At 72.8% G+C, this 57,671-nt stretch carries 37 protein-coding genes (1 of these 37 running past the window's edge); 22 read left to right on the forward strand and 15 right to left on the reverse strand.

What is annotated here, in order from left to right:
- Positions 1-68: 68 nt before the first annotated feature.
- Positions 69-929, reverse strand: coding sequence for a helix-turn-helix transcriptional regulator (locus AB0I91_RS24095; protein WP_498777229.1), 861 nt, complete (start codon positions 927-929; stop codon positions 69-71).
- 116 nt (positions 930-1,045) lie between these two features.
- Here AB0I91_RS24095 and AB0I91_RS24100 point away from each other — a divergent pair, with 116 nt between their 5' ends.
- Both AB0I91_RS24100 and AB0I91_RS24105 read left to right on the forward strand, forming a co-directional pair.
- Positions 1,046-2,503, forward strand: coding sequence for an MFS transporter (locus tag AB0I91_RS24100; RefSeq protein WP_498777231.1), 1,458 nt, complete (start codon positions 1,046-1,048; stop codon positions 2,501-2,503).
- 36 nt (positions 2,504-2,539) lie between these two features.
- On the forward strand, positions 2,540-3,766 hold the full coding sequence (locus AB0I91_RS24105; protein WP_499638904.1) for a cytochrome P450: 1,227 nt from the start codon (positions 2,540-2,542) through the stop codon (positions 3,764-3,766).
- Between the two features lie 104 nt (positions 3,767-3,870).
- On the opposite strand, the gene AB0I91_RS24110 is transcribed toward AB0I91_RS24105, so the two are convergent.
- On the reverse strand, positions 3,871-5,445 hold the full coding sequence (locus tag AB0I91_RS24110; RefSeq protein WP_498777235.1) for a GMC family oxidoreductase: 1,575 nt from the start codon (positions 5,443-5,445) through the stop codon (positions 3,871-3,873).
- Between the two features lie 1,096 nt (positions 5,446-6,541).
- Between AB0I91_RS24110 and AB0I91_RS24115 the strand changes: the two genes are divergently transcribed.
- The 5 genes from AB0I91_RS24115 to AB0I91_RS24135 all read left to right on the forward strand — a co-directional run bounded on the left by AB0I91_RS24115 (position 6,542) and on the right by AB0I91_RS24135 (position 11,014).
- Positions 6,542-7,009 carry an SgcJ/EcaC family oxidoreductase gene (locus tag AB0I91_RS24115; protein WP_498777237.1) on the forward strand — a complete coding sequence of 156 codons (468 nt, stop codon included), beginning with the start codon at positions 6,542-6,544 and terminating at the stop codon, positions 7,007-7,009.
- A gap of 280 nt (positions 7,010-7,289) precedes the next feature.
- Positions 7,290-7,745 (forward strand): SgcJ/EcaC family oxidoreductase, encoded by a 456-nt coding sequence (locus AB0I91_RS24120; protein ID WP_498777239.1) that lies wholly within the window; start codon positions 7,290-7,292, stop codon positions 7,743-7,745.
- Between the two features lie 108 nt (positions 7,746-7,853).
- On the forward strand, positions 7,854-9,434 hold the full coding sequence (locus AB0I91_RS24125) for a GMC family oxidoreductase (protein ID WP_498777241.1): 1,581 nt from the start codon (positions 7,854-7,856) through the stop codon (positions 9,432-9,434).
- A gap of 156 nt (positions 9,435-9,590) precedes the next feature.
- On the forward strand, positions 9,591-10,547 hold the full coding sequence (locus AB0I91_RS24130) for a cyclase family protein (RefSeq protein ID WP_499615643.1): 957 nt from the start codon (positions 9,591-9,593) through the stop codon (positions 10,545-10,547).
- A 155-nt stretch (positions 10,548-10,702) separates the two neighbouring features.
- Entirely contained in the window at positions 10,703-11,014 is a 312-nt protein-coding gene (locus tag AB0I91_RS24135; protein WP_498777245.1) for a hypothetical protein, read from the forward strand.
- A gap of 21 nt (positions 11,015-11,035) precedes the next feature.
- Here the strand turns inward: AB0I91_RS24135 and AB0I91_RS24140 are convergent, their stop codons facing one another.
- Together AB0I91_RS24140 and AB0I91_RS24145 are read right to left on the reverse strand one after the other, a co-directional pair.
- Positions 11,036-12,292 (reverse strand): vanadium-dependent haloperoxidase, encoded by a 1,257-nt coding sequence (locus tag AB0I91_RS24140; RefSeq protein ID WP_498777247.1) that lies wholly within the window; start codon positions 12,290-12,292, stop codon positions 11,036-11,038.
- A gap of 277 nt (positions 12,293-12,569) precedes the next feature.
- Entirely contained in the window at positions 12,570-12,935 is a 366-nt protein-coding gene (locus tag AB0I91_RS24145) for a DUF5684 domain-containing protein (protein ID WP_498777249.1), read from the reverse strand.
- Positions 12,936-13,224: 289 nt separating this feature from the next.
- Between AB0I91_RS24145 and AB0I91_RS24150 the strand changes: the two genes are divergently transcribed.
- The 5 genes from AB0I91_RS24150 to AB0I91_RS24170 all read left to right on the forward strand — a co-directional run bounded on the left by AB0I91_RS24150 (position 13,225) and on the right by AB0I91_RS24170 (position 18,175).
- Positions 13,225-14,616, forward strand: a complete 1,392-nt coding sequence (locus AB0I91_RS24150; RefSeq protein WP_499638906.1) for an extracellular solute-binding protein — start codon at positions 13,225-13,227, stop codon at positions 14,614-14,616.
- A complete protein-coding gene (locus tag AB0I91_RS24155) occupies positions 14,603-15,487 on the forward strand; it encodes a carbohydrate ABC transporter permease (RefSeq protein WP_499615635.1) in 885 nt (294 codons plus the stop codon). The genes AB0I91_RS24150 and AB0I91_RS24155 overlap by 14 nt, the downstream gene beginning before the upstream one ends.
- Positions 15,484-16,305 carry an ABC transporter permease subunit gene (locus tag AB0I91_RS24160; RefSeq protein WP_499638908.1) on the forward strand — a complete coding sequence of 274 codons (822 nt, stop codon included), beginning with the start codon at positions 15,484-15,486 and terminating at the stop codon, positions 16,303-16,305. Before AB0I91_RS24155 ends, AB0I91_RS24160 begins: the two co-directional genes overlap by 4 nt.
- Positions 16,305-17,360, forward strand: a complete 1,056-nt coding sequence (locus tag AB0I91_RS24165) for an ABC transporter ATP-binding protein (protein WP_499638910.1) — start codon at positions 16,305-16,307, stop codon at positions 17,358-17,360. The genes AB0I91_RS24160 and AB0I91_RS24165 overlap by 1 nt, the downstream gene beginning before the upstream one ends.
- Before the next feature lie 110 nt (positions 17,361-17,470).
- Positions 17,471-18,175 (forward strand): hypothetical protein, encoded by a 705-nt coding sequence (locus tag AB0I91_RS24170; protein ID WP_499615628.1) that lies wholly within the window; start codon positions 17,471-17,473, stop codon positions 18,173-18,175.
- Between the two features lie 9 nt (positions 18,176-18,184).
- Here AB0I91_RS24170 and AB0I91_RS24175 read toward each other — a convergent pair whose 3' ends face one another.
- Both AB0I91_RS24175 and AB0I91_RS24180 read right to left on the reverse strand, forming a co-directional pair.
- Entirely contained in the window at positions 18,185-19,258 is a 1,074-nt protein-coding gene (locus AB0I91_RS24175; RefSeq protein ID WP_499638912.1) for a hypothetical protein, read from the reverse strand.
- A 138-nt stretch (positions 19,259-19,396) separates the two neighbouring features.
- Entirely contained in the window at positions 19,397-20,374 is a 978-nt protein-coding gene (locus AB0I91_RS24180; protein WP_499638914.1) for a hypothetical protein, read from the reverse strand.
- 188 nt (positions 20,375-20,562) lie between these two features.
- Here AB0I91_RS24180 and AB0I91_RS24185 point away from each other — a divergent pair, with 188 nt between their 5' ends.
- Together AB0I91_RS24185 and AB0I91_RS24190 are read left to right on the forward strand one after the other, a co-directional pair.
- Entirely contained in the window at positions 20,563-20,697 is a 135-nt protein-coding gene (locus AB0I91_RS24185) for a hypothetical protein (protein WP_498777265.1), read from the forward strand.
- Between the two features lie 227 nt (positions 20,698-20,924).
- Complete coding sequence (locus tag AB0I91_RS24190) at positions 20,925-21,350, forward strand: SgcJ/EcaC family oxidoreductase (RefSeq protein ID WP_498777267.1); 426 nt, start codon at positions 20,925-20,927, stop codon at positions 21,348-21,350.
- Between the two features lie 19 nt (positions 21,351-21,369).
- On the opposite strand, the gene AB0I91_RS24195 is transcribed toward AB0I91_RS24190, so the two are convergent.
- Positions 21,370-22,614, reverse strand: a complete 1,245-nt coding sequence (locus AB0I91_RS24195; protein WP_499638916.1) for a hypothetical protein — start codon at positions 22,612-22,614, stop codon at positions 21,370-21,372.
- Positions 22,615-22,673: 59 nt separating this feature from the next.
- Positions 22,674-23,957 (reverse strand): hypothetical protein, encoded by a 1,284-nt coding sequence (locus tag AB0I91_RS24200; RefSeq protein WP_499638918.1) that lies wholly within the window; start codon positions 23,955-23,957, stop codon positions 22,674-22,676.
- A 255-nt stretch (positions 23,958-24,212) separates the two neighbouring features.
- Here AB0I91_RS24200 and AB0I91_RS24205 point away from each other — a divergent pair, with 255 nt between their 5' ends.
- Together AB0I91_RS24205 and AB0I91_RS24210 are read left to right on the forward strand one after the other, a co-directional pair.
- A complete protein-coding gene (locus tag AB0I91_RS24205; protein WP_499638920.1) occupies positions 24,213-25,118 on the forward strand; it encodes a lysyl endopeptidase in 906 nt (301 codons plus the stop codon).
- Between the two features lie 123 nt (positions 25,119-25,241).
- The gene (locus AB0I91_RS24210; RefSeq protein WP_499615611.1) at positions 25,242-25,733 is read left to right on the forward strand and encodes a nucleotidyltransferase domain-containing protein; all 492 of its coding nucleotides are present in this window, start codon (positions 25,242-25,244) and stop codon (positions 25,731-25,733) included.
- A gap of 80 nt (positions 25,734-25,813) precedes the next feature.
- On the opposite strand, the gene AB0I91_RS24215 is transcribed toward AB0I91_RS24210, so the two are convergent.
- The 6 genes from AB0I91_RS24215 to AB0I91_RS24240 all read right to left on the reverse strand — a co-directional run bounded on the left by AB0I91_RS24215 (position 25,814) and on the right by AB0I91_RS24240 (position 35,431).
- Positions 25,814-26,782: a hypothetical protein gene (locus AB0I91_RS24215; protein ID WP_499638922.1), complete on the reverse strand. Its 969-nt coding sequence runs from the start codon at positions 26,780-26,782 to the stop codon at positions 25,814-25,816.
- A gap of 29 nt (positions 26,783-26,811) precedes the next feature.
- Complete coding sequence (locus AB0I91_RS24220; RefSeq protein WP_499638924.1) at positions 26,812-28,332, reverse strand: OmpL47-type beta-barrel domain-containing protein; 1,521 nt, start codon at positions 28,330-28,332, stop codon at positions 26,812-26,814.
- 34 nt (positions 28,333-28,366) lie between these two features.
- Positions 28,367-32,341, reverse strand: a complete 3,975-nt coding sequence (locus AB0I91_RS24225) for a ThuA domain-containing protein (protein ID WP_499638926.1) — start codon at positions 32,339-32,341, stop codon at positions 28,367-28,369.
- 32 nt (positions 32,342-32,373) lie between these two features.
- A complete protein-coding gene (locus AB0I91_RS24230; RefSeq protein WP_499638928.1) occupies positions 32,374-33,423 on the reverse strand; it encodes a multicopper oxidase domain-containing protein in 1,050 nt (349 codons plus the stop codon).
- 501 nt (positions 33,424-33,924) lie between these two features.
- On the reverse strand, positions 33,925-34,464 hold the full coding sequence (locus AB0I91_RS24235; protein ID WP_498777285.1) for a GNAT family N-acetyltransferase: 540 nt from the start codon (positions 34,462-34,464) through the stop codon (positions 33,925-33,927).
- Between the two features lie 28 nt (positions 34,465-34,492).
- Positions 34,493-35,431 carry an aminoglycoside phosphotransferase/kinase family protein gene (locus AB0I91_RS24240; RefSeq protein WP_499638930.1) on the reverse strand — a complete coding sequence of 313 codons (939 nt, stop codon included), beginning with the start codon at positions 35,429-35,431 and terminating at the stop codon, positions 34,493-34,495.
- Positions 35,432-35,559: 128 nt separating this feature from the next.
- Between AB0I91_RS24240 and AB0I91_RS24245 the strand changes: the two genes are divergently transcribed.
- Positions 35,560-36,402: a hypothetical protein gene (locus tag AB0I91_RS24245; protein ID WP_498777290.1), complete on the forward strand. Its 843-nt coding sequence runs from the start codon at positions 35,560-35,562 to the stop codon at positions 36,400-36,402.
- On the opposite strand, the gene AB0I91_RS24250 is transcribed toward AB0I91_RS24245, so the two are convergent.
- Entirely contained in the window at positions 36,389-39,625 is a 3,237-nt protein-coding gene (locus tag AB0I91_RS24250; protein WP_499638932.1) for a winged helix-turn-helix domain-containing protein, read from the reverse strand. The genes AB0I91_RS24245 and AB0I91_RS24250 overlap by 14 nt on opposite strands.
- A 174-nt stretch (positions 39,626-39,799) precedes the next feature.
- On the opposite strand from AB0I91_RS24250, the gene AB0I91_RS24255 reads away from it, so the two are divergent.
- The 5 genes from AB0I91_RS24255 to AB0I91_RS24275 all read left to right on the forward strand — a co-directional run.
- Positions 39,800-40,960: a trypsin-like serine peptidase gene (locus AB0I91_RS24255; RefSeq protein ID WP_499638934.1), complete on the forward strand. Its 1,161-nt coding sequence runs from the start codon at positions 39,800-39,802 to the stop codon at positions 40,958-40,960.
- Between the two features lie 212 nt (positions 40,961-41,172).
- Positions 41,173-47,250 (forward strand): RHS repeat-associated core domain-containing protein, encoded by a 6,078-nt coding sequence (locus AB0I91_RS24260; protein ID WP_499638936.1) that lies wholly within the window; start codon positions 41,173-41,175, stop codon positions 47,248-47,250.
- A 112-nt stretch (positions 47,251-47,362) separates the two neighbouring features.
- A complete protein-coding gene (locus tag AB0I91_RS24265; RefSeq protein ID WP_499638938.1) occupies positions 47,363-47,848 on the forward strand; it encodes a hypothetical protein in 486 nt (161 codons plus the stop codon).
- A gap of 365 nt (positions 47,849-48,213) precedes the next feature.
- Positions 48,214-54,081, forward strand: a complete 5,868-nt coding sequence (locus AB0I91_RS24270) for an RHS repeat domain-containing protein (protein ID WP_499638940.1) — start codon at positions 48,214-48,216, stop codon at positions 54,079-54,081.
- A 59-nt stretch (positions 54,082-54,140) separates the two neighbouring features.
- On the forward strand, positions 54,141-57,671 hold the start of the coding sequence (locus AB0I91_RS24275) for a proprotein convertase P-domain-containing protein (protein WP_499638942.1). The gene runs 4,917 nt beyond the window's last position; only the first 3,531 of its 8,448 coding nucleotides appear in the window; it begins with the start codon at positions 54,141-54,143; its stop codon lies off the right edge, out of view.

Below are 57,671 nucleotides of genomic sequence, written 5' to 3' on the forward strand. Positions count from 1 at the left end.
GTCGGGCGTCCCGGCGCACGGCCGCGCGGGAGCGGGGTCCGCCGGCGCCCGCGCGGCGGCCACCCGGGTCAGCAGGCCCCCGTCACGTGTCCCCTGGTCAGCGGCAGGCGCTGCTTGGTCGTGTCGTCGGCCGGGACGTAGACCTCGATCCGCATCCCGCGCATCGACGCCACCTCCAGCTCGTTGATCGAGAACGCCATGTCGCCCGCGTCGCGGTTGGACAGCTTGCGGATGCGGACCTCCGGCTCGGCGACCTCGTGCCGCGCCCACAGCTCCGCGAACTCGTCGCTGAGCGCGAGCAGCCGCCGGATGTCCTCCTCCCACTCCGGGTCGCCCACGTGGCGGGCGTAGTCGGCGCGCAGGCGGGCCACCGTGTAGGGCACTTCCTCGTCGTAGTTGAGCAGCTTCTGCCTGGCGGTGGGCTCGGTCAGGTGGCACCACAGCATGTTGCGGTGCACGCACGGCATCGAGTGCCACTGCCACAGCAGGTCGGCGTGCGCGTCGTTGGCCAGGATCACGTCGTACCGGGCGTTGATCAGCGTCGCGGGCAGCGGGTCGAGGCCCCGCAGCACCGCCCGGATCTCGTCGGGGATCTTCGTCGCCGTCGTGCCGACGCGCTGAGGGGTAGCCTCGGCGAGGTGGTACAGGTGCCAGCGCTCGGTCGCGTCCAGCCGGAGGGTGCGCGCGACGGCGTCGAGCACCTGCGCGCTGACGTTGATCGACCTGCCCTGCTCCATCCAGGTGTACCAGGTGACCCCCACACCGGCGAGCAGCGCTACCTCCTCGCGGCGCAGGCCCACGGTGCGCCTGCGCGTTCCCGGCGGCAGCCCGACGTCCTCCGGGCTCAACCTCGCGCGGCACGCCCGGAGGAACTGCCCGAGTTCGGCTCGGCGACGTTCCTGCACCGTCGCCGCGGTCTCGACGCTCATCAACCCCATCCTCACGCTGTGCCTCCACGGCTTCGCACAGCGTAGTTCATGGTAGTACCAGTAACAGTGTTCGCGGGCTCTACCCGTGTGCTCGCCCGAACCGCCACAGTGGCCGCATGACAACCCAACCAGCCACTTCCTCGCCCGCGCAGGAAGTCTCGGGCAAGCACCCGTGGGGGATGTTGACGGTACTGCTGCTGGGCCAGTTCATGGCCCTGCTGGACGTCACGATCGTCAACGTCGCCATGCCCACCATCGGCGTCGACCTCAACGCGTCCGGCGCCTCCCTGCAACTGGTCGTCGGCGGCTACACCGTCGCGTACGCGATGCTGCTGATCACCGGCGCCCGGCTGGGCGACCTGCACGGCAGGCGCCGCATGTACCTGATCGGCGCCATCGGCTTCACCGTGGCGTCGCTGGTCTGCGGTATCGCACCGTCCACGCTCGTGCTGATCATCGCCCGGTTCGTCCAGGGCGCCGCGGCGGCCGTCATGGTGCCGCAGATCATGAGCGTCATCCAGATGCGGTTCACCGGCCAGGCCCGGGCCAAGGCGCTCAGCGCGTACGGCGCGGTGCTGTCGGTCGGCGCGGTGGCGGGCATGATCCTCGGCGGCGTCATCGTCAACGCCAACATCGCGGACCTGACCTGGCGGCCGGCGTTCCTGGTCAACGTGCCGATCGGCATCGCCCTGGCGCTGCTGGTGCCGAAGCTGATGGAGGCCGACGCGCCGCGCGGCACCCGCAAGCTCGACCCGGTGGGCCTGGCCATCTCGGTGCCCGCGGTGTTCCTGATCGTGCTGCCGCTGGTGCTCGGCCACGAGGCCGGCTGGCCCGCGTGGACGTTCATCTGCGTGGCGCTGGGCCTCGTGCTCGCGGTCGTGTTCGTGGTCGTGGAGAAGCGCATCGGCGCCCGCGGCGGCGACCCGCTGCTGAACCTGGACGTGTTCAAGGCCGCCAGCATGGGCACCGGCGTGTCCACCCTGCTGCTCAACCAGATCGCCTACGGCGGCTTCCTGTTCGCCTTCGCGCTGCACCTGCAGCAGGGCCTCGGCGACTCCGCGCTGTTCGCGGGTCTGACGTTCACGCCGATGGCCGCCGCGTTCGGCCTGGTGGGCTTCTTCTGGCGCAAGCTGCCCCCGCGCATCCACCACCTCGTGCCGACCATCGGCATGGTGCTGTGCATCCTCGGCTACGTCGGCATCGCCGCGAGCGCGCAGAGCGACCCGCACGGCGCGCTGATGTGGATCTCGGTCGTGGTGGTCGGCGGTGGCGTCGGCTTCGCGTTCAGCCCGCTGCTGGTGCTGTCGCTGGTGCAGGTGCCGATGCAGAAGGCCGCGGACGCCAGTGGTCTGCTGACCACGACCATGCAGCTCGGCCAGGTGACCGGCATCGCCGTGTTCGGCAGCCTCTTCCTGACCCTGGCCGGACGTCCGCTGACGCCCGAGTCCTCGTCGGACGCCACCACGAGCACGTTCACCTACCTGGCGATCCTGGCCGCGGTCGCCGTCGTCGCGGCCGTCTTCCTCGCCCGCACGGTGGCCCAGGCCAAGCGCGCCGCCGCCGCGGCGGCGTGACGAGGAGTGGGCCCGGTCCCGAGTGAGGAGGTCGCCGTGACCACAGCGGAACGGGGCGCGGTCGCGGCGGCCGCGCACCTCATGAGCTACCCCGCTCCGCGGACCTGTCCGTTCGAGCCGCCGCCGGAGTACGCCCGGCTGCGGGCCCAGGAGCCGGTGAGCCGGGTCCAGCTCACCGACGGCAGCATCGCGTGGCTGGTGACGCGGCACCGGGACGCCCGGTTCGTGCTGTCGGACCCGCGGTTCGCCTCGGACCGCCGCCACCCGGCGTTCCCGCTGCGGACGTCGGGTGGCGCGGCGGGCGCCGAGCCCCCGCCGCTGCTCGCCGCGGACGGCGACCGGCACGCGGAGGCCCGCGGCTCGGTCGGCGGCGAGTTCACCGCCGACCACGCCGGGCTGCTGCGACCGCGCGTCCAGGAGATCGTCAACGGGTGCGTGGACGCGATGCTGGCCGCCGGGGAACCGGTCGACCTGGTGGGGGCGTTGGCGCTGCCGGTGCCCGCGCTGGTCATCGGCGAGCAGTTGGGCGTCCCGCCCGGGGAGCACGTCCTGTTCCAGGAGCTGACCGCCCGGTTGGCGCGCGCCGGCGCGGACGAGGAGCAGCACGGGGCGGCCACCGCCGCGCTGCGCTCCTACCTGGCCGACCTGGTGGCCCGCAAGGAACGCGTGCCCGGTGAGGACCTGCTGAGCAGGCAGCTCCGCACCCGGCGCGAGCGGCACGGCGAGGTGGACCGCGACGCCCTGGTCGACCTCGCCCGGCTGCTCGTGGTGGCCGGGCACGAGCCGACCGCCGGGATGATCTCGCTGGCGGCGCTGGCGCTGATGCGCGACCCCGACCGGGTGGCCGGCCTGCTCGCGCACCCGGAGCGGGTGCCGGGCGCGGTGGAGGAGCTGCTGCGCTACTTCACGGTCGTCGAGCACTTCACCGCGCGGGTGGCCGTCGCGGACGTCGAGGTGTCGGGCGTGCCGGTGCGCCGGGGCGAGGCGGTGATCGTGTCCGGGGCCGCGGCCGACCGCGACGAGGCGGCGTTCGCCGACCCCGACCGGCTCGACCTGACCCGCGACGCGCGGCGCCACCTGGCGTTCGGGTTCGGCCCGCACCAGTGCCTGGGGCAGCACGTGGCCCGGGTGCAGTTGCAGGTCGTCCTGGAGACCCTGTTCCGGCGCGTCCCGGGGCTGCGGCCCGCCGTCGCGTTCGAGGACCTGGAGTTCAAGCACGACGCGCGCTCCTACGGCTTGCGCGAGCTGCCCGTCACCTGGTGAGCCGGGCGCGGCCACGAGCCCCGTGGCCGCGCCCGGCCCGTGCCGCGCAGAAGCCCCCGACCGGCTCAGACGGTCGGGGGCTTCTCCGGTCACCGGTGGTGACGTCAGTGGGCGACGGCCACCGTCTGCGGCGGCAGGAGGGGGAGTCCGAGGATCATGTCGGACGCCTTCTCCGCGATCGCGATCGTCGGGCCGTTCGGGTTGGCGAACACCGTCGGCATGACCGACGCGTCCACGACCCGCAGGCCCTCCAGCCCCATGACCTTCAGCTCGGGGTCGACGACCATGCCCATCGCGCACGAACCGGCCGCGTGGTAGGCCGTCTCGGAGTACCGGCGCGCGTGGGCGCGCAGGTCCTTGTCCGAGTCGGACTCCGGCGGGTTGTGCAGCGCCTCGGCGTAGGGCTTGAGCGCCTTCTGGTTCGCGATCTCCATGGTGAGCCGCAGACCGGCCACCGCGGCGTCCATGTCGGACTCCTCGGCGAAGAAGTTGTGCAGGATCCTCGGCTTGGTGGTCGGGTCGGCCGAGGCGATCATGATGTTGCCCCGGCTCAGCGGGTCGATCACGTCCGCGCCGAAGGAGATCGCGTGCGCGGTCGGCACGCCGAGGCCGCCGTCGGCGAACATCACCGGCGCGGCGTGGAACTGCAGGTCGGGCAGCTCCAGGCCGGCCTGGGAGGCCACGAACCCACCGGACTCGGGGATGTTCGACGTGAGCGGGCCGCGGCCCTCCTCCATGAACTGCCGGACGTACTCCGGCTGCCCGGCCGCCAGCAGGCTCACCGGCTGGGAGGTGGTGTAGATCAGGAAGTCGTGCGTGTGGTCGATCAGGTTCTGGCCGACCATCGGCTGGTCCAGCACGACCGGGATGTCGAGCGCGCGCAGCAGCTCCGCCGGGCCGACACCCGACAGCTGCAGGAGCTGCGGGGTGTTGTAGGCGCCCGCGGACAGGATGACCTCGCGCGCGGCGCGGATCTCGAACTGCTCGCTGAGCCGGGAGGCGGCGACGCCCACCGCGCGGCCGTTCTCGAACAGCACCCGGTGCACGAGCATGTCGGTCTCGACGGTCAGGTTCGGGCGCGCCATCGACGGGTGCAGGTAGGCCACCGCGCTGCTGCACCGGCGACCGTCCCGCTGCGTCACCTGGTAGAAGCCGAAGCCCTCCTCCTTGGCCGCGTTGAAGTCGTGGTTGGCCGGGTAGCCCGCCTCCAGCGCCGCCTCGACGAACGCGGTCGTCATCGGGTTGTTGGAACGGTTGTCCGACACCGACAGCGGCCCGCCGACGCCGTGGTACTCGTCGGCGCCGCGCTCGTTGTCCTCGGACCGCTTGAAGTACGGCAGCAGCTCGTCGTAGCTCCAGCCCGGCTGGTTCCACGCGTCGTAGCGCTCGCGGGCGCCCCGGATGTACACCATGCCGTTCATGCCGCTGGTGCCGCCGAGCATGCGGCCGCGCGGCAGGTAGATGCGGCGGTTGTCGGCGTACGGCTCGACGTGGGTGTCGTAGTCCCAGTCGAGGTTGGTGCGGAAGAGCTGGGCGCACGCGGCCGGGATGTGGATGTTCTGGGAGCTGTCGACCGGTCCGGCCTCGATCAGGCAGACCTTGACGTCCGGGTCCTCACTCAGTCGAGCGGCGAGCACGCACCCAGCGGAGCCGGCGCCGACGATAACGTAATCGTACATCCGCAATCCTTTCCCGGATTTCGTCCTGGAGAAATGCGCCGACCTGCCCCCGCGTCACCGTTGCCGGCGGTGCGGGCGACTGTCAACGAGGTGTGCAAACCACGGTCAGGCCATCGAGCTGGTTGCGCGCGCAACGGCAATGGGGGACCGGATCGTCACCGTGGACGCTACCGCAACCCGGCGGTCGGAGAATTGTCGAGCGCCCGGCCGTACGGGAACCCGAATCTTCGCGACGCCAGTCGTGGTGGCGACCGGTGCGGCAGTGGCTGTCCGATTCGTCCTGGTCGCGACGAAGCAGCCGGAACCATTGCTCCCCCAGTCCATGGCAATAACGTCGTCATCGTGGCTCGGGCGATCGGGGCGGGACTACTCCGGGGTTGCCCTGACAGGCGCCGCGATCGCCCGCGAATGCCGTGCGGATTGACTGGTGCGATGCGCGTGTATGTGGCCCGTAGTGGATCGGTTGGTGTCCGACCCCTGCGGTCGGGCGCTGTCGAAACCAGCGGTCGGTTCGAGTTGCATGCAGATAAAGTGCAGGTCAGAGCAGTCTTGTGAGCATAACTCACTAATTGGAACCTCGCTGGAACCCTTGGGTGTTCTTCTTGTCTCGCGTGCGGGGCGGTCGGCCCCGCTGGGGCTTCGTCGCCACCGGAGGAGTGGTTCGGAGTGCCGCTGTGCGGGGTTCGCCCGCGTGTCGCACCCGGTCTTGCCGGTCTTCTCGGGGATCATTCCGACATCGGGCGTGAAGTGCCCTCAAAAGGGTCCGGGGTGCCACCGAAATCTTTCGTGCGGATTCGACCGTTATGTCCGAATCTTCGTGAATGGAGCGATTGGTGCACTTCTTTCCCGATTCACGGACGGCCATTCGGCCGATACGGCCGCAGTGGGCCGGTCGCCCGGTGTGCCAATCATCGGCGGTCGCCGGCCGTGATCGACACAAAGCAACACGGGAGAAGTGACGTCAGTTCGATCCGGGGCAGTATCGGGAGTGCCGGACGTGCGTTGCGCGTTTTACGGCGATCATTTCCGATGCGGCCGACTGGTTCTGCGGAACTGGTTCCCGCTGCTCGCGCGGGAACCGACGAGGAGGAAGCACATGGCTACGGCCACCACAGATCGCGAAGCGCAGCTCGATGCCTACTACGGGCCCTTCACCACGGAGAAGGAGAAGGAGGTCCTGAGCGTCCCGCTCCGCCTCGTCGCGGCGTGGGCCGAGAACGACGCGAACGGTGTGGCGGCGGTCTTCGCCGAGGACGGCATCCTCATCCTGCCGGGTGACGTGTTCAAGCAGGGCCGCGACGAGATCCGCTCGTTCATGAAGGCCGCGTACGCGGGCCCCTTCAAGGGCAGCGGCGTGACCGGCAACCCGGTCGACGTCCGGTTCTACTCCGACGACGTCGCGCTGCTGCGCACGCACGGCGGCATCCTGGCCCCGGGTGAGACCGAGATCGCGCCCGAGCTCGCGGTCCGGTCGACCTGGGTCTGCGTCAAGCGGAACGGCACCTGGTTGCTCGCCGGTTACCAGAACAGCCCGCGCGGCGAGGGCGCGACGCTGCGCTGGTAACCGGTTCGAGGCGCGCCCCGCCGGCGCGCGCGAATGACCTCTGGCGGTCGAGTGCCTCCCGGACGACCGCCGGTCGGGGGCCACGCCGGAGGTCAGGGCGGATCAGCGGCGTCGCCCCTGTCGCTGCTGATCCGCCCATGCGCGGGCGGAACTTGTCGCCCCGGGCGGGGAGCGTGACCGGGAATCCGTCCGAAGAGGACACACATGCCCGAAGCCGGCACTGGCTCGATCACCAGGCGTTCAAGAAGAACAGCACCCAGCCGACCGCGGAGGAGAGAAAATGGATTCCAAGGCCTCATCGCTCGTCGCCCAGGCCAAGCAGTGGGCGACCTACTACGGTGACTACACGACGGGCCCGGAGGGCGCCGCGCTGACCATCGTGCTGCGCTTCCGCGCCCTGTGGGAGGACAACGACGCCGAGGGCATCACCGACCTGTTCGTCGAGAACGGCAGCCTGCTGCTGGGCGACGAGCAGCTCAAGGGCCACGGCGAGATCCACGCGTACCTCACGGCGGCGTTCAACGCGGGCTTCAGCGGCACGAAGCTGATCGACGAGGTCGCGGACGTCCGGCTCCTGAGCCCCGACGTCGCGATGGTCATCACGACGGGCGGGCTGGCGGCCAAGGACGCCACGTCCGTCCCGGAGGGCAACTCCTCCCGCACCATGTGGGTCGTCGTGAAGCGCGACGGCGACTGGTGGCTCGCGTCCTACCAGTCCAGCCCGCTCCAGGGCTGACCCACTTCCAGCACGTCCGCAGGCCGCGCACGGTCCAGAGGTCGCAACGACGGGTCGTGCGCGGCGTCCGGCGGTGCGCGGACCGCTCGTTCGGAGAAGGAGAACCGGATGTACGACTATGTGATCGTCGGCGGCGGGTCCGCGGGCTGCGTGCTCGCGGCACGCCTCACCGAGGACCCGGACGTCACCGTGTGCCTGGTGGAAGCCGGTCCGCTCGACACCGTGGAGAACATCCACGTGCCGGCCGGTTTCGCGAAGCTGTTCCGCACGGGCGTGGACTGGGACTACGACACCCACGACGAGCCGGGCCTCAACGGGCGCCGCGTGTTCCTGCCGCAGGGCCGGGTGCTGGGCGGCACCAGCTCCATCAACTCGATGATCTACGTGCGCGGCAACCCGCTCGACTTCGACGCCTGGGGGCAGCCGGGGTGGGGTTTCGACGACCTGCTGGGCTACTTCCTGCGCTCGGAGGACAACGACCGCGGCGAGTCGGCGTTCCACGGCGTGGGCGGTCCGCTGGGCGTGTCGGACAACCGCGCCCGCAACCCCATGTCGACCGCGTTCCTCGACGCCGCCGCGGCCGCCGGGTTCGACGCCAACGACGACTTCAACGGCCCCGCCCAGGACGGGTTCGGCTACTTCCAGGTCACGCAGCGCGACGGCCGCCGGTCCAGCGCCGCGACCGCGTTCCTGCACCCGGTGCTGCACCGCCCGAACCTCACGTTGGAGGCGAACCTCCAGACCCACCGCGTGCTGGTCGAGGGCGGACGCGCCACGGGTGTGGTCGGCTACCGCGCCGGCGAGGAGATCACCGTGCGCGCCGAGCGCGAGGTCGTCCTCGCCGCCGGGGCGTACAACTCGCCGCAGCTGCTGATGCTGTCGGGCATCGGGCCGGCCGCGATGCTGGGCGCGCTGAACATCCCGGTCGTGCTCGACCAGCCGCTGGTCGGGCAGAACCTCCAGGACCACGCGCTCGTGCCGCTGGTCTACACCCACCGGCACCCGATCAGCATGCTGGCGGCGGGCGCTCCCGAGTCCGTCCAGCAGTTCATCACCGAGGGTCGGGGCCCGCTGACCTCCAACGGCCCCGAGGCCGGCGGTTTCGTGCGGACGGTCGGCGGCCTGCCCGCGCCGGACGTCGAGTTCCTGACCGCGCCGGTGATGATCGCGGACAGCGGCCTGGCCGCGCCCACGGCGCACGCGATCACGCTGGGGGCGTCCCTGCTCACGCCGCTGAGCCGCGGGCACGTGTCGCTGGGCTCGGACGACCCGACGGCCAAGCCGCGGATCGTGCACAACTACTACGCCGACCCCGCCGACCTGGACACGGCCGTGCGCGCGTTGCGGATCGCGTTGGAGATCGCCGGCACGGCGCCGCTGGAGCCGTACACGGAGACGGCGTTCCGGCCGCCGGCGTCCACTTCGGAGGAGGACCTGCGCGCCTACGCGCGGGCCCGCACGCAGTCGACCTACCACCCCGTGGGCACGTGCGCGATGGGGCAGGTCGTGGACGCCGAACTGCGCGTCATGGGCATCGAGGGGCTGCGCGTGGTCGACGCCTCGGTGATGCCGACGATCACCCGCGGCAACACCAACGCCCCGGTCATCGCCATCGCCGAGAAGGCCGCCGACCTCATCAGCGGCGCCCCGGCGCTCCCGTCGCGCGGCACCGAAGCCCTGGCCGCTTGAGGGGTTCGCGGGTGCGGCGGATCGGCCGGACGGCACGCCCGTCCGCCGATCCGCCACGTCCGCGCACCGTGCCCGACGGCCGAGTCGTCACGGCGCCACAGGCGTGCCATACCCTTGCTCCGGAGCGGCGGCGTGACCGGAGGAGTCGATGCTGGGATGACGGCTGAGCGACCGATGCCCACGCAGGACGACGTGCTCGGGTACTTCGACACGCTGTCGAACTGGGGGCGCTGGGGCGACGACGACGAGCTCGGCACGCTGAACCACATCACCGACGACGTCCGGCTGGCGGCGGCGCGGGCCGTGCGCCACGGCCGGGGCGTGTCGTGCGCGTGGGAGGTCGCCGTGCCGGAGGAGATGGAGCGGGCGACCACGACGTGCCCGTGCGCGGCCGACATGCCCGGCGCCGAGAACATGCCGGTGCCCGGTTTCCGCAACGACCGGCGGTGGGGCTTCTCCTTGGAGCGGCTCGGCCTCACGTTCCACGGCAACACCGTGACTCACGTCGACTCGCCGTGCCACCTCTTCTGGGACGGCACGATGTACAACGGGCGGTCGCACTCGTTGGTCGACCCCGCGACGGGATCGGCGTGGGCGGCTGTCACGGCGGCGGCGAACGGGATCGTCACGCGTGGCGTCCTGCTGGATGTCGCGAGGGTCCGCGATGTGCCGTGGCTGGAACCGGGGCAGGGCGTGTTCCCCGAGGACCTGGAGGAGGCCGAACGCCGGCAGGGCGTGCGGGTGCGGTCCGGCGACGCGGTGCTCCTGCGTACCGGCCATGGCCGCGCCCGGCACGAGGCCGGCCCGTCCGGCGGTGTCACGCAGGCCGGCTGGCACGCGTCCTGCCTGCCGTGGCTGCACGAACGCGGGGTCGCGCTGATCGGCGCCGACACCCCTCAGGACGTTCAGCCGTCGGGGTACGAGGACGTGTTGATGCCGGTGCACGCCGTGGGTCTCGTCGCGATGGGCCTGTGGTTGCTCGACAACTGCGACCTGGAGGCGTGCGCGACGACCGCCGCCGAGCTCGGCCAGTGGGACTTCCAGCTCGCGGTGGCGCCGGTCCGCTTCGCCGGCACGTCCGGCAGCCCGGTCAACCCGATCGCCACGTTCTGACCGCGAGACCCGCGGATCGCCTCGCCGTCGCCCGGCAGCCGGAGGTAGCGCGCACGTGGTGCGGGCGGCTTTGGAGAACGTCGACAGAAATGCGCGGCTCGCCTTGGTGGTTTCGGCATGTCGTGGCCTCGGCGTGGGCCACTACGTTGGCGCGCATGGACAATGACGTTCGTCACGCCGCGCCGCGTGCCCGCTTCGATCGCCAGGGGCGGCGCCTGCTCGTGCTCGGCATCGGGGTCTTAGCCGTGCTCGTCTCCGCCACCGTGCTGGCCTTGAAGGACCTCGGCGCGGTGATGGTGCACTTCGTGGCCCAGGGGACGCCGGTCTGGGCGCTGGGCCTGTTCGTCTTCGCCGTGTGCGCGGGCATCGCGAAGATCGTGGCCTCGTTCAGCGAACCCATGGGCCGCGTCGTGCGGATAGTCGAACTCCGCCGGGCGGCCGGCGACGATCCCGGCCGCGACGACTGAGCCGCGCGCCCGTGCGGCGGGTCATCGCCGCGGCTGGAAGTAGCGCTTCGTGATGTGGTTGCCGACGGCCGTGCCGAGCGCGGTGCCGTCGACGTCCGCGGACCGGAAGTGGATGCCTGCCCAGATGCGGGCTCCGACGACCTCGGCGGTCGCCTGCGAGAAGCTGTCGAAGTGCCGCGTGGTGCCGCTGTCGACGCTGAACGCGCTGAAGGGGACGCGGTCCCGGCCGAAGAAGTGCGCGTACGCCGTCATCTGCGCGGCCGTGCGGCACGTGTGGCCGGAGGGGTAGTCGGGGTTCGGCGGGGTCGTCACCAGCGGGGTCCAGCCGGGGTCGGCCGCGGTGGCGGGGTTGCCGTCGGTGTCGGCGGACCGGATGGCGGTGATCGGCCGCCAGAAGTGCCAGAACTCCTTGTCGTTCGCGCACGCGATCGCGCCGTCCGCGCCCGTGACGTCCGCCAGCGCGTAGAAGCGCGCGGTCTCCAGGACGTCGAGTCGTTGGGTGACGGCGAGGTCCCGCTTCATCCCCCAGCTGACGGAACGTCGGTCGTGCCACCAGAGCGCCGCGTCGGTCTGGTCCGCGGTGCGGGCGGTGCTCGTCGCCGAGCCCAACCGCTTGACCTCGTCGAAATCGCGGGCGTACGCGTGGCTCGTGACCGCCGGCGGCCCCGGGGTGCGGAACATGGTCGCGTCCGGAACGGCGAACGGCTTCAGGAAACCCACCCAGGCTCCCGTGTTCTCGAAGCCAGGGGGAGTGGGGCGGTACTGGCCCGGCTCCGTGCCGACGGTCCAGGGCCGGGGGTCGAAGGCGCCGTCGTCCTGCCGTGCCGTGATCATCGCGGCGGCGGCCTGTGCGCCGACCCGGATGCCGTCGCGCTTCGCCGGTCCCTCGGGGATGCCGGCGAGCCACTGGTGGTACTGCGTGCGCAGCCTTTCCCGCTGTGCCGGGAAGATCGCGTCCAGCACCCGGTAGGCGGCCGTGCCGACGGCGGCGTCCGTCGACTCGCGCCCGTTGGCCCGCGGTGCGACGAGGTAGGGCTCGTACGGCGTGCCGGCGATCGCGTTCACCGCGTCGTAGACGGCGCCGCTGACCATCGCGAAACCGCGTCCGGCGACCTGTGGCGGCGACTGCTGCGCGACGTCCCAGATGGCGGTCTGCGCGTTGAGGTCCCAGACGACGACCGCGTTCGGTGACGCGTTCGCCTCGGCGACGGCCGGCGGCGCGAGGGCGAGCGACGCCGTCAGGGCAAGAACCGCGTGAACCGCCGTGCGGCGCGTCATGACCATCGTCAACCCCGGCTGTATCCCTAGCGCATCGACACGACTACGCAACGTATCGCCAGGTGTCGGGCAGGCGCAACACCCAGCCGCCGCCGCAGGCGGGTTCGGGTCGATCTCATCCATGACCTGCGGTTTTTCCCCTGGAGGTCGGCCGGAGGTCGGAGGTCACCTGTTCGTGTGGTCCACGCGCCGTGCGGGGCCGTGCAAAGGAAAACCCCGGCTCGGCCACCGACGTCTCGTGGACGGAGGTGGCCGAACCGGGGTCCCGGGTGTGCGGTCAGGCGGCCGCCGGGCCCCGGTAGGTGGCGCTGCCGAAGGCGAGCATCGGGTAGCCGACGAACCCGAACAGCCAGAGGCCGACGACGCCGAACCCGCTGCCCTTGCCGAACGACTTCGCCATGTCGATCGCGACGAGCAGCGAGATGACGATGTTGACGACCGGGATGAAGAACAGGATCAGCCACCAGCCGGGACGGCCCACGATCTTCAGCTGCACGTAGATGTTGTAGAGCGGGATGATCGCCGCCCACCCGGGCTTGCCCGCCTTCGCGAAGACCTTCCACATGGCCACGATCAGGAAGAGGCCGATCACCGCGCCGATGACGGCGGGGATGACGAGGGCGGACGAGTCGGTCTGGTTCACCGCGTGATTCCTTCCGGCAACCGGCGGAGGTGCGGGCGCTGATCGCACGCATCGGGGTTCCCCCAGCCGGTCGTGGCGCGGAACGTTCCCAGTCGGCGGGCGCGAACGCACCGGTGTTGGCCGATTCGTGAGCCGTTCGAGATCAATCCAGTGCTCGGGCCCGCCGGGTCGCCGGGCCGCCGGTGTCCGGCCATCAAACGGGTGATGACGGCCGGAGGTGCTGCGGTCGAACAGCCGGGGTGCCATGTTGAGAGGTGGCGTAGTGGCGTGCACTCTCGCGGGAGGCGCGATGCGGCGGACAACGGTCGTCCTGCTGTCGGTGACGGGCCTGCTCGCGGGGTGCCTCGGCCAGGCGCGGGACGAGGACCCGGCCCGCAACGCCGACGCCAGGGAAGTCACGTTGACGATCACGGCCAACGCGGTGGCGGGCGGGAAGAACGCGCGCGGCGCGGACTGGATCGCGAACTGGGTGATCCCCAGGTTCACCGAGGCGCAGAAGGCCAAGGGCGTGGACGCCACGGTCCGCTTCGAGCAGAACGGCGCCGGCGACGAGGACTTCAAGACGAAGGTCGCGCTGGACCTCAAGACCGGCGGCGGCGGTGACGTCGTCGAGTTGGACGGCATCTGGCTCGGCGAGTTCGCCCAGGCCGGTCTGGTCGAGCCGCTGGACGACGTCGTCGGCGGGGACGAGGTCGACTCGTGGGACGGCTGGCGGCAGATCCCCGCCGCCGTGCAGGGCCTCGGCGAGTTCGACGGCCGGCGCTACGGCGTGCCGATGGGCACCGACGGCCGGGTGCTGTTCTACAACAAGAAGCTGTTCGCGCAGGCCGGCCTGCCCACCGACTGGCAGCCGCGCAGCTGGGACGACGTCCTCGACACCGCCGCGAAGCTCAAGTCGCTGCCCGGGGTCTGGCCGCTGCAGCTCAACGCCGGCACCGCGATGGGCGAGGCCACCACGATGCAGGGCGTGCTGCCCGCGTTGGTGGGCACCGGCACGGCCGTGCACGAGGACGGCAAGTGGCAGGGCGCCACGGCCGGCGTCAAGGACGTCCTCTCGCTCTACCAGCGCGTCTACCGGGACGGGCTCGGCGACCCGATCCTCCAGCAGGAGGCGAAGGGCCGTGACCGGTCGTTCGCGCTGTTCGCCGAGAACAAGATCGGCATCCTGCTGGAGAGCGACTACTTCTGGCGCTCGGTGGTCGAGCCGCGCGTCGGCGTCGCCAAGATGGCCGACCGCGACACGGCCGTCGGGTGGGCGCTGATCCCCGCCCGCGTGCCCGGCGCCGGGGTCGGCGGCCAGGACTTCGTCAGCATGTCCGGTGGCGGCGTGCGGGTGGTCAACCCGAACACGCCGTACCCGCGGCAGGCGTGGGAGCTCATGGAGTTCCTCAACTCGGCCGAGGCGGTCAAGTCGGCGTTGGCGGGCGCCGCGCAGGTCACCCAGCGCACCGACGTGAACGACGAGGTGCTGGCGGGCGACCCGATGCTGGCCTTCATCGCCGAACGCGTGCTGCCGATCACCCGCTACCGGCCCGGCCTGGCGGACTACCCGAAGGTGTCGGCGGCGTTGCGGCAGGCGACCGCCGACGTGGTGGCGGGCAAGAGCCCGGAGGACGCCGCGAGGTCCTACCACGACGCGCTGGTCGAGGCGGTCGGCGAGGACGCCGTTGCGGGCGGCTGAGGACCGCGACCCGGCGGGGCTCGGCACGACGCGGGCGATCGGGTTCCTCGCGCCGGCGCTGCTGCTGATCGGCCTGTTCCTGGTGTTCCCGGCGCTGTGGACGCTCTACATCGGGATCACCGACTACCAGCTGACCGGACCGGCCGCGGCCGAGCCGAGCGTGGTCGGCCTGGACAACTTCGCCACGGCGCTGGCCGACCCGCTGTTCGCCAACTCGCTCTGGCTGACCGCGCTGTTCGTGCTCGGCTCCGCGCTCGTCGGGCAGAACGCGCTCGGCTTCGCGCTCGCCTGGCTCCTGCGCCGGGTGCGGCCGCGGCTGCGGCGCGTCGTCGAGGCATTCGTGCTGCTGGCGTGGATCCTGCCGGGTCCCGTCGTCGCCTACCTGTGGTTCGCCGTGCTGAGCCGGGACGGCGGCACGCTCGGCCTGCTCCTCGGCCAACCGGGGACGGCGTGGCTGGTCGAGTACCCGATGGCGAGCCTGATCGTGTTCAACACCTGGCGCGGCACGGCGTTCTCCATGCTGCTGTACAACTCCGCGCTGCGAGCCGTGCCGCCGTCGCACCTGGAGACCGCCCGGCTGGCCGGCGCGGGCGGCTGGCAGACCGTGCGCGACGTGGTGTTCCCGCACATCCGCGGGCACGTGCTGACCAACACGCTGCTGATCAGCCTGTGGACGGCCAACGACTTCACGCCGTTCCTGCTCACCGCGGGCGGCCCGAACCACGAGTCGGAGGTGCTGCCCGTGCTGATCTACCGGCAGGCGTTGGAGAGCGGCCGGCTCGGGTACGCGTCGGCGATGTCGTTGCTGCTGCTGGTCGGGAACCTGGCGGTGGCGCTGGTGTACCTGCGGCTGTTGCGCAGGCGCGCGTGACACCGGGGTCGGTGGTGCGCCGGATCGGCTTCCACGTGCTGATCGCGGTGGTGCTGGCGTTCTTCGCGGTGCCGATGCTGTGGCTGGCCGGCGCGCCGTTCGACGCGCGGCCGGGCTTCGGCATCCGCTGGCCGGAGTGGACGTCGGCGAACGTCATCGCCACCCTCGGCCACCCGTACGTGGTGCGGTCGCTGGTCAACTCGCTGGTGCTGTGCCTGGTGGCGACCGCGGTGACGACGGCGTTCGCCGCCCTGGCCGCCTACGCGCTCTCCCGCGTGCGCATCCCCGGCCGGGACGTGCTGCTGTACGTGCTGCTGTTGCTGTCCAGCGTGGTCACGGGCACCGCGGCCATGGTGCCGCTGTTCGTGCTGATGCTGCAGCTCGGGCTCATCGACTCCCGCTTCGGCACGGCGCTGGTGATCGCGGGCGGCATGCTGCCCGCCGCCATCTTCATCCTGAAGGACTTCGTGGACTCCGTGCCGCGCTCGTACGAGGAGTCCGCGCGGGTGTTCGGCGCCTCGCCCCGGCAGGTGCTCGGGCACGTGGTGCTGCCGACCGCCAGGCCGGGGCTGGCGATGATCCTGGTGTGGTCGTTCGTCAACGCGTGGGGCAACTTCCTGCTGCCGTTCCTGCTGCTGCGCGACGTCGGCAAGCAGCCGGCCGCGGTGCTGATCCGGACGTTGCAGGACGAGGGCGGCAGCGCCAACCTGACCGTGATCCCGGTGTTCTCGCTGCTGTACTCCATCCCGGTCGTGCTGCTGTACCTGGTCGTCGACAAGCGCTACGGGTTCCGATTCCACGGGGGGATCAAGAGCTGATGGCGGGCATCGACATCACCGGTCTGTCCACTGTGTACCCGAACGGGGTGCGCGCGGTGGACGGCCTCGACCTGGGCGTCGTGGACGGCGAGCTGTTCGCGCTGCTCGGACCGTCCGGCTGCGGCAAGACCACGTTGCTGCGCACGATCGCCGGCCTCGAGCTGCCCTCGGCGGGCGCCATCGCGATCGGGTCGCGCGACGTGACCCGCCTGCCACCCGGCGGGCGCGGGGTGGCGATGGTGTTCCAGGACTACGCGTTGTTCCCGCACATGACGGTGGCGGAGAACATCGCCTACCCGCTGCGCGTGCGCCGTGCGCCCAAAGCGCGGCAACGGGAAGCGGCGGTCGAGGTGGCCGAGGGCCTGAGCCTGTCCGCGCTGCTCGACCGCAGGCCCGGTCAGCTGTCCGGCGGTCAGCAGCAGCGGGCGGCGCTGGGGCGGGCCGTCGCCGCGGGCGCCGACGTCCTGCTGCTGGACGAGCCGCTGTCCAACCTGGACGCCCGGTTGCGGCTGGAGGCCAGGACGTTCCTCAAGCGGTTGCAGCACGAGCTGGCGCTCACGACCGTCTTCGTGACCCACGACCAGGCCGAGGCGTTGGCGCTGGCCGACCGGATCGCGGTGATGGAGGCGGGCCGGCTCCGCCAGCTGGGCACGCCGCGCGAGGTGTTCCAACGGCCCGCCGACACGTTCGTCGCGAACTTCATCGGCTCCACCCCGATGAACCTGATCGGGGCCAGGACCCGCGACGGCCACGTCGAGTGCGCGGGGACCAGGCTGCCGGGCCCGCCGGGACTGGCCGACGGCACCCCCGTCGTGGTGGGCGTGCGGCCCGAGTACCTGGCGCCGGCCGGCGAGGGCATCACGGGCCGGGTGTCCACGGTCGAGAACCTGGGTGTCTCGTCATTGGTGACCCTCGACTGCCCGGACGGCACGCTGATCAGCCTCACCGTGCCGGAGCAGGAGGAGCCCACCCTCGGCACGTCCCTCACCGTCGCCGCCGCGCCCGGGAGGCTGCTGTACTACGGCGCGGACGACGGCCGCCTGCTGGGCGGCTGACCGGTCCGAGGGAGCGCACCTCGCGCGACGTGGTTCCGGACCGCGCGAGGCACGCCGCCGGCGTGGCGGAACGTCGCTACACTCGGTGATCTTCCGGCGGAGGGTGTCCGATGTTCGAGTTGGTGGCGAAGCTCGCGGAGATCTTGTCGTCACACTGGGTGCGGTTCCTCGACGGTCGGCGGTCCGGGCGCGATGCCGAGGTCGCGGCGCACGTCGTCGGCGTGGTGCTCGCCCTCCAGGACCTGTGCGTGCGCGGCGAGCGGCTGCTCGTGCTCGCCGAGGAGCTGGCCGGCGACTCGCCCGGGCCGCGGACCTCGGCGGAGTTCGAGGGCGTGCTGGCCGAGCAGGTGCGCGAGGTCGGGGCGCTGCGGCTGCGGCTGTCGGACGCGAAGCCGCTGCTGGCCACCGTCGACCCGCTGTTCTACCCGGAGCTCGCCCCGGTCGTGGACCAGAAGTCCGGTCTGCTGACGCGGTGGACCAGGCAGGCGTCGCTGAGCGCGTTCTCCACCACGACGTTGTTCTTCCTGCCGTCGCGCGACGTGGCGAGCCTCGTCGAGGAGGCGGGCGCGGGAGCCGAACTCGACCGCGGCCCGTACGCGCACGCCGTGGCCGAGGGCGTGCGCGCGGTCCGGGCGCGGGAGCTGCGGGACCTGCGCACCGCCGCCGCCAAGGGCGCCGGGATCCACGCCGAGATCGCCACCGCACGGGCGGGCCTGGCCCGCACCAAGGACTTCTGCGCGACGTTGCTCCGGGCGACCGAGGCCGCCGTGGGCCCGGAGGCCATGACGCGGCTGCGGCGCGAACTGCTCCCCTGACCGATCGGGTCAGCGGTGGTGCCGCAGCGCCCGGACCAGCTCCGGGTCGCGCGGGTAGCCCATCGTGGCGAACGCGATGCCGCCGATGTCGGTGGCCAGGACCGTCGTCCGCGCGAAACCCAGCAGCACGGCCAGCCGGTCGACGTTGAACATCATCCGCTGGAACAGGCCGGTGCGCCGGAGGGGTTCGTCGAGGCGGACCTCGTCCACGCTCAGCTCGACCCGGTTCGACCAGCTGAACTGGAGCAGCGCGGTGGCGGCGCCCTCGCGCAGGACGAGGTCGACGCTGCCGGTCCCGCCGGGGTACAGCGCGAGGTCGGCGCGCGCCCCGTCGAGCCGGTGCAGCAGCGTCGCGGCGAACCGGGAGGGGCTGATCGGCGCCCACGCGCGCCACGTCGCCACGAACTCGTCGTCCAGGCCCACGACGGTCAACGCGGGCTCCAGCCGGCGGAAGGCCGCGATGTCGACGGGTTCGGCGGCGTGGTCGGGTCGCCCGGCCGGCGTCACCGAGATCCGAGCCGCGTCGGCCACCAGTTCGTCCCACAGCGGGTCGGGGCGGAACGGCGGGAACGGCAGGTCGCCGCCGAGCGCCTCCCAGGCGCGCCGCCACCACGCCACCGCGCGCACGGGCCGCATCCCGACGAGCGTGGCCGCGACGACTTGGCACCGCACCAGCACCAGCGACGCGCCGACCGCGACCAGCTCGATCGAACCCGGCCGCTCGCTCGTCAGGGCCGCGTGCTCGGCGGCGTGCTCCATCTCGGAGTAGGCCACGACGTGGGGCGCGTCGGCGATCCGGTACTCGATGGCCGAGTCCAGCACGGCCCCGGTGCTCACCGGCTGGAACACGACGTCGTCCGGGGTGAGGATCAACGGCCACACGCCGTGCTCGTCGCCCATCACGAACTCCACGGCGGGGTCGCCGTCGGGCGCGCGGATGTCGCGGCACCGGCGGACCGCGTCGGCGTCGATCAGGACCGCGTCGTCGAGGGCGGGCACGTGCACGCGGACGCCGTTCGCGACGGCGGTCACCCGGAGGCCGGGCAGGTGTTCGAGCGCGCGGATGACGTCCGTGACGTCCATGCGGCCTCCGATCGTCGGCTGCGGCCATTGTCCACGCACGCGCAACGCAAGAACGCCGATCTCTCCGAGCGGCGGTTGTCGTGGGCCGGCCGGATTGCGGCGTGGTGCGCTCGGCGGCGTTTGCGCCGGTGCCGGGCGTCAGTGGTCGATGGCGATGTCGACGGCGACCGGTGCGCCCGTCGCGTCCACGTCCAGGTGGACGGGGAAGAACCCGTCACCGATGGAGGTCATCGCCATCATGACGTCGGCGCCGCCGACCGCGAGGGTGGCGGCCTCGTGGTCGGCGGCCCGGACGGCCGCCATCACCTGCCAGTGGTGCGAGTGCGGGCGGAAGTCGAGGGCGAACCTGCGCTCCGGCTCGGACCTCTTGCGCTCCTCCAAGGCGACCGCCCGCCGGTACGCCTCCCGGATCGGGAGGGAGAGCCAGCCGTAGGCGTCGTCACCCGGCGTGCCGGTGCGACCCGCACCGAACTCGGTGGCGACCTCGTCCTCGTCCCCGCCCCAGAACACCACGTCGGCGAGGCCGTCCAGGGAATCGTCGTGGACCCAGGAGCCGAGCGCGTCCGCGTCGGCGAAGGCGAACCGGGCGTGGTCGATCCTGATCCGCGTGAGCGGGCGGCGCTCGGCCACCTCGCCGTCGCCGAGCTCGATGCGGATGCGGGCCCAGCCCCACTGCCCGCGCGTGGCCGCCACCCGCAGCGCCCGGTCGGTCGGCACGCCGCCGACCGGGACGACCGGCACACCGGTGACCAGGAAGTCCGGGTCGCCCGCCGCGATCGCGTGCCGCACCCGCTCGCGGTGCGGGATCCGGCGGGGGAACCGGTGCGGCGAAGCGCTGAGCCCGCGCGCACTGCAGTGCTCGTCGAACTTCGCGGCGAACCGCTCCGCCGCGTGCTCGGGGATGTCGTACAGCCGGCGACCGGACTGGTGGTCGAACGACCGCGCGGCGGCGTCCGCGTCGGGACCGACGACCTCGAAGTCGACCGCCGCGACCCCGCCGGGTCCGCCCACCTCGTCCGGGGAGCGGTCGCCGGACCACAGCCCCAGGTACCCGCCGTCCACCAGCACCAGCTGCCCGGACGGACAGGTCACCGAACCGAGCTCCACCTCGTCCACGGCGAGCAGTCTACGAACCGCGCGCGAGCACGTGCCGGTGGCCGGGTGCGAACCCGGTGCGCCGCGGCGGCTCGTCGGGCGGCGGTGCGGGTTCGGGCGGAGTTCTCGTTGGTGTGGTCCGGGTCGTGGGAAATTGGTGGGCCGAGGCGTTGGCCGGCCAGGCGTCGACCATGTAGAATAGCGGGAAAGTGTCGCGCGATCCGTTGTACGCGAACGATGTGGCCGCCGCGTTCGGAGCGGCACCGCGGAAGTCCTTGGCAGGCAAGCACTGGCCGTCGGGGCACGGCGTCCGGCTGGACGAGGTGGTCGACCTCGTGGCGTGAACGGCGGCACTGCACACCGGGCGAGGGCCGCTGCCCGTCGTGAACGTCCCGACGCGGTTCTCGGCGATCTGCGGGACGTGGCCGCTGGATCCCGCGTTGTCCTGGGGAGCTGACGAAGAGTCCACTGTGGAGGGTCCGGCGGGGCTGCGGTTCGACCGCGGCGTGATCCCGGTTCGGACGCCACGTCGTACCGCGAAGCAGGCAGACGCACGGCAAGAGAGGAAGACATGGCCAGTACCGAAGACCAGGTCCGAACCGAACCGGGTGCCGCCGACCGCGCCGCGATCGCGGCACTGCCCGTGAACCTGACATCGGCGTGGCAGGCGCACGACGCCGCCGCGTTCGCCGACCTCTTCATCGACGACGGCACGATGATCCTGCCGGGCCTGTACCGCAAGGGCAAAGAGGACATCCGCGCCTACATGGCCCAGGCCTTCCAGGGCGCGTACCGGGGCACCAGGGTCACCGGCGAGCCCATCCACCTCAAGATGCTCAACGACGACAGCGCGGTGCTGGTCACCAAGGGTGGCGTGCTCGCGCCCGACGAGACCGAAGTCCACCCGAGCCGGGAGATCAGGGCGTCGTGGATCGTCGTGCGCCAGGGCGGGCAGTGGAAGCTGGCCGCGTACCACAACAGCCCGGTCAACGTCTGACCTGACCCGGCCTGTGCGCTCAGGCCAGGCGGGCCGCGGCCGCGGTGCGCACGGGCGTGGTGTCGATCGGGTCGTCGGCCAGGTCGCGCAGGCGCGCCCGGGTTTCCCGGGTGAGCGGCGCGCGTGCGGCGGCGAACGCCCGGACCTGTTCCTCGCAGTCCCACAGGCCTTCGACCAGCAGGTGGTCCGATGAGACGGGGCTGAGCGCGACCAACGCGTCGAGGTACGCGGCCCGTTCGTAGGAGTGGGGGGTGTCCGACCACAGTCGTCGCAGGACGGGGACGGCCCGGTGCGCCGCGGCGTGGTGGTCTGCCGTCGAACCCGACAGCCGTGACAGCCGGGCGAGGCCGGTGGCCGCGACGTCGTAGCCGCACCAGTCCTCGCCAGGTGGGCGTTCCAGGGTGGACAGCATCAGCTCGACGTCCCGGTGGTCGCCGTGCGCGGCGAGGACGCGGGTCGCGATCCGGCGGAGGGGGTGGTCGGGGTCCGCCGACCAGCGGCGCGCGTGGTCGGCGGCCCGCGGTCCCAGCGGTTGGAGGGCACGGCCGAGTCCGGGCACGGGTCGGCGCACGGGGGTGTCCAGGACGAGGTGCTCCGCCAGGTCCAGCAGCGCGGGTTCCGGACCGCGTCGGGCGATCTCGAACAGGGCCCGGGTCTTCGCGGCCCGTGGCACGTCGCGGTCGCGGAGCAGGGCGAGCAGTTCGCCGGTGGGGCGGTCGCGGTGCGGGCCGGGTCGGCCGGGAGCGCGGTCGGTTGCGGGACGGGTGGCCCAGGCGTGCTGCCGCGCCCAGGTCAGCCAGGGGTCGCTGCGCCAGAGCAGGCCACGCCGGTCGTCCGGGGTCAGGCGGCGCCGCGCGGTGCCGGCGAGGTCGTCCCACCAGGCGCGGGGCCATTCCGCGGCTGCGGTTTCGAGCACGTCGATCCAGTGCGGGCCGGCGCGGACGTGGTCCCGGACGGCGGTGACGGCCTCGCGGGACCCGGCGGTGCCGAGGGCCACCAGCAGGGAGGCGAGGGTGAGGGCCGTCTGGTCGTCCCCGGTGTCCCGGAGCAGTGCGGTGATCGGGTGCAGGGGCAGGGCGAGATCGCGGACCAGTCGCGCCAGGTACACCGCGCGGTCGTCGACCTGCCAGTCCCAGCGGTAGTCGTGCACGACGCAGTCGTGGACCAGGTCGGCGGAGGTCGGGTCGGTGGTCGCGAGCATCGCTCCCCGGCCGCGGCCGCGCTGGAGCATCCCGGCGAGGGTGTCGGCAGGGGCTGGGCGCATCGACGCCATTGTGGGCCGGGAGGGACCGGTCGAGCCAGCGGATTCGGGTCCGGCTCGGGTCAGCCGCTCTGGTTGGACGTGTGGGTTCCGGCCGCGTGCGGAGGTGGCGGGGTCGAGGCGGCCCACGGAGCGGCCAGGTGGTCGTGTCGCGCGGCGAGGTGGTCTTGCAGGCGTGCGTGGCGGAACTGGTAGGTGGCGCCGACCTGGCGCAGGATCCCCAGGCGGTGGGCTTCGGCGAGGAACGCCTGGAGCCGCCACGGCAGGCGTCCACGGGCCGCCGGCACGAGCCGTGCGCTGGTGTGGTGCGCCCACGCCGACGCGTTCAGGGCCACCACGAGGCACACGGCTGAACTGTCGAGGAGGGTGTAGACCACTCCGGGCAGCGTCACGCCCAGGTCGAGGGCGCCGGTGAAGCGGCCATCGTCGGAGTAGTGGATCAGAGTCCACGGGACGTCGGTCGTCAGCACGGGCGCCACGATCGCGACCGTCCCCGCGGCGAGGGCGAGGAGGCGATCCGCTCGAACGGACGACGCGGGCGTCACGACGTCGCGGAGACCGCTGGGGTTCTTGATCCACCTCAGGGCGGCGAAGCAGACGCCGATGACCGCACCTCCCACGAGCCCAGCCGACGCGGCGTCGAGGGCGGCGGTAAAGCTGCCCCTGCCGAGGCTGAAGACGCAGCAGGTCGCGCCCATCAGGAGGTCGAGCAACGCCGCGACGGACATCCACAGCACCACGCGCCGCCAGGGTGAAGCGGTCGTCGGCGCCCAGCGGTGCAGCTGCCACCAGGCCAGGTCGTAGGTGCCCTGTCGTCGCAGCCCGGCGGCGAGGTGCGTCAGGTGGTGCGGGGCCCGAGCCGGGTCCCGGCGGCGCCGGGCGGTGTCCTGGCGGTGAGCGCGGGTGCAGAGGGTCGGGACGAAGGCGTCCAGCAGGTGGTGCTCGACGGCGGCGGGGGTGGGGAAGCGGCCGGTGTCGGTGAGTTCGGTGGGGTCGCCGGGGGCGTCGGCGTACGCGGTTCGGGCGAGGGCCACCACGAGCGGGTTGGCGAGCGCCTGGGCGGTCGGCCCGTCCGGGTGCCCGGCCAGGACGTCCCAGTGCTCCTGGCGGGGGCCGGGTGGGGTGGCCAGGCGGAACAGGGTGACGGCGTCGTCGGGGCGGACGGGTGCGGGCGTGACGACCGCCGCGCCGGTCAGCACGCGGCCGTCGGCGCGCAGGTCGTCGATCGCGCTCGGCCCGAAGGTCTCCGCGTCGGCCAGGGCCCGGTAGTCGGCGGCGATCCGGCGTCGCAGCCACGCTCGCGGGCGGTCGCGGGCCGGGGCGAACGAGGCGAGCGAGAGCAGCACCGGTCGCCGTGACCGGCCTGGTTGTCGCCCGGCCGGGTGGTGCGGTGAGCCCGGATCAGGTGACGGGGTAACCCGGCGGTCCGCGTGAGGCCGGTTCCGGGTCACGTGGACGTGGCGTGACCGCGGTCCCCGGAGGGCTGAGCCCTCGCGACTCGTCCGAGTGGACGTGCCGGACCGCGCACATGGGGGTCGCACCGCCGGGTAGTACCGCGGGTGGCTGAGCGCGGCCGGCACAACTCCGAGTGGGAGTCAGCAATGGGAAAGTCAATCGTGCAACCGAGGTCGGGGGCGGGTGGGCGGTCCGCCGTCTACGTCGACGGCCCCTATCCCGGCACCGAGGAGACCGCGGCGGAACTGGCGACCTCCGGGTTCGACACCGCGATCCTCTGGAGCCTGCACGTCCACGAGAACGGCGACCTCTACTACAACGAGAACCTGATCGTGTCGGAGGGGGAGTACTGCGGCGACGAGGGCTGGCCGACCTGGGTGGCGTCCTTGAAGACCAGGCCGGACTCGAAGGTCGGTCGCGTCGAGGTCTCGATCGGCTCCTACGGCGCCGCCGACTGGGAGAACATCGAGAGCCTGGTCCTGCGGCGCAGCGACGACGGCGGGACCGGGCCGGACAGCATCCTGTACCGCAACTTCAAGGCCTTGCAGGACGAGCTCCGGGTCGACGCGCTCAACAGCGACGACGAGTCGTGCTACGACGTGGACTCGACCGTGGAGTTCGCCAGGATGGCGGAGGGGATCGGGTACCGGAAGTTCACCTTCGTGCCCTACGAGGAAGTGGACTACTGGAAGGAAGTCGCGAGGGAACTCGGCTCCCTGGTGGACCGCGTCTACCTGCAGTGCTACGCGGGAGGCGGGGACAACGACCCCGCGGAGTGGGTGGGCGAGCTGGGCCTGGCGGTCGACCCCGGGCTGTGGTGCAAGCACGGCTCGGACTGCCGCGAAGGCGACTCGCCGGAGGAGGTCGGGCAGGCGTTGCGGGAGATGGGCACGACCACGCCGATCTACGGCGGCTTCATGTGGCGCTACTCCGACATGCGCCTGTGCTCGAAGCCGGGGCAGACCGTGGCGGACTACGCGGCGGCGATCAACTCCGCGACCGGCGCCAAGGACGTGTCGAAGCCCGCCGCCACGGGCCGGCCCGGACGATGAGCGGTCGCGCGGTGCCGTGAACGCGGGCGACCGGCACACCACCCGCCGTCCCCACCGGCCCCGGATCACGCACCGGCCTCGATAGGATCGCCGCTCCGGCGAGAGCGGGGAGGAACGGCGAGGGTGACCGGCGACGACGTGCTGGAGATCCTGGACGCCCTGCGGGAGGCCGGCAGCGACGTGTGGATCGGCGGTGGCTGGGGCGTCGACGCCCTGCTGGGCAGGCAGACCCGCCCACACCGGGACCTGGACCTCATGCACCGCGGTGAACAGGAGCCGGCCGTCCTCGCGACCCTCGCCGAAGCGGGGTTCGCCGAATCGGTCGACTGGCGTCCGGTGCGCTTCGTCGTCGCGGACGCGAAGGGCCGCGAGATCGACCTGCACCCGCTCGTCTTCGCCGCCGACGGGAGCGCGACGCAGGCTTCGCCGGAACCAGGGCGCCCGTTCACCTACCCGGCCGCGTGCTTCGTCACCGGCACGATCCTGAACCGCACCGTGCCCTGCCTGTCCGCCGAGCAGCAGGTCTACTTCCACCAAGGCTACGAGCCGACCGACCGGGACCGCCACGACATGGCCCGGCTGCGCGAGGCGTTCGGGATCGCCACCCACTTCTGACCCGCCGCACGTGCCCGCCGGCGGTCCGTTCCCGCACGTGCCCGCTGTGTGCGAGCGCGGACCGCCGGTGATTCCGGGTGTCAGAGGCGTGCCGCGCCCTTCGCGGTGGTGGTCGCGGCGGCTTGCGCACGTCGTTCACGGGCGCGTTCCTCGGCGGTGCCGCGAACGCCGTCGGCGGCGGCGGACAGGGTGGGTGCGGAGTGGTCGCCGACGATCCCGCCGCGGATGCTGTTGTTCGCCGCCACCTCGGCCACCGGGTTGTTCGCGGTCAGCCGGAGGACGCCGTTGACGATGTTGTCGTCCAGGGTCGTGCGGCCGCCGGTCGTGTTCGAGATGCCGACGTCCCGGGCGAAGTAGCCGCCGGAGGCGCAGCTGTCGAGGCCGCCGTTCGGGCCGAGCTGCACGCCGCCGAGGTTGCCGGCGAACGTGGCCCGACCGCCGACGGCGGTGCCGCAGACGACGCTGCCGGTCGGGTTGTTCAGCACGGACAGCGCGCCGTCCACGAAGCTGTCGTGCAGGTCGGTGAAGTACGCCGCGGTGGTGCCGACGTCGCCGGTGACCTCGCTGCCGGTCACGCTGACCTCGCCGACGCCCGAGGTGAGGTCGCCGTCGATCCTCGAACCACGCTCGACGAACAGGAAGCCCTCGATGGTCGCCGTGCCCTTCGGCTCGACGACCACGCCGCCGACGTCGGTGTTGTTCAGGTAGAGCCCGAAGCCGCCGGCCGCGAGGGTGATCCCGCCGTCGACCTTGGTGTCGGTCGAGTCGAGGTAGCCGTCGGCCGCGACCTTGACCGAACCGTTGACCGTGCCGCCGGTGATCACGAGGTTCGAGCCGGCGGCCACGCGCACGTTGCCGGTGACGGTGGTGCCGGTCAACGAGCACGACTCGCCCGGCGGCACGTACAGGTCGCTGGGGACCGTGACGGCGCCGCCGCTGCCGACGCAGTACATCACCAGGTCCGCGCGCGCGTCCTGGGCGGCGCCCAGCACCGACGCGGCGACGATGGCGCTCAAGGTGGCGAGCGCGGGTGCGGTCCGTCTGGTCATCTCGGTTCTCCCTGTTGCGGTGGAAGGAACTACTCGCCGATGTCGGATCGCGAGGCCGCGCGCACGATGACGGCCTGCTCCCTCGTGGTCAGCACGCCCCTGGCCACCAGGTCGGTGGTGACGAGGTCGACGTGCCGGACGAAGGCGCCGTGGTCGGGGTGCTCGCCGTGCTGGTCGACGAGGTCGCTGACGGTGCAACCGTCGCCGGTGTCGACGTTCGCGACCCGGGTGTCCTCGTCCCCGATGACCACCGTCGGCCGCGTGTCGGAGTCGGGGCAGGCGTCCGCACCCGGTTTCACCACGGTGAAGGACGCGGACTTCGCCTCGGCGGCGTTGCCGGCCTTGTCGGTGGCGCGGTACCGCACGGTGTGGCTGCCCGCCGCGCCGACCACGACGGGCGACGAGTACGCGGTCCACTCGCCGCTGTCGAGCGCGTACTCGACCCGGTCGACGCCCGACTGCGCGTCCGTCGCGGTGATCGTCACGGTCGCGGTGTCCAGGTAGGCGCCGTCGGGGTTCCTGGCCCCGGACACCACGGCGGACGTCGTCGGCGGCTCGGTGTCGACCGGCGTGGTGACGACGGTGAAGGCCACCATGCCCTCAGGCGAGGTGTTGCCCGCGTTGTCCGTCGCGCGGAAGTGGACCATGTGCGATCCGGGCGCGGTGACCTCGACCGGCGCGGTATACGCCGTCCACGGCCCGGAGTGCAGCTGGTACTCCAGGCCGCGCACGCCCGAGTCCGCGTCGGTCGCGGTGATGGTGACGGTCGCCTTGTCGACGTAGTTGCCCTGCGCGTCCTTGGTCCCCGCGACGTCGGCGGCCACCTCGGGCGGTGTCGTGTCGGACGGCGGTTCGACCACGCGGAACGACACCGAGCCGATCTCGGAGGTGTTGCCCGCCCGGTCGGTCGCCCGGTACTGCACGGAGTGGTCGCCGACCGCCGTGACGCGGACCGGCGCGGTGTAGGGCGCGAAGCCGGTGTCGTCCACCTCGTACTCGACCGACGCCACCCCCGAGCCCGCGTCGGAGGCGGTCACGGTGACCGTGGCGCTGCCGAGGTAGTTGCCGGCGGCGTCGCGCGGGCCGGTGACCTCGCCGGCCGCGGTCGGCGGGGTGGTGTCCTCACCACCCTCGGTCACGGTGAACTCGCCGGACATCGTGCCGTGGCCGGGGATCGTGCACAGGTAGCGGTACTTGCCCGGGGTGAGCGTCACCGCGGCCTCGTGCCTGCCGTTGCGCGCGTCGAACGGGTTGGCCAGGATGTTCAGCTCCACGTCGTGGTTGTAGCCGGGCGTGGAGGTGTCGAAGGTGAGCGTGTGCGGCATGCCGGTGGTGTTGCCGGTGGCCTCGCTGTTCTCGAAGACGATCGTCGTCGGGCCGGGCGCCGCGGTGCTCGGCGCGGACTTGTAGCGGGTGATGTCGTTGTCCGCGGTCCAGGTCAGCACCTGCTCCTGGGCCTGGACGGGAGCGGACGGCAGCGCGGTGGCCGGGAGGACGGCGGCCAGGGACAGCAGCGCCGCGGCCACCGCGGCGGTCGGACGTCGGAACATGGTGCACCTTCCTGAGCGCGGACCTGCCGGACGGCTAGAGCGACCGCACTCGGATGTTGCGGAAGTCGATCACGTCGGACGCGCCGTGGTTCTGCAGGCCGAGGAAGCCCTCGGCGAACTGGCGCAGGTCCGTCGGCGGGTCGCTCGGCCGGGACGACTGCTTGCCCGGCGCGTTGTCGAACTCGTTGATCACCACGCCGTCGCGGACGATCGTGTAGTGCTGCCCGACGACCCGGATCTCGTAGTCGTGCCAGCCGCCCTTGGCGGGCGCGCCGGACGGCGGCAGCCCGACCGGGTCGAAGTTGTAGACCGATCCGGTCTTCTGCGGCTCGCCGGTCTCGCCGTCGTAGATCTGGATCTCGTGCCCGCAGTAGATCGCCACCCACGCCGCCGACGTCCGCGCCGAGCCGACGGTCCCGCAGCTGTCCGGCGGGCGTTGGTCCACGGGCGTGCGGGGATCGGGGAACCTGGTGAACACGCCGCTGTTGGCGCGCACGCCGTCCGGTGACATGTCGCGGAACTGGAGCTTCACCGAGAAGTCCCCGAACTGCTCGCGCGCGTACCAGAGCATGCCCAGCCCGCCGGAGGAGCGCAGCGCGCCGTCCGGCTGGATCGAGAACGACCCGGACGGCGCCTGGACCCAGCCCCGCAGCGACGCCGCGGTGCCGTCGAAGATCGGCTCGTAGCCGGTGTTGCCCGCCGTGCCGATGTCGGAGCCGGCGGCGGCGCGGGCCAGCGCGGTGTTCTCGCGGGCGGTGAGCACGCCGTCGCGCTGCAACCGGTCGGCGACCTCGGTGACGTGCCGGACGAACGTGCCGTGGTCGACCCACGGGCTCTCGTCGTCGATCAGGTCGTTGACCGTGCAGCCGCCGCCGACCGGCTTGTTGGCCACGCCCGAGTCCGACTCGCCCAGCCACACCGTGGCCCGGTCGTCGGGGACCGCGCAGCCGACGTCCACGGTGAGCGGCACGACCTGCGTCTCGCCGTCTGCGTAGGTCACGGTGAGCTTGGCCTGGTACTCGCCCACCCGGTCGTAGGTGTGCCGCGGGTCGGCCTCGGTGGACGACGTGCCGTCGCCGAACTCCCAGCGGTGCGACGCGCCACCGGACTTGGAGCCGGTGAAGGCGACGGTGAGCGGCTTGCCGTGCACCGCGACCGAGCCGGCGGCCGGCTTCGGCGTCTTCGCGCCGCCTTGGTAGGTGATCCGGATCAGCTTCTGGTTGGGGTGCAGGCTGAAGAACCCACCGCCGTAGTCCAGCAGGTAGAGCGCGCCGTCCCGGCCGAACTTCGCGTCCATCCAGCTCTGGAGCCGGTCGTCGCCGAGGCCGCCGGGGATGATCGCGCGCAGGCTCTCGGCGAAGGCCGGGGGAGCGGCGGTCGGCACACCGGCCGGGTCGACGGTCACCGCGACCCGGTTGGCCGAGTTCGACTGGTCGCCGATGAACCACTTGTCGTCCCAGTACTCCGGCCACGCGACACCGCTGCCGGTGTCGACCAGCTCCCGGTGGTAGGTCGGTCCGGTCATGACGGCCTGGCCGCCACCGCGCAGGTACGGCTGGGTGTAGGTGGCGTCGGCGGCGTTGTAGGTGGGGATGCCGCTGCCGTCCGGGCGGTCCGGGAACACCGGGCCGCCGCCTCCCGGCGCGTACCAGATCATGTTGTCCTTGACCGGCGGCAGGTCGACCAGGCCGGTGTTGCGCGGCGAGTGGTTCTTCGGCGCGTCGCAGTCGTACCAGCCGGTCAGCACGGTCGCGTCGGTGTTGCTGCGGTCGCGGTAGGGCTGCTTGTTCCCCATGCAGAAGGGCCAGCCGTGGTTGCCCGCCTCGGTGATGATGGTCGCGGTCTCGTACTTGGCCGGGCCCAGCTCCGGGCTCGGTTGCAGCGCGTCCGGACCGACCCAGGCGGCGGTCAGCCACTGCGTGACGGGGTCGATCTGCAGGCGCGAGATGTTGCGCACGCCCATCACGTAGATCTCCGGGCGGGTCTTCGCGGTCCCCGGCGGGAACAGGTTGCCCGGCGGGATCGTGTACGTGCCGTCCGGCTCGGGGTGGATGCGGATGATCTTGCCGTTGAGGTCGTCGGTGTTGCCGGCCGTGCGGCGGGCGTCCTGGAAGGACAGTCCCTCCCACTCGGCGGTCCAGTTGTTGCCGGAGTAGCCCTGCGAGCCCAGGGAGGAGTTGCTGTCGCCGGAACCCACGTACAGGTTGCCCTTGGCGTCGAACGCCATGCCGCCGCCCGCGTGGCAGCAGCTGTGCTGCTGGACCTCCCACTGGAGCAGGTCCTTGCGGGTGGCCAGGTCGATCGTCTGCGTCGCGCGGTCGTAGGTGAGGCGCGAGATCGTCCGCTTGCCCGTCCGCTTCTCGCGGTCGACGGTGTCGTGCGGCATCCAGTAGACGTAGAGCCGGCCGTTCTCGGCGAACGCCGGGTCGGGCACGATGCCCAGCAGGCCTTCCTCGTTCTTGACGAGTTCCGTTCCGCTGCCGCGGTTGCCCATCACCGGCAGCGTCGCCAGCAGCTTCACCTGCTTGGTGTCAGGTCGGAACTGGTGGATCGTGCCGCAGCCGAGGCCGACGTGGGGATCGGTCCACGCGACGACGGGGCCGGTGGGGCAGGCGGCCTTGCCGACGTAGAACACCGTGCCGTCCGGGGCGACGGTCAGGCCGTGCGGCTCGCCGATCTGGTCGAGCCGGCCGGTCTGGTTGGCCGCGGTCAGCCGCTCGACCTCGTAGTTCGACGCGATGGTGGCCTGGCAGTCGCCGCGCACCAGGCCGGTCGTCCACTTCAGGGCGCCGGTCAGGTGGCTGCGGAGGGCCTGCTCGCCGTAGCCCTCTTCGGTGTGGCCCATGCCGGTGTAGAAGGACCGACCGCCCTCGTAGTCGCGGCACCAGGAGACCGGGTGGAACGGGCCGTTGGCGCCCGGACCGGGGTCGTAGTGCCGTTCCTCGACCTGGGCGACCGTGTGCACGACGCCGACCGGGTTGGGCTCCCAGTTGTACCAGCGGTCCGATCGGGCGAGGGTGAGCGGCAGGCCCTCGTTCGCCGGGTGCTGCCGGTCGAGGAGGTTCACCACGGACCGGTGCACCTCGGGGTCCGGTATGGGTGTCGGGTCGCCGGCGTACAGGCGCAGGTCGGCCAGCTGGGTGATCGGCTCGCCCCCGTTGGCCGTGATGTCCAGCCGGTAGTGCTGGAACGACCGCGGTTCGGCGATGGTGAACGTGCGGCTCTGGAAGCGCTCCGGGAAGGTCTGGCCGGTCCGGCGGTCCAGGTCGGTCCAGGTCGTGCCGTCCGCGGAGCCCCGCAGCGTCCAGTCCTTCGGGTCGCGGCCGGGTGCGTCGTTGGCCGAGGTGAGCGTGTAGCGGTTGACCGCGGCGGCGGCCGGCAGCCGGTAGGCCGCCCACGCCGTCGTGCTCCGGACCAGCCACTTGGTCTCCGGCTTGCCGTCGGCCAGCATCTCCTTGGTCTCGTTCGGCGGGTTCTCGGCGCTCGCCGTCACCGCGCTCGCCGTCTCGGGGGTGGCGGTGGTGCCGACGGGACGGGTCCCGATGAGACCGGCGAACCAGGACGACTCGGGCTGCGCCTTCGCGGCGTCGGCCACCCCGAGGAACCCGCCGCCGTTCTTCACGTAGTCGCGCAGCGCCGCTTCCTGGTCACGGCTGAGCGTCGCGCCGGAGGCGGACAGGAACACGACCGCGCGGTACCCGGCGAGGGTGTCGGCGGTGAACACGGCCGGGTCGGACGACGCGTCGACGGCGATGCCGTTGGCGGCCCCGATGTCCCGGAACGCCTCGGTGGCGCGGGCGACCGGGTCCTGCTGCTCGGCGGCCGGGCCGTGGAAGACCAGGACCGACGCCGACGCGGCGGTGGTGATCGGCGCCTGCCGCGGCACGGCCGGTGACGCGGTCGCCGAGGTGAGTGATCCGCCGAGCAGGACCGCCGCCGCGGTCACCGCCGACAGCGCCCTCCTCCCTGTTCTCCCGCGGTGTCCGCCCGGAGAGGTCGTTGGCCCCATCCCTCACTCCTTCGTCGTCGCCGGCCACGAGGTCATCGCGTGGGCGAGTGCTGGTGCTGCCCCTCGGTCGGGGCGTGCGCGGTCGCCGCGCCGTGGCTGTGCCCGCGGAACCGGTCGATCGCCTCCTGCGCGCCGGGCGGCATGCTGCCGTCGGCGTTGCGCACGAGGAAGATCCCGGACATCCCGGTCTCCGAGTGGTTCTGCACGTGGCAGTGGTACATCCACGCGCCGGGGCCGACGCCGTCGCCGGCCAGCACCTGGAACCCGAACGAGCTGCCCGGGTTGAGGTCCTTGTTGTCGATCACCCGGCTCGGGTCGGACGCCCCTTCGAGCATCCCGGTGCGGTTGTCGGCCCACCGGTGCGCGTGCAGGTGGAACGTGTGGAACTGGTTGCCGTGCCCGATCGCGATCCACTCCACCCGCTGGCCGAGGTCGGCCTCGAAGATCGGCGTGTGCGGCGCGACCAGGTTGTTGACGGTCATCTCGTTGAACACGACGGTGAACTGCTTGTCCGGCAGGATGTCTCCGCGGCGGCGCACGACCAGCGCGCCGTACAGCCCGCGCGCGATGCCCAGGGAACCGTGGTCGGTGCCCATGGCGTGGTCGTGGTAGTGCCAGTAGCCCGCGTTGCCGGGCATCAGGCGCCTGCCCGAGGTGGCGGTCATCTCCCGTGATCGCCAGGTGTAGGTCCGCGTCTCGCCGGGGTTGTTGAAGGAGGCGTTGAGCGGGCTGCCGTCGGACTCGACGCCGTAGTCGACGCCGTGCGGGTGGATGGACATCCGCCGGTCGGTGTTGTTGACCAGGGTGACTTCGAGCGTGTCGCCCTCGTAGATCTCCAGGACGGGACCCGGCACGGTCGCCTGACCGGGCGCCAGGCCGTAGCCGTACAGGTTGTCCGGCAGGGCTTCCGCGTACAGGGTGACCTTCTTGACCACGCCCTCCTGCGCGTTGGCGACGTGCCGGGGCGCCACCGGGCCGAGCGCCACGGCGGCCGGCACGGCGAGCCCGGCCGTGCCGGTCGCCAGCACGGCGCGCCGGGACACGAGCCTGGTGAACCAGCCGGGTTGGGCGTGCTCGTCCATCGTTCTCCGTCCAGGTCGACGGCATTCGCCCGGAAAGGGCGGAGCCGGTGCCGGAAAGGCGCGGAACAATGAGGGCGTGAGCCGCTCGGGAATGGACTCGACGTCCATTCCTCGCGCGGCGAACAAACCGTCCGGGGCGCGCTCGCGCGGACGGCGTCGGAGGTTGTGGTTGTCCGGTGCGGTTGCGCGAAGTTCGGCAGTCTTTCGCAACAACCATCTGCAACTTATGCATGGTTTCAACGAAAGTGAAGGGCCAAGTGGCCTAACGGACCGGACAATCCGTGTCATAGTGTGGGAAAGTCGTGCATCGTTCACTCGGTCGGCCCATCGGGCCGCACTCGGCGCGGACAACACCGGTGGCTCGTGCTCGTCCGAATTCGTTCTCGGTCCGTGCCGGTTGCCGTCGATCCGCGAACGTGCTTTTTCGCCGACGATCGCGGGTCGCGGTCGGACGTCGGTTTCCGCCGGGTGCGGCGATTCGTCCGGGCGACAGCCGTGGTGTCAGAGTCGTCTCGTCGTGAACAGGGTCGTCCCGCGGGCCGGGTCCACTTCCACCCGCTCGGTCTCGGTGAACCCGAGCTTGGTCAGCACGCGGCGGGAGGCGGTGTTCCAGTCCCAGACCGTGGCCCACACCCGGTGGTGCCCCGACGACCTCGCCCAGTCCAGGACCGCCGACGCGGCTTCGGTCGCGTAACCCTGACGCCAGGCCCGGCGCAGCAGCTCGAACGCCAGTTCCGGTTCCCCTTCGGCTCCTCGGCCGCTGTCGATCAACCCGCAGTAGCCGATGACGTCACCGGTCGCCTTCCGCTCGATGGCCAGCAATCCCGTCGACGACGGCGGCTCGTCGGCGCGGATCGCCTGCTCGAGCTCCTCGACCGTGGGGCGGCCGTCGGCGTCGATCCGGCGGTGCGGCGGCACTCGCGGATCGCGTTCGGTCCACAGCTCGCGCTGGACGACGGCGTCGGCCACCCGCCACGGCCTGAGCAGCAGGCGATCCGTTTCGAGCACGACCTCGCGTCCCGGCGTCACCTCGGCTGCCATGACCGCGACTGTCCACCACGTGGCCGCTTCACCTCGCGGAGGGCTCCCCGTCCCGCCAGGGCTCGGTGGCCCGCCAGGCCTCCAGCGACGAGGACAGGCCGTCGACCAGGAGCGGGAGCTGCGGGGCCAGCGCCAGGCAGGCGACCACCTGCAGGTCGCGCAAGCGCTCCATGGCGCGCAGGACGCCCGGGTCGACCGCGCGCAGGCCGAGTTCGGCCGCGGCGGCGTCGTAGGACGCGATCGCCTCCTCGCCGGTGTGCGCGAGGTCCCACTCGACCGGGGCGACGCCGACGTGCTCGTAGTCGGAGTACAGCAGGGCGTCGGCGGTCTCGATCAGGTTGTAGAACGGGGCGTCGCCGTGGACCACTTGGACGGGCACGCCGGGGAACATCCGCGTGAACGCGGCGGGCGACGCGATGGCGGGCGACAGGACGGCCCACTCGGCGCGGGCCCGGGCCAGGTCGGCGGCGGGCAGCAGGTCGTCACGACCTTCGAGGTCGTCGAAGGCGAGGTCGACGTACCCCTGCATCCCCGGGAAGAAGCCGGTCTCGCCCGGGTACTCGGCCAGGATCGAGTGCAGGCGCGCGACGACGGGCATGCGCTTGACCACGTCGTAATCGGTGGGGGTCACGCCGTCGACCTTCTCCCAGAAGGTCATCGCGAAACCGTCGCGCTCGACGGGCTCGGCCGGGACGAGCCCACTGGGCACGACGGTCGGCTCGCCGCGTGCCGCCAGCCACCTCGACACCGCCAGCTCCGTGCGCTGGAAGCCCGTCGACGAGGTGCCGCGCGGGGTCACGACCGGCACGCGTGCGACGACCGGTGACGGCGCGAGGTCCACCACCACCGAGAAGACGTCGTACACGACCTCAGCCTCGGAAGCGTCCAGCCCCAGCGCCGTCGCGGCGTCGACGGCGGCGTCGCGGGCACGTCGTGAGCGGGCTGCGCGTTCTTCCTCGGTGATCATGAGCGCCACTCTAGGACTCGGCGCCGGGGGCGGCCGGCCACCCGACTTTAAGACCACCGTAATCCCCGGTCCCATCCTGGTTCGTGGCGTCGCGGGGCACGGCCGCGCGCGGAGACCAAGGGGGATCGATGAGCAGGACGACGTGGTGGGCACGGGTGGCGATGGGCTGCCTCGCGGTGGGGCTGGCGACCGGGCAGGCGAGCGCGGAGACGGCCGCCGTGGACCTCCAGCTGGTGGAGGCCGTGAGCCCGTCCACCGACGCCGACAAGTCCGTGCGGGCGCTGTGCCCGCGGGGCACGAAGCTGTACTCGGCGGGCGGCGCGGTCGACAACCGGTCGGGGGACGTGGCGATCGACGCCATCCGGCCGTTGGCGGACCTGTCCGGGGTCGTGGTGCGGGCCAGGTCGCTCACGACCACGCCCGCGTGGGCGGTGACCGCCTACGCGGTCTGCGGCACGGGCAACCCCGAACTGGCGCGCGAGGACCCGTTCGGCACGGCGGAGGTCGTCCCCAAGGAGCACTCCGACTCCTGCCCGGTCGCCAACAGCCTGACCGGTCTCGGTGGCGAGGTCGTCGGGAACGACGGCGCGGACAAGGCGGCCCTGTACGGGCTCGTGCCCGACGAGGGCCTGACCACGGCCACCGCGATGGGGTCCGGACCGGCGAACGCGCAGTGGACGGTGAAGGCGTCGGCGATCTGCGACGCCACGATGGCCGGCAGCCTGGTGCGCGTGGTGGCCGACTCGGGCGAGTTCCCCGACCTCGGGGCGCAGGAGGCCACCGCGACCTGCGACGACGGGTTCCGGCTCGTGGGCGGTGGCGGCTTGGTGAGCGGCGAGACGCCCGACTCCGAGGCGATCCTGGTGAGCGCCAAGCCGGACCCGGGGACCGACTCGATGACGGTGATCGCGCCGGAAGGCGCCAGCCGGTGGAACGTGGAGGCCTACGCGATCTGCCTCAAGGAGGCGTGAGCCCCGCACCGCGCGGCGTGGAGTCGGGGAACGGGCTCGGCTCCACGTCGATCTCCCGCATCCGCGAGACGTAGGCCCGGTAGCGCCGTCGCGCCTCGCCGTGGCTGCCCGCCGCCGTCAGGGCCCGGACCAGGGTCAGGTGCGCGGTCTCGTCGTAGCCGTCGCGTTCCAGGACCCGCAGGCAGTACCGGGTGGTCGCGACGTGGTCGCCGGCGGCGGCGACGTGCTCGGCCAGCGCCGAGGCGACCTGGAGGTAGGTGAGGCGGGTGTCCTCGCGCAGCTCGGCCGCCCAGTCCGCGTAGGGGTCCTCCTCCAGGAAGTCGCCGGTGTAGGCGGTCTCCGCCGAGGCGAGCAGCGCCGGCGACCGGCCCGCCAGCCCGGCCTTCGCGTCGGCGTGGAACCGGAGCACGTCCACGTCGACCGCGGCCGGGTCCAGGCGCACCTGGTCGTGGTCGGCGACGATGCCGTGCCGGTCGCACCGGTCGGGGTCGAGCACCAGGCGCGCGGTGGACAGCGCCACCGAGAACCGGTTGGCGACGCGTTCCGGCGGCTCGTCCGGCCACAGCAGCGCCATCAGCGCCTCGCGGGTCGCGGGCCGTCCCCGCCGTGCGACGAGGATCTTGACCAGGTCGCGCGCCTTCTTCGACTGCCACGCGGTTGCCGGGACCGCCGCGCCGCGGACCAGCACCTGGAACCCGCCGAGGGTGCGGATCGACACCGCGGGCCCGGTCGACCGGCCGCAGCTCTCGGCGACGGACGCGGCTTCCGCGACCAGCCCGCGGGCGCCGATCCGGCCGGCGGCCTGGCCCGCCACGGTGACCAGCGCCAGCCCGTCCGCCCCGCCGAGCACGCGTGCCTTGGCGATCGACACCTCGATGCCGCCGATCGGGTTGCCGATCTCGGCCCACGCCGCGGCGGCCTGGGCCAGCAGCGACAACGCCTCGTCGCGCCCGGTCCTGGCCCGGCCGAGCAGTTCGAGCGACGCGGCGACGGCGGCCCGGTCGCCGCGACGGGCGGCCACCGCGTGGGCCCGGCCGGCGTGGGAGGCGGCCTCGTCGGGCTCACCCCGGGCCAGCGCCAGCCGTGCGGCGGCCAGCAGCGCCGCCGGGTAGCCGAGGCCGGTGCCGCACGACAACGCCCGGCGCACGAGGTCCTGGGCGGTCCCGGGCTGCTCGTCGGCCAGCACCCGGGCCAGCCCCGCCAGCGCGGGCACCAGCTGCGGCACCGCGTCGTTCTCCTCGGCCAGCCGCACCGCCTCGGCGAAGGCGTCCCGGGCCAGCGCCCGCTCACCCCGGAGCCGGTAGACCTCGCCCAACGACTCCAGGGCCAGGCTGGCGAGCCGCGAACCCGTCCTGGTGTACACCTTCCGCGCCGCGTGCAGGTCGGCCGCGGCTTCGTCGAGCCGCCCCAGGCCCAGCCACGCCGCGCCCCGGTTGTTCAGCGCGAGCGCCCGGTAGCTGGTGAACCCCGTGAGGTCGGCCAGCCGCAACGCGGTGTCCAGCTCGGCCAGCGCCTCCGCGTGGTCCGCCTCGTGCACGAGGTGGGCGGACCGGTTGACCCGGATCCTGATCTCGGCGAGCACGTCGCCGGCGAGCCGGGCGTGCGCCAACGCCCGCGCGTAGTGGTCCGCGATCGCCGGGCGGTCGCCCTCCGCGTCGGCGATCATGGCCAGCACGGTGTGCGCGGCGGCCAGGGCCGCGTCGTCGCCCGCTTCCTCGGCCAGCGCCGACGCCGCGGCGATCTCGGCCCGGCTCGACGCGACGTCGCCCCGCGCCCAGTGCGCGCTCGCCGCGAGCCCGCGCACCCTGGCCTCGGCCGCCGGGTCGGCCCCGGTGGTCGAGCACTCCTTGCAGGCCGCCAGCGTCCGGTCCGGCGCACCGCTGAAGTAGTGCATCGCCGCGATGCGGGCCGCCAGCGCCGGAGGCGTGCGAGCGCCCGGCGGAGTCGCCCGCCGCAGGCACGCCAGCGCCAGGCCCCACTCGCCGCGCACCTGGTGCGCCACGCCGGCCAGCTGCCACGTGACCGGGTCGCGCTCGTCGGGCGGGATCTCGGCCACGGCGGCGATCACGGTGTCCGCGCCGCCCTGCTGCACCAGCTCCTCGCCGCGTTCGGCCAGCAGGGCGCCGACGACCCGGTGCTCGCCGAGCCCGGCCAGCGCGGCGAGCGCCTCGGCGGGGCGGCCCTGCCCGGCGAGCCAGGCGGCGGCGGTCGTGCCGAGCCGTCGTCGCTCGTCGGCGCCCAGCCCGGCGCGGCCGGCGACGAACGCGCGTGCCAGCGGGATCAGGCCGAGCCGACCCGGGTCCGCGATCAGCCGCTCGACGAACAGCCCGCGGGCCAGCAGGTCGGCGAGCACCCGCGCGGCATCGGCGAACCCGAGCGCCGCCAGCAGGTCGGCGTCGAAGCGGTCGAACAGCGCCGCGACCGCCAGCAGCTCGCGGACCGGTCGCGGTTCCCGGTCGAAGACCTCGTGGGCCAGGTAGTCGTACAGCGCGCGGTTGTGCGGCAACGCGGCGGGCGGTGCGTGCCGCGTCGATCCGGGGCCGGTCGTCGGGTTGCGGCCCAGCGCCTCGGCGGCCATCCGCACCGCCACCGGCCAGCCGCCGGACAGGCGGTGGACCTCCGCGGCGGCGCGGTCGTCGGCCACCAGCTCCCGCGTCTCCCGTTCGGTGAACGCCAACTGCGCGGCGGTCACCTCCAGCGGCCCGGACGGCCGCTGCACCGGGAACGGCGGCGGCTCCCGGCCGGACAGCACGACGTGCAGGGCAGGCGGCGCGTGCAGGCACAGCGCTTCGAGCAGGCCGCACGTCCGGTCGTCGCGGCCGATGACGTGCAGGTCGTCCACCACCAGGAGCAGCGTCCGCCCGCCGGCGGCCTCGGCGATCGCGTCGCACAGGGAGGCGGCCATCGCGTGCGCCCGGTCGGTGCGCCCGGCCTCGCCCGCGGCCTCGTCGTCGGCCAGGACCGCGGGCGGCTCGAAGCGGAGCGAGGGCAGGACGACGCGCAGGGCCCGGGCGAGGCGGACGAGCAGCGGCTGGGCGGAGCGGTCCTCCTCGGTGAGCGTGTGCCAGGCGACCTCCGCCCGCGCGGTCCACCCGGCGAGGAACGTGGTCTTGCCGTACCCGGCGGGCGCCACCACCGTCGTGATCCTGCTCGACCGCGCCGCGGCCAGCAGGTAGTCCAGGCGAGGCCGCACGACGGTGTCGGTGGTCCCGGTCTGCGTCACACGTAATCCATCGCACATCGATGCCCGTTGATGCGAGCTCGTCGCCGGATTCACCCGATGTGATCAGCCCGGGTGGCCGGTCGGCCGTGCCGCCTTATGCCGACGCTAAGGCCACCGGAAGGCGCGTGACGACCGTGGTGCGCGACCACCTCACCGACCTTCCAAGGGGCATCGATGAAACTCCGGACCTCCCGCGGGAAACGACACCTGCCGGGCACCGCGATCGTGCTGCTGCTGATCGCGGCGCTCGCGCCCGTGGTGACCACGTCGGTCGCCAGGGCCGAGGACCCGTGCGCGGACCGTCCCGCCACCGAGCTGGACCGGCGCGCCGACTGGCGCTGCGTCGGGCTCGCCACCTACGCCGATCCCGCCGCCGTGCCGCGGCCGGTCGCGCTCACCGACGAGGAGGCCCAGCGGCTGGACGTGACCCAGCCGGAGAGCTGGGAGCTCGGCGTCGCGGTCTCCCCGGACGGGCGGCTGTACCGGCAGATCACGCCGTCGCCGGTCGGCCCCGAGGAGACCCGCCCGGTCAACCCGACGCCGGCGGACGAGGACCCCGAGGGCGAGCCGCGGCCCGACACCGACGAGCGCACGGCGGGGGACGGGTTCGGCACCCGCACGGTGTTCGACGCCGACGACCGCGTGCTGCGGACCGCGACCACGGGCTACCCGTGGCGGGCGATGGGCTCGATCTCGGCGCCCGACTCCACCACCTCGCACTGCTCCGGCTCCCTGGTCGGGCCGCGGCACCTGCTGACCGCCGGCCACTGCATCCACCAGGGCGGCGGCGGCAAGGGCCAGGGCTGGTTCCCGAACCGCAAGGTGGCTCCGGGCCAGAACGGGATCGGCGCCTACCCGAACGGCCTGAAGAACTCCACCTGGTACTTCAGCGTCTCCGGCTGGTACGACTGGGGCAACCCGGCCTACGACTACGGGATGATCGTGCTGGCGGACCAGGAGTCCACCGCGCGCCTGGGCTGGCTCGGGTGGCGTCCCCGCGGGTACTGGGGCGGGCACTGGACGTTCGGCTACCCGGGCTGGGACCACCAGTGCGCGGCCTCGCCCTCGGCCGACGGGCAGTGCGACAACCACCTGTACGGCGACGACAACTCCACGAAGATCGTGCTGGCCAAGATGATCAAGACCCGCGCCGATACCCAGACCGGTCAGAGCGGATCACCGATCTACCAGTACAACGGCGGTGACCGGCGGGTGATCGCGATCATGGCCTACCACGGCAACTGGGGCACCAAGGTGACCGGGAAGAGGTCCGACAACTTCTGCCACTGGATCCACCTGCAGCCCAGCGCGTTCAACGACCACGAGTGCGAGTAGGGCCACGGGCGCCGAGGGCCCGCCTCGGCGCCCGTGGTCGGGGCGATCCACCACCTGAGCCACGACCGGCCGGCGTGCGCGCCAGGTCGTGAGCCGATGTCGCGGGGCCGGTCGCGTTCGGATCTGTTCGGATCCGTTCGCACCGGCCCTCGCGGCGTCGCGGACCGGATGTGCTTCCCGGTGGCCTGATGGTGCCCAGGAGAGGAACGCCCGTGCGCTCACGCAGACGCCCCGGCCGGGGTCGCTCGTCCACACCGGGAACACCGCCGAGACCCCGTGCCGCGCTGGCGATCGGGGTCGCGCTCGCCCTGGTGGCGAGCGCGCTCAGCGTCCCCACCGCGTTCGCCGATCCCGCGCCGCGCGGTTGGCCCGGCGTGACCCGGTCCGAGTCCGTGCCGGGCACCGGTGTCGAGGTGCGCCCGCGCCCGCCCGACCCGGTCGTCGAGTCCGCCGTCACCGCGCCGAAGGCCGCTCGCGACGTCGCCCGGCCGAAGGCGGGCGCCGCCGAGGTCGAGGTGGCGGCCGAGCCCGCCCGCGCGGCCGACCTGCCGGTGCGGGTCGGTGTCGCCGGCGCCAAGAGCCCGCGGCGGGTGCGGGTCGAGGTGCTCGACCGGCCGGTGGCCGAGAGGGCGGGCGTCGGCGGTGTGCTGTTCCGCGTCCAACGCGCCGATGGCGCCGCCGACGCCGGGCCGGTCACCGTGGACGTGGACTACTCGTCGTTCCGCGACGAGTTCGGCGGCGACTACGCGTCCCGGCTGAGCCTGGTGCGGCTGCCCGCCTGCGCGGCGTGGGCGCCGGAACGCGCCGAGTGCGTGACCGGCACCCCCGTGCCCGCGCGCAACGACGTGCGCGGCAGCCGCATCCGCGGCGAGCTCACCGCGTCCGGCACGCCCGGCGTCCCCGACGACGAGAAGCAACGCCGCCGCGTCACGGAGCCCGACGTGCTCTACGCGGTGACGGCGGCGTCCGGCGGCAGCGCGGGCAACTTCAAGCCGACGTCGCTGTCACCGTCGGCCACGTGGGAGGTCGGCCTCCAGTCCGGCGACTTCTCCTGGGCCTACCCCCTCGACCTGCCCCCGGTGCCCGGACCGGAGCCGGACGTGGCGCTGGCCTACTCCTCCGGCGGGATCGACGGGCGCACCGCCGCGAGCAACAACCAGGCGTCCTGGATCGGCGAGGGCTTCGACTTCCAGCCCGGCTTCATCGAGCGCCAGTACACCTCCTGCGCCGCGGACGCGGCGGGCGGCAACAACGCGACCCCCACCGGGGACCTCTGCTACGCCTCGGCCAACGCCGTCGTGGCGCTGCCCGGGGTGGCCGGCGAACTCGTGCACGACGCGGGCCGCGGCGTCTGGCGCGCCGAGCAGGACGACGGCTGGAAGGTCGACCAGCTCTTCGGCGCCGACAACGGCGACAACGACGGCGAGCACTGGCGCATGACCGCGCCCGACGGCACGCAGTACTTCTTCGGCCTGCGTGCCGCCGCGCGCTCGGCGTGGACCGTGCCCGTGTTCGGCAACCAACCCGGCGAACCGTGCCACGCCTCGTCGTTCGCCGCGTCGTGGTGCCAGCAGGCGTACCGGTGGATGCTCGACCGGGTCGTGGACCGGCACGGCGACACCATCGCCTACTACTACGACACCGACACCAACCACTACGGCCGCAACAACACCGCGTCCCTGGCCACGCCGTTCGTGCGCAGCGGGCAGTTGGCGCGCATCGACTACGGCCTGCGCGACGGCCAGGCCGAACCCGCCGCGCGGGTCGTGTTCACCGCCGCCGACCGGTGCCTGCCGGGTTCGGCGTGCACGCGGTCGCAGCCGGCCGACTGGCCCGACGTGCCGTGGGACCAGCAGTGCGACGGCGGCACGTGCGCGGGCAAGCACTCGCCCGTCTTCTTCGGCGCCAAGCGGCTGGCGAAGATCACCAGCCAGGTGCGGCGGGACGGGCAGCTCGCGGACGTCGACTCCTGGGCGTTGAACCACCTGTTCCCGGCCACCCACGACGCCACCAGCCCGGTCCTGTGGCTGGAGTCGATCACCCACACCGGCCACGTCGGCGGCACCGCGGTCACCCCGGACGTCAACTTCGACGGCGTGCTCCTGGACAACCGCGTCGTGCCCGACCTCGACCAGCCGTTGATGAAGCGGTGGCGCGTCGGCCGGGTGCACACCGAGACCGGCGGCGAGATCCAGGTGACCTACTCACCGCACGGCTGCGTCCAGGGCGACCTGCCGGCCCCCGACAACAACGGCCTGCCGTGCTACCCGGCGAACTGGTCGCCGGAGGGCTCGTCCGCGCCCAAGCTGGACTGGTTCCACAAGTACCTGGTCACCGAGGTCCGCGAGATCGACCGGGTCGGCGGCTCACCCGACGAGGTGATCTCCTACGAGTACCCGGCGGGCGACGCGGCGTGGCACCACGACGACGCCGAGCTCGTACCGGACGAGCTCAAGTCTTGGGGCCAGTGGCGGGGCTACCACAGCGTGAAGGTCCGCACCGGCGACCCGTCCGGCCCGCGAACGCTGGTCGAGCACCGCTTCTTCCGGGGCATGTGGGGCGACCGCAAGGCCGACGGCACCACCCGGCAGGACGTGGTCGACGGACGCCGGGACGACCCCGCGCTGCGCGGCTTCTCCTACGAGGAGATCACCTACGACGGCGACGGCGGTCCCGAGGTCGAACGGGAGATCACCGAACCGGAGGTCATCGGCCCGAACGCGGTGCGCCGCCGCGCGTCCGGCGACCTGGGCGCCTACGTCACCGAGGTCAAGAAGACGAGGGTCCGCACCGCGTTGGCGGGCGGCGGCTTCCGGGAGACCGAGGAGCAGCACTTCTACGACGACCTCGGGGCCCACGTCCGGACGTCGGACCTCGGCGACCTCGCGGTCGCCGACGACGACACGTGCACGCGCGTGGAGTACGCCCGCAACCTCGACGCGTGGCTGATCGCCACCCCCAAGCGGGTGGTGAAGGTGTCGGTGAACTGCTCGGTCGCCGACTACGCGCCGGGCGACGTGATCTCCGACGAGCGCACGTACTACGACGGGTCCGACGACCTCGACGCGCCGCCCGCCAAGGGCGACCCGACGCGCGAGGAGGAACTGTCCGGTTGGGACGGTGCCGCCCCGCGCTACACCACGGTCGAGCGGTCGGTGTACGACGCGCACGGCCGTGAGGTCGAGGAGTACGACGCGTTGGGCGACAAGGAGACCACGGCGTACACGCCGGCGGTCGGCGGCCCCGTGACGTCGGTGACGACCACCAACGCGTTGGGGCACACCGAGAGCACGGCGTTCCAGGTCGCCACCGGCGACGCGGTGGAGCAGGTCGACGAGAACGGCCGCCGCACCACGATGACCTACGACCCGCTGGGGCGCTTGAGCAAGGTGTGGCAGCCGGGCCGCGGCGCCGACGACGTGCCGGACGTGGAGTTCGAGTACCTGTTCCGCAACGACGCGCCGTCCGCCGTGACCACGAAGAAGCTGCTCGGCCACGGCGGTCAGGTGGCCACCCACACCCTGTTCGACGGGCTGCTGCGGGAACGCCAGGTGCAGGCGCCCGCGCCCGACGGCGGCCGGATCGTCACCGACACGATCTACGACAGCCACGGCCGGGTGGCGCGCACCAACGCCGCCTACCACAACCCCGACCGGCCCGGTACCGACCTGCTGGCCGTGTCCGACCGGGACGTCCCGGCGCAGACCGCGTTCGGCTACGACGGCGCGGGTCGTGAGATCGCCGAGGTGCTGCTGGTCGGCGGCACCGAGAAGTGGCGCACGACCACCGCCTACGGCGGCAACTGGGTGAGCGAGGACCCACCCGACGGCGGCACCGCGACCACCGAGCTGCTCGACGCCGAGGGGCGCGTGGTGGAGCTGCGCCAGTACTCGTCCGGCTCCCCGTCGGGCGACTACGACGCCACCAGGTACACCTACACCAAGGCGGGCGAGCGGGAGACCATCACCGACCCGGCGGGCAACACCTGGCGCAGCCACTACGACGTGCGCGGCCGCCTCGTGCGGGTGGACGACCCCGACCAGGGCACGTCCACGATGACGTACGACGACGAGGACCAGCTCCTCACCAGCACCGGCTCGCGCGGCTCCACCCTGACGCACAGCTACGACCCGCTGGGCCGCAGGACCGCGACGCACCAGGGTGGCGCCAAGGTGCTGGAGTGGACCTTCGACAGCCTCGGCAAGGGCCTGCCGGTGGCGGAGATCCGCTACGTCGACGGGCAGGCGTACCGGGACGAGGTGACCGGCTACAACGACGCCGAGCTGCCGACCGGCAACGCCGTCACCGTCCCGGCGCGGGAAGGCGCGCTCGCCGGTCGGTACGAGTCGACGTTGGCCTACAACGCCGCCGACCAGGTGACGTCGGTGTCGCTGCCCGCGATGGGCGGCCTGCCGGCGGAGGTGCTGGAGCAGGGCTACGACCAGTTCGGCAACGTCGACTCGATGCGGGGCCTGTCGAGGTACGTCGAGCAGACGCTGCGCACCGACCTCGGCGAGGTCGGCATGTACATCATGGGTGACGCGGGCCGGCAGGTCGCCCAGGCGTTCGAGTACGAAGAGGGCACCCGGCGGCTCGTCGGCGCCACGATGTACCAGGAGAACGACGCGACGCCCGTCGTGGACCGCGAGCTGGAGTACGACCCGGCGGGCAACATCACCAAGCTGGTCAACGCCTCCGCCGGCCGGGCGGTGGACACGCAGTGCTTCCGCGTCGACCACCTGCGGCGGCTGACCGACGCGTGGACCGCGCCGTGGTCGTGCGACGAGGAGCCGAGCGCCGGCGGGCCCGCGCCGTACTGGCACTCGTACACCTACGACAAGATCGGCAACCGGCTCACCGAGGTGCTGCACGGCGCGGACGGTGACACGACCCGCACGTACGAGTACCCGCGGCCGGGTTCGAAGCAGCTGGCGGCGGTGCGCACGGCCAAGCCCGGTGCGGCCGAGGAGGTGCGTTCGTTCGAGTACGACGTCGAGGGCAACACCACCGCGCGCGGAGCGCAGGAGCTGTCCTACGACGCCGAGGGCCACGTGACGTCGGTGGTCGAGGGCGAGAAGACCACGTCGTTCGAGTACGACGCCGACGGCGACCGGCTGATCCGCCGTGACCCCGAGGGCACCACGTTGTACATCGGCACGACCGAGCTGCACGTGGACAAGGCCGGCCTGCTCACCGCGACGCGGTACTACGAGCACAACGAGGACACGATCGCGGTCCGCACCCCTGAGTCGTTGACGTGGCTGTCCGCCGACCACCACGGCACCGCCGAGACTTCGGTGGACGCTTCGTCGTTGGCCGCGGAGCACCGGCTGCGCCTGCCGTTCGGCGCCGATCGCGGCGAGAAGCCGGGCGGCTGGGTCGGTGATCGCGGTTTCGTCGGCGGCACGGAGGACGCCTCGACCGGTCTGACCCACCTCGGCGCGCGCGAGTACGACCCGGAGACGGGCCGGTTCCTGTCGGTGGACCCGATCATCGACGAGGAGGACCCGCAACAGCTGCACGGCTACCTGTACTCCAACAACAACCCGCTGACGTTCAGCGACCCGGACGGCCTGCTGTGGGGCTGGGTCAAGAAGGCCGCGAAGGTCGTGACCAAGGTGGCAGAGGTCGCCTCCTACATCCCGGGTCCGATCGGCACGGCCGCGGGCATCGCGGGTGCGGCGGCGCACGCGGCGCTGGGCAACAAGAAGAAGGCCCTGGAGATGGCGGCCGGCGCGGCGGCCAACCTCGTGCCGGGCGGCAAGCTGCTGCTCAAGGCGGGCATGGCGGTGGCCAAGAAGGTCGGCAAGGCCGCCACGAAGGCCGCCGCGAAGGGTGCCAAGGCGACGGCGAAGGCGGGCAAGGCCGTCGCGAAGGCTGCCAAGGGGACGGCTAAGGCGGCCAAGACCGCCGTGAGCAAGACGAAGAGAGCGGTCAAACGGGCCACCGGCAAGATGGACACCCCCAAGCAGTTGAACCACACGCGCGGCACCAAGGAGAACGCCAATGCGGTCAAGACCCGCAAGTCGGTGGGCAAGGAGCATTCGACGTTCCTGCTCGGCCGCCGGTGGGCGAACGCCCACACGAGGGTCGCGAACGCGCTCGGCAAGGCCAAGCCGAGCCAACCGCACATCCGAAAGCTGAACTTCGCGTGGCCGGTGGGGCGCGACAGCAACGGCAAGCTCCAGAGGTCGGTTCGGGTGAGCAACGGGAAGCAGGGCATGCACGGCTCGCCGTGGCACAAACCCAAGAAGCCGAAGGGCAAGAGCGGGAAGAAAAAGAAGAAGTAGCGCCGTTCGAGTGCCGGGCGGCACAGCGCGCGGACCTGGTCGGACAGGGCGCGGGTCCGGCCGGGTCGCCGGAGTTCTGACGAGGTAGGTTCCGAGGATGAGGAGGAGTCCGGTGGACGACGTACTGCGGTACGCCCGCGCGGCGTACGGGGACTTGGGGAAGCCGGACTACTCGTTCTTCCAGCGCGCCCGTGAGAACAACCCCTGGGCCGGCCTGCTGAAGTCCCTGTCCGCCCGGTTCAAGCTCGAGGACTGGACGGACTGGGAGGACGGCGTCGGATTCTCCTACACCGTGCGCAGCCGGGCGGACTCCAACCGGTCCTGGAGCCTGTGGCTGTCGGCCGTCGGGCCGTACGCGTTGTTGTGCGCCAACGTGGCCGAGACCCTGCGGCGGCAGGACGTGATCACGTTCGCGGACGAGGCGGACCCCGACCCGGCGGATCTGGTGCGCGAGCTGCACGCGGCGAGCCTCACCCTGCTCACGGCCGACGAGGTGGAGACGACCGTCGACTTCACCTCGTTCGAGGGCAAGTACCCCGCTTCGACCTTCGTCCTGCTGTTCGGCGAGGAAGACGTGCCTTGGTGGCACGAGGAGTGACCGCTGGGCGCGCTTGCCGGGTCGGATGTCGGGGCTGGTCGGGCGTTACCGCGACCAGTCAGGCCAAGGGCGGAGGACGCGCCGGCGCTGAAAGGCGTCGGAATGGGCCAAAGGGCTCAGCCGCCGGCCGCGCGGGATGCGGAGAGGCTCCCTCCTGTGCACTGGCGGGTGGGGCCTCTTGAGGCCACGCCGTCGTGGTGAGCGGTGCGTTCAAAGAAGGTCGGACGGGCGGTCGCGTGAGGTGGCCGCCCGTTCGGCTGTTCGGATTCGTTCGACCCCGTGCGAACACCTCGCCGAACACGGTGCGCGGGACCCAGGCTGGCGGCGGTGCCGGGTTGGCCGGTGGGCGGCTGAGGAGAGCTCGCATGGGTGCAGCGTGGAGACGTCTGGTGGCGCGGGGTGCGGCGTTGGCGGTTGGTGGGGCGCTCCTGGTCGTGCCGCCCGCGGTCGCGGGGCCGGAGGGGTGGGGTGAGCTGCCCGGCGCGCGGTCGGTGGCGGGGAAGGTGGCCGGCAACGCGCCGGTGCCCGGGTTGGCGGTCGACGCCGCGGCGGTGACGAAGGCGCCCGAGCAGCAGGTCGCCGCCACGGCACGTGGTGGGGCGGTCGAGGTCGTCGAGCAGGGCGGGCAGGGGGTGTTGTTCCGGGTCGCGCGCGCCGGAGCACCCGTGTCGGTCGAGTTGGACTACGCCGGGATGCGGCACGCGTTCGGCGGGGACTACGCGTCACGGCTGCGGGTCGTGGACGTGGCCACCGGGGAGGTCGTGCCCGCCCGCAACGACGTCGAGGCGGGCAAGGTCCACGTCGAGGTCGCGGGCGGCAGGGCCGGGGGGTGGACGGCCGGGCCCGACGGGACCCGGGTCGCACCGACGCGCAGCGCCACCTACGCGCTCACCGCCGGCACGTCGGGTGAATCGGGCAGCTTCTCGCCCACCTCGCTGGCGCCGTCGGCGACCTGGGCGGTGGGCGTGCAGTCCGGTGACTTCTCCTGGAACCACCCGATCGAGGTGCCGCCCGCGCCCGGCCCGACGCCGCAGGTCGCGTTGTCCTACTCCTCCGGCGTGGTGGACGGGCGGACCGCCTCCACGAACAACCAGGCCTCCTGGCTCGGCGAGGGCTTCTCCTACGAACCCGGCTTCATCGAGCGCACCTACGAACCCTGCGCGGAGGACGGCGAACCCGGCAAGGGCGACCTGTGCTGGGACCGGCAGGCCGCGCACATCGTGCTGCCCGGACTCACCGGCGAGCTGGTCTGGGACGCCGGCCGCGACCACTGGCGCGCGGCCAACGACGAGGGCTGGCGGGTCGAGCTGCGCACCGGCGCGGCCAACGGCGACGACGACGGCGAGCACTGGCTGGTCACCGGCCCGGACGGCACGCGGTACTCGTTCGGCTCCGCCGGCGCGGCCGAGTCGGTCTGGACGGCGCCGGTGTTCGGCAACGACGCGGGAGAGCCGTGCCACGGACCGTCGTTCGACACCTCGTGGTGCCGGCAGGCCTACCGGTGGAACCTCGACCTGATCACCGACACCCACGGCGACCAGGTCTCCTACCACTACGACACCGAGGTCAACCACTACGGCCGCGCCGGGGTCGCGGGCAACGCCACGCCGTACGTGCGCGCCGGGCACCTGACCCGCATCGACTACGGCCACCGCGCCGGCACCGAGCCCACCGCCCGCGTGGTGTTCACCGGCGCGCCGCGCTGCATCCCCGGTTCGGCCTGCCAACCGTCCAGGCCGGCCGACTGGCCGGACACCCCGTGGGACCTCGCCTGCGCGGGCGGCGGGTGCGCGGCCGCGGGACCGAGCTTCTGGGGCACGACCAGGCTGGCGTCGATCACCACGCAGGTGCGGTCGGGCGACGGGTTCGCCGACGTGGACTCCTGGCGGCTCGACCACGTCTTCCCGGCCACCGCGGACCACACCAGCCCGACGCTGTGGCTGCGCGCCCTCACCCGCACCGGCCACGTCGGCGGCACGGCCACCATGCCGCCGCTGCTGTTCGACGGCGTGCGCCTGCCCAACCGCGTCCCGGTCGGCAACGACCTGGAACCGATGAACAAGTGGCGCCTCTCCCGCGTGCACAACGAGACCGGCGGCTCGACCGAGGTCACCTACCTGGACGATCCGTGCGACCCAGGGTCCCTGCCGCGCCAGGACGTGAACGCCGAGAAGTGCTTCCCGTCCTTCTGGCTGCCCACGGGCCTGTCCTCGCCGCAACTGGGGTGGTTCGCCAAGTACGTGGTGGGGGAGGTCGCCGAGGTGGACCGGGTCGGCGGCGCGCCGCACGCGGTCACCCGGTACGAGTACGTGGACGAGGGCGCGGCCTGGCACTACGACGCCGCCGAGCTGGTGCCGGACCGGTTCAAGACCTGGGGCGCGTGGCGCGGCTTCCAGAAGGTGCGCGTGTCCACCGGCGGCGCGGACGGCCCGCGCACGCTGACCGAGCACCTGTTCCTGCGCGGCATGGACGGTGACGTGCTGCTGGACGGCGGCACGCGTGACGTGAAGGTCCAGGACTCGCAGGGCAAGCAGCTCGAGGACGTGCCGGGCTACGCCGGGTTCGCCCGGGAGACCGTGGTCCGCGACGCCGTCACCGGCGCCGAGGTCTCCGCGCGCTTCCAGCAGCCGTGGCTGTCCGAGCCGACCGCCGTGCGGCAGCGGCAGAACGGTCCGCTGGAGGCCCGCATCCTCAAGGTCGACTCGGTGCAGACCCGCACCCCGCTGCCCGGCGGCGGCTCGCGGATGTCGGAGACCACCACCAGCCACGACGGCTACGGCACCGTGACCAAGGTCCACGACCTGGGCGACGTGGCCGTGCCCGACGACGACCTGTGCACCGTCACCGGCTACGCCCGCAACACCGATGCGTGGATCGTCGACCGGCCCAACCGGGTGACCACGGCGAGCGTGCCGTGCGACGACCAGCCGACGCAGGTGTTCGCGCCCGCCGACGTGATCTCCGACGAGCGCACCGCCTACGACGGCGCGGACAGCACCGACACCCCGCCCACCAAGGGCGACGTCACCCGCACCGAGGAACTGGCGTCGTGGGACGGCGACCGACCGGTGTACGTGACCACGTCCCGCGCCACCCACGACGCGCACGGCCGCGTGGTCACCGCGGACAACGCCACGGGCTCCCGCACCACGACGACGTACACGCCCGCGACCGGCGGTCCGGTCGCCGCGGTGACCACGACGAACGCGTTGGGCCACACCGGCGCCGAGGAGCTGGAGCCCTACCGCGGCCGGGTCGTCGCGACCACCGACGCCAACGGCCGCCGCGGCGAGCAGACCTACGACCCGCTCGGCCGGCTCACCGCCGCGTGGCGACCGGGCCGCCCGAGCACCGAGCCGCCGACCGCCCGCTACGAGTACCTGGTCCGCGCCGACGCGCCCTCGGTGGTCACCACGCACCGGTTGCTGGGCTCCGGCCAGTACCTGACCAGCCACACGCTGCACGACGGCCTGCTGCGCGAGCGGCAGACGCAGCAGCCCTCCCCGGCCGGCGGCCGGATCGTCACCGACACGCTGTACGACAGCCACGGCCGGGTTGCCAAGACCAACGCCGCCTACCACAACCCCGAGGAGCCGGGCACGTCGCTGCTGGTCGTCGCGGACGCCGACGTGCCGTCGCAGGAGGCCGTCGAGCACGACGGCGCGGGCCGCACGGCCGCCGAGGTGCTGCGGTCCTACGGCGTGGAGCGGCACCGCACGACCTACCGCCACGAGGGCGACCGGGTCAGCGTCGACCCGCCCGCGGGCGGCACGCCCACCACGAGCGTCACCGACGTGCGCGGCCGGTTGGTGGAGCTGCGCCAGTACACCGGCGACGGACCCGACGGCGAGCACCACACCACCCGCTACGGCTACACGAAGGCAGGCAAGCGGTCGTCGGTGGCCGACGCGGCGGGCAACACCTGGCGCTTCGAGCACGACCTGCGCGGCAGGCAGGTGCGGGTGGACGACCCGGACAAGGGCGTCGCCACCAGCACGTACGACGACGAGGACCGGCTGACGAGCGTCACCGACGCCCGCGGCGTCACCCTCACCCACACCTACGACGCGCTGGGACGCCGCACCGGCGTGTCCGAGGGGACGGACCGGCGCGCCGAGTGGACCTTCGACGCGCTGCCCGGCGGCATCGGGGAACCGGCCGCCGCGATCCGGCACACCGACGGCGCGGCGTACCGCACCGAGGTCACCGGCTACGACGCGCTCGGCCTGCCCACCGGCACGGCCGTCACCGTCCCCGCCCGCGAGGGCGCGCTGGCCGGCCGTTACGAGGTCACCGAGACGCGCGACCAGGCGGGCGCGCTCGTCAGCACCGGCCTGCCCGCGGTCGGGGACCTCCCCGCCGAGACCGTGACCACCGGCTACACCGCGCTGGGCCAGGCCGACACGCTCGGCTCCGACCTCGCGCCCTACGTCACGGCGACCGGCTACACGGCCGTGGGCGGGCTGGGCCACCGCATCCTCGGCGACCGGGTCATGCGCTCCTACGCCTACGACGACGCCACCCGCAGGCTCACCGGCCTGAAGACCGAACTGGAGACCGGCGAGGTCGCCGTCGACCTGTCCCTGGGCCACGACCCGGCGGGCAACATCGTCTCCAGCGCCGACGCCGCCTCCGGCGACACCCAGTGCTTCCGCGGCGACGCGCTGCGCCGCCTGGTGGAGGCGTGGACCACGACCGCCGACTGCGCGGCCGGGCCGAGCACCGCCGCGCTGGGCGGCCCCGCGCCGTACTGGCACACGTACGGCTACGACGCGGCGGGCAACCGCACCCGCGAGCAGCACCACGCCGAGAGCGGCGACACGACCCGCGACTACGCCTACCCGGCGGTCGGGCAGGCCGGGCCGCACCGCGTCACCTCGGTGACCACCGGGTCCGTTGTGGACGGTTACACCTACGACGCGGCGGGCAACACCGTCGGCCGCCCCGGGCAGGTCCTGGCCTGGAACGCCGAGGGCAGGCTCGCCCGGGTCGACGCGGGCGGGCAGGTCACCACCTTCGAGTACGACGCGGACGGCGACCGGCTGCTGCGCCACGACCCGGAGGCCGACACCCTCTACCTCGGCGACACCGAGGTGCGCCTGGACCGGGCCACCGGGGCGCTCACCGCCACCCGGCACTACGGCGTGGACGGCACCGTCCTCGCGGTGCGCACCGGCGCGGGCCTGAGCTGGCTCGTCGACGACCACGCCGGCACGGCGGGCACCGCGATCGCCGCGGCCGACCTGGCCGTCACGACCCGCCGCCGGCTGCCCTACGGCGCGCCGCGCGGCACGACGCCGGCGTGGCCGAGCGAGCAGGGCTTCGTCGGCGGCACGAACGACGCCTCCACCGGCCTGGTCCACCTCGGCGCACGCGAGTACGACCCGGCGATCGGCGCGTTCGCCTCGGCCGACCCCATCCTCAACGCCGAGGACCCGCAGCAGCTGCAGGGTTACGCCTACGCGGGCAACTCGCCGGTCAGCCACGCCGACCCCACCGGTCTCACCGCGCGGCTCCTGGTCGGGTCGTGGACCGAGCCGATCACGTGGGACAGCGGGCTCACCGGGTTCCGCTGGAGCGACGACGTGGCCGGACCGGGCCTGCTCCACACCCCGCACCCGACCGCGGACGCGCGCGACGTGCTGGGCGGCGGTGACACCGGCGAGATCATCAAGGCGATCCTGGAGAACCGCGGCGGCTGGTCGCCGAAGGTCCCGCCCGGCTACCAGACGCCGCCGCCGAGCGGGAGCCTGCCGCCGATCCCGACCACGCCCGGACCGACGAGGCCCACCACGCCGGACGGCTACCCGGTGCACAGCCCGGGCGAGGGCTCGTGGCGGGTGGACTGCCGGACCTCGGGCGCCGTGCGCACGTGCCACTACACCCCGATCAAGTCGCCGTCCACGTCCTTCGGCGGCGGGTACGAGATCGGCACCGGCTGGGGAGGCGGCAGCGCCCCGTACGGGCGGGTGGGCGACGACTACGAGATCGGCGAGTTCGACTACGTGGCCTGGGACGTCGAGGAGCGCGAGTACTGGGAGTACGACCGGTGCAAGCCGTGGAACCCGTGCGACACCAAGCCCGGCAAGGTCGAGGGCTACAGCCCGCCCGGCCTCTACACGTCCAAGAGCGGCTCCAAGACCAACAGCAAGGCCGGCAGCGCCCACTCGTCCAAGAGCAAGTCGACCAAGACCAAGAGCAGCTCGAAGAGCTCCACCAAGAAGAAGAAGTGAGGGCTCCGGCGATGGCCTTCGGCACCGGTGCGCCCCGACTTCGTACACGCTCGGCCGAGGTGACCGGCGGGGCACGGCGCGACGACGGCCGACCTCGCACGCGCGCGGTCGTCGCGGTGGCCGTGCTGCTGCTGACCTGCGTCACCGGTGCGGTCCGCCCCGAAGCGCCGCGGGCGGAGGCCGCCGCGGTGGCCTCCGCCGAGGAATCGGCCTCCGCGAAGGCGCGCGCGACCGGCGAGCCGGTCGAGGTCGACGCCCTGGGCACGGAGAACGTGGAGGTCGTCGCCAACCCCGAGGGGCACTTCACCGCGACCACCTACGACCAGCCGGTCCGGGCGCGCACGGCGACCGGCTGGGCGCCGATCGACACCACGCTGGTCACCCGGCCGGACGGGACGGTCGGGCCGAAGGTCGCGGCGGTGCCGGTCGCGTTCTCCGGCGACGGCTCGGCGCCGCTGGCCAGGACCGGCGCGGGCGAGGACGTCACCGGGCTGGACTGGGCCGCGCCGCTGCCGCCGCCCGTGCTCGACGGCCCCGCCGCCACCTACCGCGACCTCCTGCCCGGTGTCGACCTCGTCCTCACCGCCACGCCCACCGGGTTCTCCGAAGCGGTGGTCGTGCGCGACCCGGCGGCCGCGCGCGACCAGCGGTTGTCGGCGCTGAGGTTCGGCCTGCACGGCGGGGGCGCGCCCGCCGCCACGGCGGTGGCCGCCGAGGAGACCACCCCCGAACCCGCGACGGGCGGGCAGGCCTGGAAGTCGGCCGGGGACACCACTGCGCCCGCGCGGTGGGACGTCACCGACGACGCCGTCACCCTGCGCCCGGACGCGGCCCTGCTCTCCGACCCGGCCACGACCTACCCGCTGTCGATGGCCGGCCCGACCTGGGGCCGCAACCGGCACTGGATGCTGTTGTCCCACAACGCCACCACCGGCGCGAAGGCGGCGTACTGGGACTCCTCGCACCTCGCGCGGGTCGGTCGCGTCCGGGGCGACGACACCCGCTGGCGGTCGTACTTCGAGATGGACACCGCCTGGCTCGCGGGCAAGCGGATCAGGACGGCGACCTTCCGGATCTTCGAGTGGTGGGCCGAGTCCTGCCAACCGCAGCCGGTGGAGCTGTGGCACATCGGCGCGATCAGCCCCACCACGACCTGGGGCGACGCGACCCCGTTCCACCGCAAGGCCGCCGAGGTGGCCACCGCCCACGGCTACGACGCCGGGTGCGAGCACCAGTCGATCGGGTTCGACGTCAAGGACCTGATGGCCGAGGCCGCCGAGAACCGGTGGCCCACCACCACGCTCGCGCTCAAGGCCCGCGAGGACACGACCTCCTACGCCGCCAAGGAGTTCCTCAACCGCCCCGTGCCCGAGCTGGACCTGGGTGACGAGAACTCCCCGGTGCTGGCCATCACCGCGGACTACAACACCGTGCCCGACCGCCCGACCGACGTGACCGTGGCGGGCAAGCGCTGCACGGGAGCCGACCCCGTGGTGGTGAACACGACCACACCGGAGTTCGCCGCCGCGGTCGCCGACGCGGACACCACGCCGGGCCAGCAGATCCGCGCGGTCTACCGGTGGTGGGAGGGCGACGGCGCCACGCCGTCGGACGTCGCGAGCGTGGCCGCTCCCTACAGCGGTCCGGGCGTGAGCAAGGCCGTCGTGCCCCTGGACAAGGCGCTGCGCCACGGCGCCACCTACACCCTCGGGACCGTGGTCGACGACAGGATCGACAGCAGCGACGGGCTGTCGTCGTGCCGGTTCACCGTGGACACGGTCAAACCCGCCGCGCCGCCCGCGGTCTCGTCGGCGCAGTTCCCGCCGAAGCCCGCGCCGGGCCCGCCGGTCTTCACCACGGGACAGCTGACGTTCGACGCGGGCGGCGACCCGGACGTGGTCGCCTTCGTGTACGGCATCGGGTACAGCTCGGCCGTGGCGAACACCCCCGTCGACGCGGACGCGCCGGGCGGCCGCGCCACCGTCCCGTTCACCCCCGACGTCCCGGCCACGTCGTCGTTCAAGTCCTACGTGGTCTCGGTGAAGGCCGTCGACCGGGCGGGCAACAGGTCCGACAGGACCACCACCTACCAGTTCATGGTCGGCACCGCCACCACGACTGGCACCGCCTACGGGAACTGGAGGGCGGACTCGGTGTCCGGCGGCAAGCTGGTCGACACCAAGGAGCTGGCCGGGCAGCCGACGTTCGACGCCACGATCTCCGGCGCCGTCACGTCCACGAAGGACCGCGCCGACAAGCTCGCCGCCGCCGTGCGCCTCGACGGCACGTCGGCGCACGCCGTGACCGCCGCGCCGGTGGCGCCGCGGACCGCCGAGGGCACGTTCGCCAGCTTCACCGCCGCGGCCTGGGTGAAGCTGGACCGGGCGCAGGACTGGGCGGCGGCGATCAGCCAGGACGGCGTCCGGCACAGCGGGTTCGCCCTGAAGTACAACCACTACCCGCGGTCGTGGCAGTTCGACATGGAGGGCTCGGACACCGCCGAGCGGACCACCGTGACCGCCACGTCGCTCGCCGCGCCGCAACTGGGGGTGTGGACGCACCTCGCGGGGGTCTACGACCACGCCGCGGGCACGATCTCGCTGTACGTCAACGGGCAGCTCGCCGCGCGAACCGCGTTCCGCAGCACCTGGTACGCCGCCGGTCCCACCGCGCTGGGCCGGGCCCGCTACGACGGCGAGGCGAACGACTTCTGGCCGGGCGACCTCGACGAGCTGCAACTGCTGCCGTGGGCCGCGTCGGCGTTCGAGGTGCGGCAGCGGATGGCGGGCCAGGCACTGGGCCCGACCGCGAAGTGGGCCCTGGACGAGGGTTCCGGCCCGACCGCCGCGGACCGCGACAGCGGCCACGTGCTGGCGTTGCAGGGCGGCGCGTCGTGGGCGCCGGACCGGACCGGCAAGTCCTCGCTGCGCTTCGACGGCCGCGACGGGCACGCCTACGCGGGCGGTCCGATCGCCGCGCGCTCGCCCGAGGGCACGTTCGACAGCTTCACCGCCTCGGCGTGGGTCAAGCTCGACGATCCGGCGGACTGGGCGTGGGCGGTCAGCCAGGACGGCGTCCGCGACAGCGGTTTCGTCCTGGGCTACTCGCAGTACCCGCGCGGCTGGAGCTTCGGCATGAGCGCCGTCGACGCGGACGGCGGCGGGGGCGACGGCTACGTGATCGCACCGGCCGCGCCGCAGCTCGGGGTGTGGACGCACCTGACCGGGGTCTACGACCACGCCGCCGGCGCCCTCACGCTGTACGTCAACGGCAGGCAGGCGGCGTCCAAGCCGCACCGCAGCACCTGGTACGCCGGTGGCGCGCTGCAGGTGGGCCGCGCGAAGAACGACGGCTGGCAGACCGACTTCTGGCCCGGGCAGGTCGACGACGTGCGGGTCGTGCCCGGCGCCCTGACCGCGGGTGCCGTCCTGACCCTCGCGCAAGCGCCCGCGGTGATCAAGCAGGGCGGCAAGTGGGCCCTCGACGACAGCACGGCCGACGCGACCGGCAACGGCCACGCCCTCGCGCTGTGGCCGGGCGCGTCCTGGACCTCCGGCCGGCGTGCGGGCGGCAGCGGCCTGCGCTTCGAC

This window comes from Actinosynnema sp. NPDC049800, from assembly GCF_040656635.1.
In the GTDB taxonomy this organism is placed as follows: domain Bacteria; phylum Actinomycetota; class Actinomycetes; order Mycobacteriales; family Pseudonocardiaceae; genus Actinosynnema.

What these genes read in the sequence shown, in the direction of transcription:
- AB0I91_RS24095 (WP_498777229.1), bottom strand. Translation starts at nt 929, where the DNA reads ATGAGCGTCGAGACCGCGGCGACGGTGCAGGAACGTCGCCGAGCCGAA.
- AB0I91_RS24100 (WP_498777231.1), top strand. Translation starts at nt 1,046, where the DNA reads ATGACAACCCAACCAGCCACTTCCTCGCCCGCGCAGGAAGTCTCGGGC.
- AB0I91_RS24110 (WP_498777235.1), bottom strand. Translation starts at nt 5,445, where the DNA reads ATGTACGATTACGTTATCGTCGGCGCCGGCTCCGCTGGGTGCGTGCTC.
- AB0I91_RS24115 (WP_498777237.1), top strand. Translation starts at nt 6,542, where the DNA reads ATGGCTACGGCCACCACAGATCGCGAAGCGCAGCTCGATGCCTACTAC.
- AB0I91_RS24120 (WP_498777239.1), top strand. Translation starts at nt 7,290, where the DNA reads ATGGATTCCAAGGCCTCATCGCTCGTCGCCCAGGCCAAGCAGTGGGCG.
- AB0I91_RS24125 (WP_498777241.1), top strand. Translation starts at nt 7,854, where the DNA reads ATGTACGACTATGTGATCGTCGGCGGCGGGTCCGCGGGCTGCGTGCTC.
- AB0I91_RS24130 (WP_499615643.1), top strand. Translation starts at nt 9,591, where the DNA reads ATGACGGCTGAGCGACCGATGCCCACGCAGGACGACGTGCTCGGGTAC.
- AB0I91_RS24135 (WP_498777245.1), top strand. Translation starts at nt 10,703, where the DNA reads ATGGACAATGACGTTCGTCACGCCGCGCCGCGTGCCCGCTTCGATCGC.
- AB0I91_RS24140 (WP_498777247.1), bottom strand. Translation starts at nt 12,292, where the DNA reads ATGACGCGCCGCACGGCGGTTCACGCGGTTCTTGCCCTGACGGCGTCG.
- AB0I91_RS24150 (WP_499638906.1), top strand. Translation starts at nt 13,225, where the DNA reads ATGCGGCGGACAACGGTCGTCCTGCTGTCGGTGACGGGCCTGCTCGCG.
- AB0I91_RS24165 (WP_499638910.1), top strand. Translation starts at nt 16,305, where the DNA reads ATGGCGGGCATCGACATCACCGGTCTGTCCACTGTGTACCCGAACGGG.
- AB0I91_RS24170 (WP_499615628.1), top strand. Translation starts at nt 17,471, where the DNA reads ATGTTCGAGTTGGTGGCGAAGCTCGCGGAGATCTTGTCGTCACACTGG.
- AB0I91_RS24175 (WP_499638912.1), bottom strand. Translation starts at nt 19,258, where the DNA reads ATGGACGTCACGGACGTCATCCGCGCGCTCGAACACCTGCCCGGCCTC.
- AB0I91_RS24190 (WP_498777267.1), top strand. Translation starts at nt 20,925, where the DNA reads ATGGCCAGTACCGAAGACCAGGTCCGAACCGAACCGGGTGCCGCCGAC.
- AB0I91_RS24195 (WP_499638916.1), bottom strand. Translation starts at nt 22,614, where the DNA reads ATGCGCCCAGCCCCTGCCGACACCCTCGCCGGGATGCTCCAGCGCGGC.
- AB0I91_RS24205 (WP_499638920.1), top strand. Translation starts at nt 24,213, where the DNA reads ATGGGAAAGTCAATCGTGCAACCGAGGTCGGGGGCGGGTGGGCGGTCC.
- AB0I91_RS24215 (WP_499638922.1), bottom strand. Translation starts at nt 26,782, where the DNA reads ATGACCAGACGGACCGCACCCGCGCTCGCCACCTTGAGCGCCATCGTC.
- AB0I91_RS24220 (WP_499638924.1), bottom strand. Translation starts at nt 28,332, where the DNA reads ATGTTCCGACGTCCGACCGCCGCGGTGGCCGCGGCGCTGCTGTCCCTG.
- AB0I91_RS24225 (WP_499638926.1), bottom strand. Translation starts at nt 32,341, where the DNA reads ATGGGGCCAACGACCTCTCCGGGCGGACACCGCGGGAGAACAGGGAGG.
- AB0I91_RS24230 (WP_499638928.1), bottom strand. Translation starts at nt 33,423, where the DNA reads ATGGACGAGCACGCCCAACCCGGCTGGTTCACCAGGCTCGTGTCCCGG.
- AB0I91_RS24235 (WP_498777285.1), bottom strand. Translation starts at nt 34,464, where the DNA reads ATGGCAGCCGAGGTGACGCCGGGACGCGAGGTCGTGCTCGAAACGGAT.
- AB0I91_RS24240 (WP_499638930.1), bottom strand. Translation starts at nt 35,431, where the DNA reads ATGATCACCGAGGAAGAACGCGCAGCCCGCTCACGACGTGCCCGCGAC.
- AB0I91_RS24245 (WP_498777290.1), top strand. Translation starts at nt 35,560, where the DNA reads ATGAGCAGGACGACGTGGTGGGCACGGGTGGCGATGGGCTGCCTCGCG.
- AB0I91_RS24255 (WP_499638934.1), top strand. Translation starts at nt 39,800, where the DNA reads ATGAAACTCCGGACCTCCCGCGGGAAACGACACCTGCCGGGCACCGCG.
- AB0I91_RS24270 (WP_499638940.1), top strand. Translation starts at nt 48,214, where the DNA reads ATGGGTGCAGCGTGGAGACGTCTGGTGGCGCGGGGTGCGGCGTTGGCG.